Annotated in this window: 76 protein-coding genes, 1 tRNA gene, 1 pseudogene and 1 other annotated feature (2 of these 79 cut by a window edge); of the genes and pseudogenes, 7 read left to right on the forward strand and 71 right to left on the reverse strand. The window is 37.5% G+C overall.

The features are described 5' to 3' along the window. The 14 genes from BMX30_RS03710 to BMX30_RS03780 all read right to left on the reverse strand — a co-directional run. Nucleotides 1–176, reverse strand: partial view of a tetratricopeptide repeat protein gene (locus BMX30_RS03710; protein ID WP_090741324.1) — the 5' portion only. Its footprint begins 847 nt before the window's first position; only the first 176 of its 1023 coding nucleotides appear in the window; its start codon is at nucleotides 174–176; its stop codon lies off the left edge, out of view. 394 nt (nucleotides 177–570) lie between these two features. Then, nucleotides 571–1155 carry a 3-isopropylmalate dehydratase small subunit gene (gene leuD, locus BMX30_RS03715; protein WP_090741326.1) on the reverse strand — a complete coding sequence of 195 codons (585 nt, stop codon included), beginning with the start codon at nucleotides 1153–1155 and terminating at the stop codon, nucleotides 571–573. A gap of 37 nt (nucleotides 1156–1192) precedes the next feature. Further along, nucleotides 1193–2608, reverse strand: a complete 1416-nt coding sequence (gene leuC, locus BMX30_RS03720; protein ID WP_090741328.1) for a 3-isopropylmalate dehydratase large subunit — start codon at nucleotides 2606–2608, stop codon at nucleotides 1193–1195. A gap of 16 nt (nucleotides 2609–2624) precedes the next feature. Further along, on the reverse strand, nucleotides 2625–3737 hold the full coding sequence (gene leuB, locus BMX30_RS03725) for a 3-isopropylmalate dehydrogenase (protein ID WP_090741330.1): 1113 nt from the start codon (nucleotides 3735–3737) through the stop codon (nucleotides 2625–2627). A gap of 131 nt (nucleotides 3738–3868) precedes the next feature. After that, nucleotides 3869–5407: a 2-isopropylmalate synthase gene (locus BMX30_RS03730; RefSeq protein WP_090741332.1), complete on the reverse strand. Its 1539-nt coding sequence runs from the start codon at nucleotides 5405–5407 to the stop codon at nucleotides 3869–3871. Next, nucleotides 5394–6416 (reverse strand): ketol-acid reductoisomerase, encoded by a 1023-nt coding sequence (gene ilvC / locus BMX30_RS03735; RefSeq protein ID WP_090741333.1) that lies wholly within the window; start codon nucleotides 6414–6416, stop codon nucleotides 5394–5396. Before ilvC ends, BMX30_RS03730 begins: the two co-directional genes overlap by 14 nt. Nucleotides 6417–6661: 245 nt before the next feature. Next, complete coding sequence (gene ilvN / locus BMX30_RS03745; RefSeq protein WP_090741337.1) at nucleotides 6662–7177, reverse strand: acetolactate synthase small subunit; 516 nt, start codon at nucleotides 7175–7177, stop codon at nucleotides 6662–6664. Beyond that, complete coding sequence (ilvB, locus tag BMX30_RS03750; protein WP_090741338.1) at nucleotides 7174–8892, reverse strand: acetolactate synthase large subunit; 1719 nt, start codon at nucleotides 8890–8892, stop codon at nucleotides 7174–7176. Before ilvB ends, ilvN begins: the two co-directional genes overlap by 4 nt. A 115-nt stretch (nucleotides 8893–9007) precedes the next feature. Further along, nucleotides 9008–9267, reverse strand: a binding site (T-box leader). A gap of 7 nt (nucleotides 9268–9274) precedes the next feature. Next, nucleotides 9275–10180 carry a branched-chain-amino-acid transaminase gene (ilvE, locus tag BMX30_RS03755; protein WP_090741340.1) on the reverse strand — a complete coding sequence of 302 codons (906 nt, stop codon included), beginning with the start codon at nucleotides 10178–10180 and terminating at the stop codon, nucleotides 9275–9277. Nucleotides 10181–10833: 653 nt separating this feature from the next. Beyond that, nucleotides 10834–10910 (reverse strand) — tRNA-Arg (locus BMX30_RS03760). Nucleotides 10911–11134: 224 nt separating this feature from the next. Next, on the reverse strand, nucleotides 11135–11653 hold the full coding sequence (locus BMX30_RS03765; protein ID WP_090741342.1) for a metallophosphoesterase: 519 nt from the start codon (nucleotides 11651–11653) through the stop codon (nucleotides 11135–11137). Further along, on the reverse strand, nucleotides 11650–12255 hold the full coding sequence (locus tag BMX30_RS03770; RefSeq protein WP_090741345.1) for an XTP/dITP diphosphatase: 606 nt from the start codon (nucleotides 12253–12255) through the stop codon (nucleotides 11650–11652). The genes BMX30_RS03765 and BMX30_RS03770 overlap by 4 nt, the downstream gene beginning before the upstream one ends. A 9-nt stretch (nucleotides 12256–12264) precedes the next feature. Further along, entirely contained in the window at nucleotides 12265–13020 is a 756-nt protein-coding gene (gene rph / locus BMX30_RS03775; protein ID WP_090741347.1) for a ribonuclease PH, read from the reverse strand. A gap of 127 nt (nucleotides 13021–13147) precedes the next feature. After that, on the reverse strand, nucleotides 13148–14227 hold the full coding sequence (locus BMX30_RS03780) for a GerMN domain-containing protein (RefSeq protein WP_090741349.1): 1080 nt from the start codon (nucleotides 14225–14227) through the stop codon (nucleotides 13148–13150). 118 nt (nucleotides 14228–14345) lie between these two features. On the opposite strand from BMX30_RS03780, the gene BMX30_RS03785 reads away from it, so the two are divergent. Continuing rightward, a complete protein-coding gene (locus tag BMX30_RS03785) occupies nucleotides 14346–15311 on the forward strand; it encodes a nuclease-related domain-containing protein (protein WP_090741351.1) in 966 nt (321 codons plus the stop codon). Between the two features lie 305 nt (nucleotides 15312–15616). Here the strand turns inward: BMX30_RS03785 and racE are convergent, their stop codons facing one another. The 4 genes and pseudogenes from racE to BMX30_RS03805 all read right to left on the reverse strand — a co-directional run bounded on the left by racE (nucleotide 15617) and on the right by BMX30_RS03805 (nucleotide 18711). After that, nucleotides 15617–16411 (reverse strand): glutamate racemase, encoded by a 795-nt coding sequence (racE, locus tag BMX30_RS03790; RefSeq protein WP_090741352.1) that lies wholly within the window; start codon nucleotides 16409–16411, stop codon nucleotides 15617–15619. Nucleotides 16412–16421: 10 nt separating this feature from the next. Continuing rightward, entirely contained in the window at nucleotides 16422–16880 is a 459-nt protein-coding gene (locus BMX30_RS03795) for a MarR family winged helix-turn-helix transcriptional regulator (protein ID WP_090741354.1), read from the reverse strand. A gap of 155 nt (nucleotides 16881–17035) precedes the next feature. Further along, nucleotides 17036–17125 (reverse strand): annotated as a pseudogene (gene gerE, locus BMX30_RS03800) (spore germination transcription factor GerE); the annotation flags it as partial. A gap of 20 nt (nucleotides 17126–17145) precedes the next feature. Beyond that, entirely contained in the window at nucleotides 17146–18711 is a 1566-nt protein-coding gene (locus BMX30_RS03805; protein ID WP_090741355.1) for a recombinase family protein, read from the reverse strand. A 372-nt stretch (nucleotides 18712–19083) separates the two neighbouring features. On the opposite strand from BMX30_RS03805, the gene BMX30_RS03810 reads away from it, so the two are divergent. Then, entirely contained in the window at nucleotides 19084–19539 is a 456-nt protein-coding gene (locus tag BMX30_RS03810; RefSeq protein ID WP_170843784.1) for a helix-turn-helix domain-containing protein, read from the forward strand. A 684-nt stretch (nucleotides 19540–20223) separates the two neighbouring features. On the opposite strand, the gene BMX30_RS03815 is transcribed toward BMX30_RS03810, so the two are convergent. From BMX30_RS03815 to BMX30_RS03920, 23 genes are all read right to left on the reverse strand, one after another. Further along, a complete protein-coding gene (locus tag BMX30_RS03815) occupies nucleotides 20224–21027 on the reverse strand; it encodes an N-acetylmuramoyl-L-alanine amidase (RefSeq protein WP_090741359.1) in 804 nt (267 codons plus the stop codon). Between the two features lie 4 nt (nucleotides 21028–21031). Continuing rightward, nucleotides 21032–21334 carry a hypothetical protein gene (locus tag BMX30_RS03820; protein ID WP_090741361.1) on the reverse strand — a complete coding sequence of 101 codons (303 nt, stop codon included), beginning with the start codon at nucleotides 21332–21334 and terminating at the stop codon, nucleotides 21032–21034. 1 nt (nucleotide 21335) lies between these two features. After that, nucleotides 21336–21551, reverse strand: coding sequence for a hypothetical protein (locus BMX30_RS03825; RefSeq protein WP_090741363.1), 216 nt, complete (start codon nucleotides 21549–21551; stop codon nucleotides 21336–21338). Nucleotides 21552–21603: 52 nt separating this feature from the next. Then, nucleotides 21604–23061 carry a pyocin knob domain-containing protein gene (locus BMX30_RS03830; RefSeq protein WP_090741365.1) on the reverse strand — a complete coding sequence of 486 codons (1458 nt, stop codon included), beginning with the start codon at nucleotides 23059–23061 and terminating at the stop codon, nucleotides 21604–21606. A gap of 14 nt (nucleotides 23062–23075) precedes the next feature. Continuing rightward, nucleotides 23076–24152 (reverse strand): Gp37-like protein, encoded by a 1077-nt coding sequence (locus BMX30_RS03835; protein WP_090741367.1) that lies wholly within the window; start codon nucleotides 24150–24152, stop codon nucleotides 23076–23078. Then, nucleotides 24152–25012, reverse strand: coding sequence for a phage distal tail protein (locus BMX30_RS03840; protein ID WP_090741369.1), 861 nt, complete (start codon nucleotides 25010–25012; stop codon nucleotides 24152–24154). Before BMX30_RS03840 ends, BMX30_RS03835 begins: the two co-directional genes overlap by 1 nt. After that, nucleotides 25009–27465 (reverse strand): phage tail tape measure protein, encoded by a 2457-nt coding sequence (locus BMX30_RS03845; RefSeq protein ID WP_139195377.1) that lies wholly within the window; start codon nucleotides 27463–27465, stop codon nucleotides 25009–25011. The genes BMX30_RS03840 and BMX30_RS03845 overlap by 4 nt, the downstream gene beginning before the upstream one ends. A 222-nt stretch (nucleotides 27466–27687) precedes the next feature. Further along, nucleotides 27688–28761, reverse strand: a complete 1074-nt coding sequence (locus tag BMX30_RS03850; RefSeq protein WP_090741372.1) for a phage tail tape measure protein — start codon at nucleotides 28759–28761, stop codon at nucleotides 27688–27690. A gap of 172 nt (nucleotides 28762–28933) precedes the next feature. Next, nucleotides 28934–29215, reverse strand: a complete 282-nt coding sequence (gene gpG / locus BMX30_RS03855; protein ID WP_090741374.1) for a phage tail assembly chaperone G — start codon at nucleotides 29213–29215, stop codon at nucleotides 28934–28936. 68 nt (nucleotides 29216–29283) lie between these two features. Further along, nucleotides 29284–29853, reverse strand: a complete 570-nt coding sequence (locus BMX30_RS03860; protein ID WP_090741376.1) for a major tail protein — start codon at nucleotides 29851–29853, stop codon at nucleotides 29284–29286. A 17-nt stretch (nucleotides 29854–29870) separates the two neighbouring features. Further along, nucleotides 29871–30197 carry a hypothetical protein gene (locus BMX30_RS03865; RefSeq protein WP_090741378.1) on the reverse strand — a complete coding sequence of 109 codons (327 nt, stop codon included), beginning with the start codon at nucleotides 30195–30197 and terminating at the stop codon, nucleotides 29871–29873. Further along, complete coding sequence (locus tag BMX30_RS03870; RefSeq protein ID WP_090741380.1) at nucleotides 30194–30592, reverse strand: HK97-gp10 family putative phage morphogenesis protein; 399 nt, start codon at nucleotides 30590–30592, stop codon at nucleotides 30194–30196. Before BMX30_RS03870 ends, BMX30_RS03865 begins: the two co-directional genes overlap by 4 nt. Continuing rightward, a complete protein-coding gene (locus BMX30_RS03875) occupies nucleotides 30592–30891 on the reverse strand; it encodes a phage head closure protein (RefSeq protein ID WP_170843785.1) in 300 nt (99 codons plus the stop codon). Before BMX30_RS03875 ends, BMX30_RS03870 begins: the two co-directional genes overlap by 1 nt. A gap of 11 nt (nucleotides 30892–30902) precedes the next feature. After that, entirely contained in the window at nucleotides 30903–31187 is a 285-nt protein-coding gene (locus BMX30_RS03880; RefSeq protein ID WP_090741383.1) for a head-tail connector protein, read from the reverse strand. Further along, entirely contained in the window at nucleotides 31187–31351 is a 165-nt protein-coding gene (locus BMX30_RS23390; RefSeq protein ID WP_170843786.1) for a hypothetical protein, read from the reverse strand. Before BMX30_RS23390 ends, BMX30_RS03880 begins: the two co-directional genes overlap by 1 nt. Nucleotides 31352–31395: 44 nt before the next feature. Next, complete coding sequence (locus tag BMX30_RS03885) at nucleotides 31396–32499, reverse strand: phage major capsid protein (protein ID WP_090741385.1); 1104 nt, start codon at nucleotides 32497–32499, stop codon at nucleotides 31396–31398. A 73-nt stretch (nucleotides 32500–32572) separates the two neighbouring features. Continuing rightward, entirely contained in the window at nucleotides 32573–33373 is an 801-nt protein-coding gene (locus tag BMX30_RS03890; RefSeq protein ID WP_244532497.1) for a head maturation protease, ClpP-related, read from the reverse strand. A gap of 35 nt (nucleotides 33374–33408) precedes the next feature. Then, nucleotides 33409–34638, reverse strand: a complete 1230-nt coding sequence (locus BMX30_RS03895) for a phage portal protein (RefSeq protein ID WP_090741389.1) — start codon at nucleotides 34636–34638, stop codon at nucleotides 33409–33411. Nucleotides 34639–34671: 33 nt separating this feature from the next. Then, nucleotides 34672–35406, reverse strand: coding sequence for a hypothetical protein (locus BMX30_RS03900; RefSeq protein WP_090741390.1), 735 nt, complete (start codon nucleotides 35404–35406; stop codon nucleotides 34672–34674). Between the two features lie 27 nt (nucleotides 35407–35433). Next, nucleotides 35434–35742 (reverse strand): hypothetical protein, encoded by a 309-nt coding sequence (locus BMX30_RS03905; protein WP_090741392.1) that lies wholly within the window; start codon nucleotides 35740–35742, stop codon nucleotides 35434–35436. 195 nt (nucleotides 35743–35937) lie between these two features. After that, on the reverse strand, nucleotides 35938–37632 hold the full coding sequence (locus tag BMX30_RS03910; RefSeq protein WP_090741394.1) for a terminase large subunit: 1695 nt from the start codon (nucleotides 37630–37632) through the stop codon (nucleotides 35938–35940). After that, a complete protein-coding gene (locus BMX30_RS03915; RefSeq protein WP_090741396.1) occupies nucleotides 37632–38153 on the reverse strand; it encodes a phage terminase small subunit P27 family in 522 nt (173 codons plus the stop codon). The genes BMX30_RS03910 and BMX30_RS03915 overlap by 1 nt, the downstream gene beginning before the upstream one ends. A 151-nt stretch (nucleotides 38154–38304) precedes the next feature. Further along, the gene (locus BMX30_RS03920) at nucleotides 38305–38667 is read right to left on the reverse strand and encodes an HNH endonuclease (RefSeq protein ID WP_244532498.1); all 363 of its coding nucleotides are present in this window, start codon (nucleotides 38665–38667) and stop codon (nucleotides 38305–38307) included. Between the two features lie 328 nt (nucleotides 38668–38995). Between BMX30_RS03920 and BMX30_RS03925 the strand changes: the two genes are divergently transcribed. After that, on the forward strand, nucleotides 38996–39232 hold the full coding sequence (locus tag BMX30_RS03925; protein ID WP_090741400.1) for a hypothetical protein: 237 nt from the start codon (nucleotides 38996–38998) through the stop codon (nucleotides 39230–39232). 16 nt (nucleotides 39233–39248) lie between these two features. Here BMX30_RS03925 and BMX30_RS23395 read toward each other — a convergent pair whose 3' ends face one another. Next, nucleotides 39249–39425, reverse strand: coding sequence for a hypothetical protein (locus tag BMX30_RS23395; protein WP_170843787.1), 177 nt, complete (start codon nucleotides 39423–39425; stop codon nucleotides 39249–39251). Between the two features lie 187 nt (nucleotides 39426–39612). Here BMX30_RS23395 and BMX30_RS03930 point away from each other — a divergent pair, with 187 nt between their 5' ends. Continuing rightward, on the forward strand, nucleotides 39613–39849 hold the full coding sequence (locus BMX30_RS03930; RefSeq protein ID WP_090741401.1) for a hypothetical protein: 237 nt from the start codon (nucleotides 39613–39615) through the stop codon (nucleotides 39847–39849). Nucleotides 39850–39887: 38 nt separating this feature from the next. Here BMX30_RS03930 and BMX30_RS23400 read toward each other — a convergent pair whose 3' ends face one another. The 17 genes from BMX30_RS23400 to BMX30_RS04000 form a co-directional block, all read right to left on the reverse strand. Then, complete coding sequence (locus BMX30_RS23400) at nucleotides 39888–40049, reverse strand: hypothetical protein (RefSeq protein WP_170843788.1); 162 nt, start codon at nucleotides 40047–40049, stop codon at nucleotides 39888–39890. Next, nucleotides 40046–40255, reverse strand: coding sequence for a Thoeris anti-defense Tad2 family protein (locus tag BMX30_RS03935; protein WP_090741403.1), 210 nt, complete (start codon nucleotides 40253–40255; stop codon nucleotides 40046–40048). The genes BMX30_RS23400 and BMX30_RS03935 overlap by 4 nt, the downstream gene beginning before the upstream one ends. Further along, nucleotides 40252–40437 carry a hypothetical protein gene (locus BMX30_RS03940; protein WP_090741405.1) on the reverse strand — a complete coding sequence of 62 codons (186 nt, stop codon included), beginning with the start codon at nucleotides 40435–40437 and terminating at the stop codon, nucleotides 40252–40254. The genes BMX30_RS03935 and BMX30_RS03940 overlap by 4 nt, the downstream gene beginning before the upstream one ends. Next, entirely contained in the window at nucleotides 40434–40646 is a 213-nt protein-coding gene (locus BMX30_RS03945; protein ID WP_090741407.1) for a hypothetical protein, read from the reverse strand. The genes BMX30_RS03940 and BMX30_RS03945 overlap by 4 nt, the downstream gene beginning before the upstream one ends. A gap of 4 nt (nucleotides 40647–40650) precedes the next feature. Further along, complete coding sequence (locus BMX30_RS03950) at nucleotides 40651–40833, reverse strand: hypothetical protein (RefSeq protein WP_090741409.1); 183 nt, start codon at nucleotides 40831–40833, stop codon at nucleotides 40651–40653. A gap of 4 nt (nucleotides 40834–40837) precedes the next feature. After that, complete coding sequence (locus BMX30_RS03955; RefSeq protein WP_090741411.1) at nucleotides 40838–41122, reverse strand: hypothetical protein; 285 nt, start codon at nucleotides 41120–41122, stop codon at nucleotides 40838–40840. A gap of 25 nt (nucleotides 41123–41147) precedes the next feature. Next, entirely contained in the window at nucleotides 41148–41390 is a 243-nt protein-coding gene (locus BMX30_RS03960) for a hypothetical protein (protein WP_090741413.1), read from the reverse strand. A gap of 6 nt (nucleotides 41391–41396) precedes the next feature. Further along, the gene (locus tag BMX30_RS23405; protein WP_170843789.1) at nucleotides 41397–41543 is read right to left on the reverse strand and encodes a hypothetical protein; all 147 of its coding nucleotides are present in this window, start codon (nucleotides 41541–41543) and stop codon (nucleotides 41397–41399) included. Nucleotides 41544–41548: 5 nt separating this feature from the next. Then, complete coding sequence (locus BMX30_RS24050; RefSeq protein WP_280139932.1) at nucleotides 41549–41683, reverse strand: hypothetical protein; 135 nt, start codon at nucleotides 41681–41683, stop codon at nucleotides 41549–41551. 4 nt (nucleotides 41684–41687) lie between these two features. After that, on the reverse strand, nucleotides 41688–41963 hold the full coding sequence (locus BMX30_RS03965; RefSeq protein WP_090741415.1) for a hypothetical protein: 276 nt from the start codon (nucleotides 41961–41963) through the stop codon (nucleotides 41688–41690). Between the two features lie 195 nt (nucleotides 41964–42158). Continuing rightward, complete coding sequence (locus tag BMX30_RS03970; protein WP_090741416.1) at nucleotides 42159–42356, reverse strand: hypothetical protein; 198 nt, start codon at nucleotides 42354–42356, stop codon at nucleotides 42159–42161. Further along, nucleotides 42356–42592, reverse strand: coding sequence for a hypothetical protein (locus BMX30_RS03975; RefSeq protein ID WP_090741418.1), 237 nt, complete (start codon nucleotides 42590–42592; stop codon nucleotides 42356–42358). The genes BMX30_RS03970 and BMX30_RS03975 overlap by 1 nt, the downstream gene beginning before the upstream one ends. A gap of 65 nt (nucleotides 42593–42657) precedes the next feature. Beyond that, nucleotides 42658–43332: an HNH endonuclease signature motif containing protein gene (locus BMX30_RS03980; RefSeq protein WP_244532499.1), complete on the reverse strand. Its 675-nt coding sequence runs from the start codon at nucleotides 43330–43332 to the stop codon at nucleotides 42658–42660. 1 nt (nucleotide 43333) lies between these two features. Then, nucleotides 43334–43567 carry a hypothetical protein gene (locus BMX30_RS03985; RefSeq protein WP_090741420.1) on the reverse strand — a complete coding sequence of 78 codons (234 nt, stop codon included), beginning with the start codon at nucleotides 43565–43567 and terminating at the stop codon, nucleotides 43334–43336. 72 nt (nucleotides 43568–43639) lie between these two features. Further along, nucleotides 43640–45619: a sigma-70 family RNA polymerase sigma factor gene (locus tag BMX30_RS03990; RefSeq protein WP_090741421.1), complete on the reverse strand. Its 1980-nt coding sequence runs from the start codon at nucleotides 45617–45619 to the stop codon at nucleotides 43640–43642. Then, entirely contained in the window at nucleotides 45616–46572 is a 957-nt protein-coding gene (locus BMX30_RS03995) for a sigma-70 family RNA polymerase sigma factor (protein WP_090741423.1), read from the reverse strand. Before BMX30_RS03995 ends, BMX30_RS03990 begins: the two co-directional genes overlap by 4 nt. Further along, a complete protein-coding gene (locus tag BMX30_RS04000; protein ID WP_090741425.1) occupies nucleotides 46565–46846 on the reverse strand; it encodes a hypothetical protein in 282 nt (93 codons plus the stop codon). The genes BMX30_RS03995 and BMX30_RS04000 overlap by 8 nt, the downstream gene beginning before the upstream one ends. A 155-nt stretch (nucleotides 46847–47001) precedes the next feature. Between BMX30_RS04000 and BMX30_RS04005 the strand changes: the two genes are divergently transcribed. Then, the gene (locus tag BMX30_RS04005; protein ID WP_090741427.1) at nucleotides 47002–47244 is read left to right on the forward strand and encodes a hypothetical protein; all 243 of its coding nucleotides are present in this window, start codon (nucleotides 47002–47004) and stop codon (nucleotides 47242–47244) included. A gap of 16 nt (nucleotides 47245–47260) precedes the next feature. On the opposite strand, the gene BMX30_RS04010 is transcribed toward BMX30_RS04005, so the two are convergent. The 5 genes from BMX30_RS04010 to BMX30_RS04025 all read right to left on the reverse strand — a co-directional run bounded on the left by BMX30_RS04010 (nucleotide 47261) and on the right by BMX30_RS04025 (nucleotide 49926). Beyond that, the gene (locus BMX30_RS04010; protein WP_090741429.1) at nucleotides 47261–47467 is read right to left on the reverse strand and encodes a hypothetical protein; all 207 of its coding nucleotides are present in this window, start codon (nucleotides 47465–47467) and stop codon (nucleotides 47261–47263) included. Nucleotides 47468–47527: 60 nt separating this feature from the next. Continuing rightward, nucleotides 47528–47917: a hypothetical protein gene (locus tag BMX30_RS04015; RefSeq protein WP_090741431.1), complete on the reverse strand. Its 390-nt coding sequence runs from the start codon at nucleotides 47915–47917 to the stop codon at nucleotides 47528–47530. Nucleotides 47918–47927: 10 nt separating this feature from the next. Continuing rightward, nucleotides 47928–48101 (reverse strand): hypothetical protein, encoded by a 174-nt coding sequence (locus BMX30_RS23410; RefSeq protein ID WP_170843790.1) that lies wholly within the window; start codon nucleotides 48099–48101, stop codon nucleotides 47928–47930. Between the two features lie 231 nt (nucleotides 48102–48332). Beyond that, nucleotides 48333–48659: a hypothetical protein gene (locus BMX30_RS04020; protein ID WP_090741433.1), complete on the reverse strand. Its 327-nt coding sequence runs from the start codon at nucleotides 48657–48659 to the stop codon at nucleotides 48333–48335. A gap of 79 nt (nucleotides 48660–48738) precedes the next feature. Beyond that, on the reverse strand, nucleotides 48739–49926 hold the full coding sequence (locus tag BMX30_RS04025) for a DNA cytosine methyltransferase (RefSeq protein ID WP_090741435.1): 1188 nt from the start codon (nucleotides 49924–49926) through the stop codon (nucleotides 48739–48741). A gap of 171 nt (nucleotides 49927–50097) precedes the next feature. Between BMX30_RS04025 and BMX30_RS04030 the strand changes: the two genes are divergently transcribed. Beyond that, nucleotides 50098–51099, forward strand: coding sequence for a restriction endonuclease PLD domain-containing protein (locus BMX30_RS04030; RefSeq protein WP_090741437.1), 1002 nt, complete (start codon nucleotides 50098–50100; stop codon nucleotides 51097–51099). A 34-nt stretch (nucleotides 51100–51133) separates the two neighbouring features. Here the strand turns inward: BMX30_RS04030 and BMX30_RS04035 are convergent, their stop codons facing one another. The 6 genes from BMX30_RS04035 to BMX30_RS04060 all read right to left on the reverse strand — a co-directional run bounded on the left by BMX30_RS04035 (nucleotide 51134) and on the right by BMX30_RS04060 (nucleotide 54142). Further along, nucleotides 51134–51496 carry a hypothetical protein gene (locus BMX30_RS04035; protein WP_090741439.1) on the reverse strand — a complete coding sequence of 121 codons (363 nt, stop codon included), beginning with the start codon at nucleotides 51494–51496 and terminating at the stop codon, nucleotides 51134–51136. A gap of 42 nt (nucleotides 51497–51538) precedes the next feature. Next, a complete protein-coding gene (locus tag BMX30_RS04040) occupies nucleotides 51539–51739 on the reverse strand; it encodes a hypothetical protein (RefSeq protein WP_090741441.1) in 201 nt (66 codons plus the stop codon). A 661-nt stretch (nucleotides 51740–52400) separates the two neighbouring features. After that, complete coding sequence (locus BMX30_RS04045; protein ID WP_090741442.1) at nucleotides 52401–52793, reverse strand: hypothetical protein; 393 nt, start codon at nucleotides 52791–52793, stop codon at nucleotides 52401–52403. Next, on the reverse strand, nucleotides 52790–53455 hold the full coding sequence (locus BMX30_RS04050; RefSeq protein WP_090741444.1) for an ERF family protein: 666 nt from the start codon (nucleotides 53453–53455) through the stop codon (nucleotides 52790–52792). The genes BMX30_RS04045 and BMX30_RS04050 overlap by 4 nt, the downstream gene beginning before the upstream one ends. Nucleotides 53456–53459: 4 nt before the next feature. Continuing rightward, the gene (locus BMX30_RS04055; protein WP_090741445.1) at nucleotides 53460–53774 is read right to left on the reverse strand and encodes a hypothetical protein; all 315 of its coding nucleotides are present in this window, start codon (nucleotides 53772–53774) and stop codon (nucleotides 53460–53462) included. A 173-nt stretch (nucleotides 53775–53947) separates the two neighbouring features. Next, entirely contained in the window at nucleotides 53948–54142 is a 195-nt protein-coding gene (locus BMX30_RS04060) for a hypothetical protein (protein WP_090741447.1), read from the reverse strand. A gap of 155 nt (nucleotides 54143–54297) precedes the next feature. Here BMX30_RS04060 and BMX30_RS04065 point away from each other — a divergent pair, with 155 nt between their 5' ends. Next, nucleotides 54298–54606 (forward strand): GIY-YIG nuclease family protein, encoded by a 309-nt coding sequence (locus BMX30_RS04065; protein ID WP_280139937.1) that lies wholly within the window; start codon nucleotides 54298–54300, stop codon nucleotides 54604–54606. A gap of 41 nt (nucleotides 54607–54647) precedes the next feature. On the opposite strand, the gene BMX30_RS04070 is transcribed toward BMX30_RS04065, so the two are convergent. Beyond that, nucleotides 54648–54685, reverse strand: partial view of a hypothetical protein gene (locus BMX30_RS04070; protein WP_090741450.1) — the final stretch only. It continues 274 nt past the right edge of the window; the window shows 38 of its 312 coding nt (coding positions 275–312); its start codon lies off the right edge, out of view; it ends in the stop codon at nucleotides 54648–54650.

The following is a 54685-nucleotide window of genomic DNA, read 5'->3' on the forward strand; positions in this document are numbered from 1 at the left end:
ACGAGGCCGATATATACCTCACTATTATCAGGGTCAAGATCCCGAGCCTGCTCTAAATAGTCAATCGCTTGACGATATTTTTTCTCGTGAAGATATTCGAGTCCCTTTTCTAAAAGTCGCTGCTCTAGGCCGGGAAACAAAACAATATTATCTTTTTCGGAATCCTGTTTCTTCATGCCTTTACCGCCCTTATTATTTCTTTGACTGTTTTCGAATACCTTGTTGCTATTTATATAGTGGGTAGTTGATTTACGCTCCAGGCGCTTGCTTTCCGCGGGGCGGGCGGTGAGCCTCCTCGGCGCTTTAGCGCCTGTGGGGTCTCACCTGTCCCGCTGCTCCCGCAGGACACTGAATGGCATCCTCGAATCTACCCACGCACGAGAAAATGCGTACTTCATTTTCGAGGAGTCAAGCGCCTTCCGCTCCAATCAACCGGTTTTCATCAAGTTCTAATTCATAAAAATAATGAAAGTTTACGAAAACAGCCTTCACATTTAATTTTATTGTCGTTAGTTTAGCACGGAATGGTCGAAAAACAAAAAGATTCACAGCCTCGGGCCGTGAATCTTTTTAACCTATTGACTCTTCGTATTTTCTAATTTGTTCATCCATCTGCATGGTTAAGTCGATTTCATCCCAACCGTTCATTAACATTGTTTGCCAGTAGGAGCTGATTGGGAATGATGCTTTAAACCCTTCGGCATCAGAAACGGTTTTATCATCTAATGAAACAATTAATTCGTAGGATGGGCTTTTTGCTTTTTCAAGCAAGTATTCAACCTCTTCAGCTTTTAATACGACCGGAAGCATCCCGTTTTTCAAACAGTTCTGATGAAAGATATCGGCAAATGATGGCGCGATAACCACTTGAATGCCGTAATCAAGCAATGCCCATGGTGCGTGTTCTCTGGATGAGCCACAGCCGAAATTCTCATTGGCTACCAGAATTGTAGCCCCTGCGTTTTCTTGGCGGTTTAATTCAAATTCAGGATTAGGCGAACCGTCTGCCTGAAAGCGCCAATCGTAAAAGAGATATTGACCAAAACCGGTTTTCTCTGTTCGTTTCAAAAACTGCTTTGGAATGATCTGGTCTGTATCGACATTTACTCGGTCCATCCCAGCTGCTTTCCCACGAAATGTAGTTAGTCCTGCCATTTTCTAATCTCCTTTCCCTGTCCTGTCCGCTAATTCACTAGTGAACGGCTTCGGCACTTTCTAGATTTCTTACATCAACGAAATAGCCATGAACAGCCGCTGCTGCTGCCATCGCTGGGCTGACAAGATGTGTTCTTGACCCAGCACCTTGACGTCCCTCAAAGTTACGATTGGAGGTGGATGCACAATGCTCACCAGCTGGGACAATGTCCGCATTCATACTTAGGCACATACTACAGCCCGATTCTCTCCATTCGAAGCCTGCTTCAATAAAAATCTGATCCAGTCCTTCCGCTTCCGCTAAGACCTTGACGTTTTGTGAACCTGGTACAACAATGGCCTGAACCCCTTGCTGAACCTTTCTCCCTTTAGCTACTTCAGCAGCTAAGCGAAGGTCTTCTAAGCGCGAGTTCGTACAGGACCCGATAAACACTTTTTGGACTTTGATATCGCTGATTTTCTGCCCTTCAGAAAAGCCCATATAACCAAGCGCACTTGCCACTGATCTTCTTTCATTTTCATTGGCACACTCGTTCAAAAACGGAACTCTTCCTGTCACAGGTGCTGTTTGGGAAGGATTCGTTCCCCAGCTCACCATCGGAGCAATCTCACTAGCTTCAATATGAATTTCCTTGTCATACGTTGCATCCTCATCGGAAGCAAGCGCCTTCCATTGTTCTGCCGCCTGATCGAATTCCTGACCTGAAGGAACATGCTTGCGGCCACGTAAGTATTCAATCGTGGTATCATCTGGTGCAACTAAACCTGCGCGCGCACCACCCTCAATGGACATATTGCAGACCGTCATCCGCTCCTCCATTGACATGTTGCGAATCACTTCACCGCAATATTCAATAATATGGCCGGTTCCGAAATTTACTCCATGCTTGGATAAGACATACAGGATAACATCCTTTGCAAGCACGCCTTGACCGAGCTTGCCATCGATTTGTACTTTTAATGACTTAGGCTTTGACTGCCACAATGTTTGCGTTGCAAGCGTATGTTCAACCTCACTCGTTCCAATTCCAAATGCAAGCGAACCGAAAGCGCCGTGCGTGGATGTATGACTGTCTCCACAAACAATCGTCATTCCCGGCTGAGTTAACCCAAGCTCAGGACCGATTACGTGGACAATGCCCTGCTCTGGGCTATTGATATCGGCTAAAGGAATCCCAAACTCCTCACAGTTTTTCCTCAATGTTTCCATTTGTTTTTTAGCAACAGGATCGGTAATGTTAAACCGGTTCACGGTCGGTACATTATGATCCACCGTTGCAAACGTGCGATCAGGCCTTCTAACTGGGCGATTTTTCATTCTCAAACCTGAAAACGCCTGAGGTGAGGTTACTTCATGGACAAGATGAAGGTCAATATAGATGAGGTCAGGTTTTCCCTCTTCCTGATGGACAATATGTTTATCCCATAGCTTATCGATAATCGTTTTCCCCATTCTTCACCCTCCTTTTCTAGGCATATAAGTTCATAATATTTAAGATAGCTTGATTGTCTAAAATCGTTGCTTTGATTTCTTCAATCATTTCTTCCGTACCAATCGTTGACTGGCCTTCACCAGCGATATCACTTGTTTTCACACCAGATTCTAAAACTTGTTTCACCGCATTCTCAACGGCTTCCGCTTCTTCCTCAAGACCGAAAGAGGTTCTTAGCATCATTGCAGCTGATAGGATCATTGCCACTGGATTCGCAAGGTTTTTCCCTTCAATATCTGGTGCAGATCCATGAATAGGTTCATAAAGATTCGGTCCATCTTCCGAAATACTTGCGGAAGGGAGCATACCCAATGATCCGGTTAACACAGATGCTTCATCACTTAAAATATCGCCAAACATATTTTCCGTAACAAGAACGTCAAACTGTTTTGGATTTTTAATTAATTGCATCGCAGCATTGTCAACAAGCATATGCTCAAGTTTTACTTCTGGGAAATCCTTCGCTACTGCCTCAGCGGTTTCTCTCCATACTCGGCTTGATTCAAGAACGTTTGCTTTATCAACAGATGTCACTTTTTTACTCCGCTTTTCAGCGAGTTCAAAGGCTAAGCGAATAATGCGTTCAATTTCGGACTTTTTATAAAAAAGGGTATCAACAACTGAATCTTCGCCGTCTGTTTTTGTTCGTTCACTTGGTTTTCCAAAGTATAATCCACCTGTAAGCTCTCTGACGACCAATAGGTCAGCGCCTTCAATGATTTCTGGGCGTAGTGGTGAATTTGCCGCCGTTGCTGCGAAATAGCTTACCGGCCTTAAATTAGCATAGAGGTTCAACTCTTTTCTGATCCGAAGAAGACCCTTCTCTGGACGAAGATGTCCAGGAAGAGTTTCCCACTTCGGACCACCTACCGCTCCCAGTAGTACAGCATCACTTTGTTGGCACAATTCAATCGTCTCTTCAGGAAGCGGGGTTCCGAGCGCATCAATAGCCCCTCCACCAATACTTCCATATGTGAAAGTAAATTGATGCCCATAGCGCTCTCCAATTGCCTGTAGAACACTTACTGCACCTCGGGCTACCTCCTTGCCAATGCCATCACCAGGCAGGACTGCGATCGTTTTTTTCATGAGTTTCCCCTCCATTTTTTTATAAGGCTTTTTCGTATACTCGTCGTAAAAATCTAATTTCACCTTAAAACACAGGCCCTTTCCACAACCTTCTTTGGTAACAAAGATTGAGAAAAGAGCCTTTTAAAAAATTATCCGTTAACGACTGGCTCTGCGCTTTCGTTCATATATAAAACACGATTGATTGCATTTAGATAGGCTTTTGCGGATGCTTCTAGAACGTCCTGTGCAAGCCCTCTTCCGCTGGTTTCCTTGCCTGCATAGTTCATCTTCACATAGACTTGAGCAAGGGCATCTCTCCCTGCCCCAACGGATTGAATCCGGTAGTCTAATAGGTTAATGGTTTCATTCATGCATTTTTCTAGCGTATTATATAGTGCTTCGATACTACCAGCTCCAGTAGCTGCTTCTTGAATTTCTTCATTATTCGCACCAGATAAGCTTACCGTAGCAGTTGGAACCTGATTCGTTCCATATTGGACTTGAATTGATTTTAATTGGTAGAAGTTTTCATCCTTCGAAAGTCTTTCTTCAAGGACAATCGCGACTAAGTCTTCGTCGGTCATCTCTTTTTTACGATCGGCTAGGTCTTTGAATACTCCGAACAAGCGCTTGATATCTTCTTCTGGTACGGAAAGCCCTAATTCCTGAAGACGATTGCGGAATGCGTGTCTGCCAGAGTGCTTACCAAGTACCAAGGAATTATTCTGGAACCCGACCAATTCAGGTGAAATGATTTCGTAGGTTGTTTTTTCCTTAAGAACACCATCCTGATGGATGCCTGATTCATGTGCAAAGGCATTGCGACCAACGACCGCTTTGTTCGGCGGTACTGGCATACCGGTTAATTTGGAAATAAGACTTGAAGTACGGCTGATTTCCTGTAGATTCAAACCTGTTTCCAAATTGAAATAGTCTTTGCGGATATGAAGCGCGACTGCTAATTCTTCAAGTGAAGTATTTCCAGCACGCTCGCCAATTCCGTTAATGGTTCCTTCCACTTGCCTTGCCCCATGCTTGACTGCTGCAAGTGAGTTTGCCACCGCTAGCCCTAAATCATCATGGCAGTGAGTCGACAATTCGACCTTTCCAATAGAAGGAACGTTTTCGAATAAATAATCAAAAACGGCTCCGTATTCTTCTGGATTGATATAGCCGACAGTGTCAGGGATATTGATTACCCTAGCTCCAGCCTTAATGACTTCCTCAATGATTTCTGCTAAAAATGGGAGTTCTGTGCGGCAAGCATCTTCTGCAGACCATTGAACAACTGAAAACTTTGAAGCAGCGTATTTCACGGTTTGAACCGCAGTTTCAATGACCTGTTCTTTTGTTTGTTTTAGCTTATATTGTCGATGAATCGGTGAAGTCGCAATAAACGTGTGCAATCTTGGTTCTGCTCCGTCTTTTAGAGCCTCCCAAGCAGCGTCGATATCAGTAATAACGGCACGTGCAAGCCCTGTTACTGAAGCGCCTTTAATCGTTCTGGCTATCTCTTTAACCGATGCTAGATCCCCAGGAGAAGCAGCTGGAAAGCCTGCTTCGATAATGTCAACATTTAATCTTTCCAGCTGTCTAGCAATCTCTAGCTTTTCGGACTTATTTAGATTAACCCCGGCCGACTGTTCCCCGTCTCTTAGCGTCGTGTCAAAAATTTTAACCTTTTGCAACAGCTGCCACTTCCTTCTTTTTACCTTGATTTACAAACGGCATCATCGCTCTTAATTCGCGACCAACCACTTCGATTGGATGTTGTTTTTCATTCTCATTGATTGCAGTGAACTCTGGACGGTTTGCTTGGTTTTCAAGAATCCATCCTTTTGCAAAACGACCTTCTTGGATATCTTTTAATACTTCTTTCATTTCTGCTTTCACGGCTGGAGTTACAACGCGTGGTCCGCTAACAAAATCTCCCCATTGAGCTGTATCAGAGATAGAGTAACGCATTCCTTCAAGACCGCCTTCATACATAAGGTCAACGATTAATTTTAATTCGTGTAGACATTCAAAGTATGCAAGTTCTGGCTGGTAACCAGCTTCTGTCAATGTTTCGAAACCAGCTTTTACTAGTGCAGAAACTCCTCCACATAAAACTGCTTGCTCTCCGAAAAGATCTGTTTCTGTTTCTTCTTTAAAAGTAGTTTCTAATGCTCCAGCACGAAGCGATCCAATTCCGTGTGCATAAGATAGAGCAAGGTCTCTTGCCTCTCCTGTAACATCTTGGAAAACAGCGAACAGAGCAGGAACTCCAGCGCCTTCAGTGTATACACGGCGAACAAGGTGTCCAGGGCCTTTAGGAGCTACTAATAGCACATCACTTTCTTTTGGTGCCTTGATCTGGTTAAAGTGGATATTGAAACCATGAGCGAACATTAACGCTTGGTTTGTTAAGTTTGGTTCGATTTCATTTTTATAAACAGTTGGTTGTAGTTCATCTGGAAGTAGGATCATAACAACATCTGCCTGAGCTGTTGCTTCTCCAACTGAATATACTTGGAATCCGTCTTCTACTGCTTGATCCCAAGAACGTCCTTTACGTAGACCAATGACTACTTCAACACCGCTGTCACGAAGGTTTTGTGAATGAGCATGACCTTGTGAACCGTATCCGATAACTGCTACTTTCTTTCCTTGTAAGTAATGTGGGTTTGCGTCTCCGTTATAGTACATTTTTGCCATGTTAATTCTCTCCCTTTAATTGGTATAGTTTTTTGGTATTTAGCTTTGTTAAACGGGGATGTTGATTTCCACTCCAGGCGCTTGCTTTCCGCGGGGCGGGCGGTGAGCCTCCTCGTCGCTTTCGCTCCTGTGGGGTCTCACCTGTCCCGCTGCCCCCGCAGGAGTCAAGCGCCTTCCGTTCCAATCAACGGTTAGTAAACCAACAATTCCTTTAACACAGCCTTGGTTTTAATAGAGTAAGATTTTTATACTATTGAATAGTTGGTTTTATGGTTTGAACGCTGGCTGCTACGTGGGAAAGCTGTTGTTCCTGTTCGCGCTAGCTCTTTAATTCCATAAGGCTTAATTAGCTCGATGAAAGCTTCAATTTTTTCTGACTCACCGGTAATTTGAATAATCAGACTGTCTTTGCCAACATCGATGACAGAGGCCCGGAACGGTTCAATTAATGAATAAATTTCATTGCGATTTTGCGGTGTCGATTGCACTTTAATCAGTGCTAGTTCACGGGCAACAACCGCCTGATCACTGATATCCGCTACCTTTAAAACGTCAATTTGCTTATTTACCTGCTTGGTAATCTGTTCAATCACTCGGTCGTTATCGACATTAACAACGCAGGTAATTCTTGAAATACCTTCTTGCTCTGTTTCTCCAACCGAAATGCTTTCAATATTGTAGTTTCGTTTCGAAAACAAATTAGTGATTCGATTTAAAACACCTGGCCTATTCAGTACGGTTAGAGTTATAATTCTTTTCATTTTTTCACCCCTACCATTTCATGTAGCCCTTTTCCTGGAGCAATCATCGGATAAACATTTTCATTTTCAGCTACTCGAAAGTCTAGTAATACCGGTTCTTTATCTTTCATTACTTCTGCAAGAATCTTTTCCGCTTCCTGTTCAGAATTAATTTCATAAGCCTTAATGTCATAGGCATCCGCAAGTTTAACGAAGGAAGGCTGGGATGGAATTTTACTATGAGAATATCTTTCCTGATAGAAAATTTGCTGCCACTGCCTTACCATTCCTAACGAGCGATTGTTAAAGATGGCAATTTTAATTGGAAGATTCATTTCTCTAATAACCGCTAATTCCTGTGTTGACATTTGGAACCCGGCATCACCTAGAATCGCAATTACGGTAGCTGACGGGTCAGCTATTTGTGCTCCTATTGCGGCAGGAAGACCAAAGCCCATCGTTCCAAGTCCACCTGAAGTTACCCAACGATCTGGGTTCTTCAGTGGATAATACTGCGCTGCCCACATTTGGTGCTGTCCAACATCCGTAACCACAATGCCTTCACCATTTGTTTTCTCATACAGCATCTCTGTCACGCGCTGCGGTTTAAGCGGTGAATCTGAATTTTCGTACCAATATGGATTCTCTTTTTTATAGCCTTCTAAGGTCTGCATCCATTCACTATGTTCAGGCGGCTTGCCTTCTTGTTTCACTAGCATGGTGAGTGCTTCCTTTGCATCTCCAACCACCGGAATTGCAGTTGGTACATTTTTACCAATTTCAGCAGGATCAATATCGATATGAGCAACGGTTGCGTTTGGAGCAAAATGAGCGAGATTACCGGTTAATCGGTCATCAAATCTTGCCCCGATATTGACGAGTAAATCACATTCATAAAGCGCCATATTTGCTGTGTAACAACCATGCATCCCGGCTAAACCAAGGAATAATGGATGGTCGGCTGGAAACCCGCCTAACCCGAGAAGAGTGTGGACAACCGGAACCTTTTGCTGTTCTACATACTCGAGCAGTAGGTCGGACGCCTTTGAGAAAAGAATCCCAGCTCCTGCTAGAATTACTGGACGCTTCGCACTGCTTACGGCCTCAGTTAACTTTCTAATTTGCAAATAATTAGGTTCAATTGTCGGTTGATAGCCTGGTAGCGAGATTTCTGGCTCTGCTGGTCTTTCAACTAAGCCAGCAGCAATATCCTTAGGGAAGTCAATCAATACCGGACCCGGTCGCCCGGTTGTCGCAATATGGAAAGCTTCTTTTATAATTCTCGGAATCTCTTCAATGTTGCGAATTTGACAGTTATACTTCGTGATTGGTGTGGTAATTCCGAGAATATCCGCTTCCTGGAAAGCATCTGTTCCAATAACCCCAGTTGCTACCTGACCAGTAAATACGACTAATGGCAAGGAATCCATCATTGCATCTGCTAGACCAGTGACAACATTGGTTGCGCCTGGACCCGAAGTCGCAATCACGACACCCGCCTTACCGCTTACTCTTGCATAACCTTCTGCGGCATGGATTCCACCTTGTTCATGACGAGGCAGGACATGCATGATATCACAATCGTAAATCTTGTCGTAAATCGGAAGGACTGCCCCGCCTGGGTATCCAAAAATGACTTCTACTTCTTCCTTTTTTAAAGCTTCTAGTAAAAGATCTGCTCCAGTTACAGTTTTCTTCTCAGCTTCTACTTTTGTAAAAGCGGCTTGTTGCAGCATTATTCCAGCCTCCTATCATTTGGAAAACTCAAGCCGGCATTCTTTAAAGGTCTGCCTGCTTTTTTACAATAAAAATAGCCTTCTCATCTCCAAATGCCCACATCAAACTGTTAGGCAAAGGGATGAAAAAGGCTATTGTTCACCTGTTCCACGGTACCACCCTCATTCACGCAAATCTGTTGATTCGCGTGCACTCTAGGACTATGTTCAGTCCGTTTTGATAACGGGTGTCAGGCACCCGACCGGTTTTACTAGTTACCTTTCAAACCGGCGCTCCGAGGTGAGTTCATCCTTTGCGCCAACGCCGGTTCTCAGCACTACCGGCTCTCTGGAGATGGCCTACAAAAAATTACTTGTCCTCGTCCACACTTTCACTTATTCTTTAGCTCACATTTGACTCACTAGTTAAAGAGTATACTTTGACACCTTCTTGAATGACTCGTTTTCTGAATTCCTCAAGAATTTTATTTGTATGAATACCCGGTTGACCTTCACCAATGACCCTGCCATCTACTTTCACTACGGCAATGACTTCAGCGGCCGTCCCGGTTAAAAATACTTCATCAGCTGTATAAACATCATGTCTTGTAAATGGTTCTTCCTTCACTTCATAGCCTAGCTCTTTGGCAAAATCCATAACTGCGTTTCTCGTAATTCCTTCAAGCGCACCGATATAACCTGGTGGTGTATAGAAGGTCGTTCCTTTTACGATAAAAACATTATCCGCAGATCCTTCAGCTACATAACCTTGGTCATTAAGCATCAACGCTTCATTTACATTGGCGAGCTGTGCTTCCATTCGAACGAGAATGTTATTAAGGTAATTTAAAGATTTTACTTTCGGACTTAATACATCCGGACGGTTTCTTCTTGTTGGGACCGTCACAATTTCAAGTCCTGTTTCATATAGTTCCTTAGGGAAAATCGATAAAGGCTCAACTATGATGACCACATTGGCACTAACGCAATTCCTTGGGTCTAAGCCAAGATCCCCGACACCTCTTGAAACCACGGCCCGAATATAGGCATTTTCAAGTTGGTTCTTTTCTACTGTTTCAGCAATCAAGTTTGTAAGTTCTTCCTGACTATGAGGAATGTCTAGCATGATGGATTTTGCCGAGCGATAAAGGCGATCCATATGTTCTTCCATTCTGAAGATATTTCCGCTGTATACGCGAATCCCTTCAAACACGCCGTCCCCATATAGGAACCCATGGTCATAAACGGAAATTTTTGCGTTTTCTTTCGTGACGAATTCACCGTTTAAATAAATCCATTGATCGGGCACCGTAAAACATCTCCTTTTTCCATTAAACGCTTTAAACAATTAAATTTAAAAGGTGTGAAGATTCTGACAAATTAAATCAACCTTAAAATTCACTTGCCCGCTTGGTAGATAATCTGACTTAGAAAATCATTTAATTGAGGACTATCTTACGCCGAATTTAAGCCTGCGTCAACGGGTTTTACTAAAATTTTTGACAATTTTGATATATTATTTTTTTGAATCCGCTTCCAATGTTGTTAGGTCCACATTTTGGAATAAATATTTTTTTTGAAGAATGAGTTTATTTATATTTGCAAGAGGGAAATGAGAGTAAATTGTGGGGTTATACATTTAAAGGAGGATTTGTTCTTTGGAGGGAACTGTAGGACTGATGGCTAAGGGAGATGCCCTTTTGCTAATGCTCGTCTGCAAAATTGTTTACAGTTTGGTCTCTGATAAAGGACATTGTTGATTTTGGGTAACCGTTGATTGGAGCGGAAGGCGCTTGACTCCTGCGGGAGCAGCGGGACAGGTGAGACCCCACAGGAGCAAAGCGACGAGGAGGCTCAGCTTCCGCCCCGCGGAAAGCAAGCGCCTGGAGCGGAGATCAACCTACTTGTGTTTAAAGAACAAAAAAACTCACCCTGGTGAAGGTGAGTTAATATGTAGTGTAATGGCGTCCCAGGAGAGATTCGAACTCCCGACCGACGGCTTAGAAGGCCGTTGCTCTATCCTGCTGAGCTACTGGGACATGTAAAATTTTAAGTGAAAATTAACCCTCATAATGCTACTCGATTAGTACGCTGAAGTAAATACTCCGAAGGCTATTCGGGCGTGCTGAGCTATTGGGACATTTTCAAAGACAATATTTATTATATTACCCTAACAAACAAAAGTCAACATATACCTTTGATTTTTTTTAACCAGAGGAAGAAAAGACTCCTTCCTCCGATTATTATTATATACAGTTTAGCCCTATCTTGATACAGAAAACTCCTGTGTTAGGGCGTCCATTTTTCCATGATCATAGTCATAAACATGAAGAACCGCTTTCTCGTCCTTAAGCTCAAGAATGATATAGGTCCTTTCGCGGCGGCCACGTGGGAGTCGAATACTACCTGGGTTAATAAACAGCACATCACCAATTTTCTCTGCCCCAAGAAGGTGGGAGTGACCAAAACAGACGATAGTAGCGCCTGTTTCCTCTGCTCGATAGGATAGACTTAGCAAACTAGATTTAACAGAATACAAATGCCCATGGACCACGAGAATTTTATAGCCATCGGCCTCTATGAACGCTTCTTCCGGAAAATCTGCGTTAAAGTCACAATTTCCCTTCACAGTTGTAAAGCCGTTAATGGACTCGTTGTCCACCGAAAGCTCGGAATCTCCACAGTGAATCATCTGACTGACATCTCCAGCGTGTTTTCCCTTGATGTCATCAAGTAACTCAGTGGAACCGTGACTATCACTGACTATTAAAATTTTAGTCATGATTCCGCTCCGAAATCTAGTGATAGGTTTGCCTCTAGCTTTTGAATCGCCTTCGCCCGGTGACTAATCTTATTTTTCTCCTCAGGAGCCAACTCTGCCATCGCTTTACCCTTCTCTTCTACGAAAAAGATTGGATCATAGCCAAAGCCATGGGTTCCTCGGCGTTCCTGCAGAATTCTGCCTTCACATGCACCGGCAAATGTGACGGTTTTTTTCCCAGGCTGGGCAACAGCTAAAACACAGCGGAATCGAGCGGTCCGTTCACTATCGGGAACACCCTTTAATTCTTCTAACACTTTATCGATATTGGCACTATCACTTTTTTCAGGCCCAGAGTAACGAGCCGAATACACTCCCGGTCGACCATCAAGCGCATCGACTTCAAGACCAGAATCATCCGAAATGACAATCTTACCAAGTAGGTTAGCAATTGTCTCCGCCTTTAAGATGGCATTTTCTTCAAAGGTTGTTCCCGTTTCCTCAACATCTTCAATGTCAGGGAAATCGAGTAGCGTTTTCACCTGTAACCCTTTTGCATTAAAAATGCGTTCAAATTCTTTTGCTTTCCCGGTATTTTTCGTTGCGATTATGACTTGTTCCATGTGTGTCCCCTACCTTTGTTTTGCTTTGGTGATTATATCTGAAATCTCCTCACCAAGTACTTGTTTTTGATAATCAAACAACTCTAGCAGGCCTTCTTGCGCACCTTTTAACAATTCTTGAAGCTGACTGTAAGAGAATGTTGCCTCTTCGCCAGTTCCTTGAAGTTCAACAAACTCACCATTGCCAGTCATGACTACATTCATATCAACATGAGCAGCCGAATCTTCAACATAGTTTAGGTCAACAACGACTTGTCCATCTTTTAAAATTCCAACACTAGTGGCTGCTAAAAAGTCATTGATTGGCAGCGTCTTAATTTTTTTATTTTTATAAAGCTTATGAAAAGCAAGGGTCATTGCTACAAACGCACCAGTAATCGATGCCGTTCTCGTCCCACCGTCTGCCTGAATAACGTCACAATCAATCCAAACGGTCCGCTCTCCGGTTGCTTCTAGGTTGACTACCGCTCTTAACGCTCGTCCAATCAACCTCTGAATTTCCATGGTTCTTCCTGTAATTTTCCCTTTAGAGGATTCTCTTATATTCCGCTGATCTGTCGCTCGAGGGAGCATGGAATATTCCGCGGTGATCCAGCCTTTTCCCTGGTTACGCATAAACGGGGGCACCTTGTCCTCGATGCTAGCTGAGCAAATTACTTTTGTATCCCCAACGGAAATTAGGACCGATCCCTCTGGGTGTTTTAAATAGTCAATCTCAATATGTACAGGCCTCAATTGCTGCGGTTCTCGTCCATCATAACGCATAGCCTTTGTTCCTCCTTCAGTCGTCTTGACTTGTGTAATTGTTATGCAACTAGTCAAAAACAAGAAATAAGAGGCAGCTATATGCCTGCCTCTTTACCTTCATCATTAGTATAACAAATTTGGCGAATTAAAAACTACCAGTGTTGACATTTTGTGGACGTGTAACTGGTTTAGTTAGGTCACCGCCATCTTCTTTTTTAAGTCCAGCTTCACCGTTAACCGTTACAGCAACACTTTCAATTCCTTTTTGTTCAGTGAGTGAAAGGACCAATGTGTTCAGTACATGCTCAGATACCATTTTTTCTTCAAAACTTCCGTAAATAGATTCGTTGAAATCTAAAGTGACTTGACCATCTTGCATTTTAGGGTCATCCAATAATTTTACGCCTGTTTGGAATTGGGAGAGCAAGCCAGTTCCATATCCAGGTCCAGCTGCGAGTTCCTCAACGACTGCTTCAATGTCATTTGATCCGTCATTTGCTACCCTTTTCGTAACAGGCACGTAGTAATAGCTCTCAGCTTCCCCACCAAGATAATAAACAGTAACGGGCTTCGTGTTGGTAATATCCACAACTCCGTCTGTGCTTACATTAATTCCATTGGCACGTGTTAGCTCTTCACCAATTGGTGTTCCATTTACCGGCATGCTTTCTAGTGCCTTGCCGTTTATTTGAATTTTTACCGTATTAACAGAATCAAACTGTGTTAATGTCCATGTTACGGACTCTAGGATTCTTTGTTCGTCTTCTTCGTTATATGTGGCAAACTCGTTTGAAAAGTCAACCGTTGCTACTCCGTCTTTGATATTGACAGTCATTTGTGTATCCGCAGGTAGTACTGCCCTAAAGTCATTTGGCAACATCTCAGTTACTGGACCATTTACAACGAGATACTCAAGCGCTTGCTTAGCGACACTCTGCGTTTTTGGAAGGTCCATCGTTTGGGAAACAACATACCCGTTTTTATCAATAAGATAAAGTTCAGTTGAGACAGTTGTTTCGACGGCTTCCTCGCTACCCTCTGTTTTTGCATCAGTTCCTCCAGATTCTTCAACCATCTCCATTTCACTTTCCTCTAGGTAGGATGCATTCTGCGGTGGATCGATTTGCTTTTTCTCTTCCCCTCCAAATAAACCACAGCCTGAAAGAAATACCGCCGTTGCTAATGCCGTTGTTGTCACCAAAGTTGCTTTTTTATTTTTAGACATATAATCCCCTCCATAAGACAGTTTGTACTATCATTTATACGAGCCCTTTTTAAAATTAGACCAGCTCGGCAATTTTTTTTAGGGAAAGATTATTTTTAGACATAAAAAGTTCGGTTGAATGTACGGAAAATCTGGATTTATAGTTATAGGAGAAAGGAGTGATAGTTTGATAGTAAAATCTAGGCAAGTATCAGGGGAATTAAAGCTTATGCGAATACTAAATGCTCGAATGGAGTTAGAGGATAAGGACAAACAAAATTATTTTAACCTTGAGAAGGGATTTGAAGGAGAGTTAAAATTTGATGCTTTAATGACAAATCTTCAGCAAGAAAGGTTGATTCTAAATGACTTGTTGCTCGAAAAAAACACCACAAAGTTCCAGATAGATTCCTTCCATATTGCACAAGCTACAGTTTATCATTTTGAAGTTAAAAACTTTGAGGGAGATTACTATATTGAGAAAGATCGTTTTTTTACCTATTCAGGAAAAGAAGTCCTTAACCCATTGCACCAACTAAGGAGAAGCGAAACCCTACTTCGCCAGGTATTTCAAAATTCAGGATTTTCCTTTCCGATTGAATCGTATTTAATTTTTGTGAACCCCTCATTCACCTTATATCAAGCCCCAAAAGACCCATATATTATTTTCCCAACTCAATTAGATCGGTTTTTACTAAAGATGAATCGTGCCCCGTCTTCGAATCTGAATACAAGACACACTAAGCTGGCTGAAAAGTTATTAGCTCTTCATCAGATCGATGACCCTTATAAGCGATTGCCGTTATATAGCTTTGAGGGGGTTCGTAAGGGGGTGATGTGTGGTTCTTGTTATTCGTTTGATGTTTCAGTGGGGGAATATTACACAATTTGCAACGATTGTAAATGTACCGAAGAAAGTGATAACGCTATATTACGAAGCATTTCGGAATTTCAATTACTGTTTCCTGAAAGAAAAATAACAACTAGTATTATTTATGATTGGTGTGAAGTGATAAAGTCAGTAAAAACAATTAGAAGAAATCTGGCAAAAAACTTTAAACAAATTGGATATGGGAAATGGGTCTATTATGAAAATCGTAATTAAAATACTTCTTTTAAGCTAGTTTTTTTAGGAGGCGCCTCAGGGGCTGCATGTAGAAGTTATTCTATGTTACCGCTCCTGCCCACTTCCCTCCTCTTACGGGCACATAGAACCCCTCTATTTTACCGCCCCTATCCTTTTCCCTATTCTCACGGGCACATAGAGCCCCTCTATTTTACCGCTCCTACCCTTTTCCCTACTTCTACGGGCACATAGAACTCCACTATGTTACCGGTCCTGCCTTTTGGTATCGCACATCGAGCCTGATATTCCGGATAAAAACAAAAAACCCCCATCCAAGGGAGTTCTTATAGCTTCACCATACTAATATTCGTAATCGGCCGCTCGAGCCATTCTGAGGCGATATCAGAAAATATCGTACTCGAACCTGTCGTGAAAAACTCATGAGTCGGCTCTTCGCCACTCGTGTTTAGAATCTGGTTGTGATATAGGAGCGTGCTCACTTCACGTGCGGTCTCTTCGCCGGAACTGATGACATTCACTCCTTCCCCCATAACCTGCTTCACAAGCGGTTCTAGGAGCGGATAATGAGTGCAGCCAAGAATGAGGGTGTCTAGCTCCTGATCTTTAAGCGGCGCTAACGTTTCTGCAACTACTCTTTGTGCAAGCAGGCCGTTGTATTCTCCACTCTCAACGAGTGGGACAAACTTCGGGCACGCCAAACTAACAACATTTGTTTTGCGATTAATCGATTTTAGCGCCTGTTCATACGCTCTACTTTTTACCGTTCCCACAGTTCCTATGACGCCAATATGATAATTATTCGTGACTTTAATCGCTGTTCGTGCGCCTGGGTGAATCACCCCGATTACAGGTATTGGTAGCTCTGAGCGAATTTCCTCAAGCGCAACCGCTGTAGCTGTATTGCAGGCAATAACTAGCATTTTTATTTGTTTTTCCATTAAAAACTGAGTGATCTCCCATGTGAATCTCAGCACCTCTCGTGCAGACCTGGGACCATAGGGGCAACGGGCTGTATCCCCTAGATAAATTATCTGCTCATGTGGGAGCTGCCGCATAACTTCTTTTGCCACGGTTAGACCACCCACACCTGAATCAATTATTCCTATTGGTCTCTTCAACAATCTCGCCTCATTCTCCGCGCATTTCATGATGTAATTTTGAAAGATTTTCCTTTAGCGTGACGATCTCAGTATCAGAGAAATCCACTAAAATATCCTGCAAATAGATTTGTCTTTTTTTAATGACTTCATCAATAATCCGCTTACCCTCATCCAACAAGTGGATACGTACAACCCTGCGGTCATTTGGGTCCTTCACCCTAACGACAAGTTCGTTTTTTTCCATGCGATCCACAAGGTCTGTCGTCGTACTGAAAGCCAAAAACATTTTATTTGATAATTCGCCTATTGTCATATCGCCGTCTTCAAATAGCCATTGAAGAGCGACGAATTGCGGCGGCGTGATTGTGTAATTACTTAAAATTTCACGGCCCTTTTGTTTAACGAGTCCAGCAATATACCTTAAATCCTTTTCAATATCCGCAACCATATCTAAATTTCGTCTATTTTGAGCATCGTCGAGTTTCATTTTTTATACAACTCCTAAACTCTATCAGTGCTCTTATTTTCTATGATTTTCGGGATAATTTCAAGAAGAAATGTAGCCGGCAAGAAAGAAGGGCTGTATTCTTTCTTGCCGAAAATTGATAACCGGCCCTCCTAAAAGGATGGCCGGCTTTTTAATCAAAGTTCTAGTTCTCCCATACGAAGGAGTTCTACAACTGCTTGTGAACGCCCCTTTACGCCTAGCTTTTGCATAGCGTTGGAAATGTGTTTAGGGAGTATAAAAAAGGCTACAATTTTCCAAGTGGAGTAAAGACATCAATGTTTCCATCTTTATCAATTTCCACTTTATGAAGAAGTTGTTGGAGAATCATTTGCAATTCTTTGACATCTTTATAATCAAGGTTTTGTAATTTTGTCAGTCCTGTTCTAATCTGTTCTTTGATTTCATTATCTGATACAATGGGTCGTTTTTTATCGACCTTAATGCCACGGAGTTTATCTTGAAGGTTTTCAATTTCTTTTTCATATTCATTCTTTTCGAACTGATATTGGTCTTCATCGATTTCTCCAAGTTTCCTATCTTTACGTAGTTCAAATAGAAGCTTTCGGTTTTCCTGAATCATTCTTTCGTATTTATCTTTGTCCTTCTCCTTCGTTTCTACATGATTATATGTAGGGATTTTTACACGTTCAGTGATTTCATCTACTTTAATTGCATCCTGAAGGAAAAGAGTGAGTTCGTTTAAAAGTTCATCACGGAAAGATTCATACGGAATCCACAGCCCATTTTCGCACCCAACAGTTCCAATCCGTCTTCTTCTGGAACAAATCAAATACCGATATTCTTTTTTTCCTTTTTTACTTGTTTTCATCGAAACAAAGTTACTATCACAATGGGCACACTTTGCTATTCCAGCAAAGGCATTAACCGCTATCCCTCTTACACCTCCCCGTTTTCCACCTCCACGAAGAAGTCTCATCTCTTGAGCTTTTTGAAATGTTTCATCATCTATAATTGGTTCCCAATTTTGTTCTTCGTTTCTCAACCATTTTTCCTTTTCTTTTTGAACAAATTTATTACGTCTGTTTTGCATGTCATCCACATCATCGTAATGTTTTTCTACCGTATATTTATTGAAGACGTTCCTACCTGTATAGGCTTCGTTTTGCAACATTCTTTGAACGGTTGTAATTCCCCAGAGCCCTCCTTTAGGACTTGGTATTCCTCTCTTGTTTAATTCTTCAATGATGGATTTCTCACCCATGTTCTGATAACAGTACCATTCAAATATTTGTTTCACGATAAGAGCATGGTCTTCCGATATCTCAAGTGTTTTTAAGTTACCTGTTTTTACTTTCTTATACCCAAAGGGTGCAAAACTTCCTGTAAAGTTTCCACTTCGAGCAGACTCACGAATTCCCCGTCTAGATGAAAGAGAAATTTGTTCGGAAAGTTTTTGGTTCACAGCAGAGATAATCGTAAAAATCATTTCATCATCTTTCTCTTGTGAATCATACGTATCATCAATGGAAATTAATCGAATCCCCAAAGCGTTTACTAATTTCCTTTTTAGAGTAACAGCATCCAGCGCATCACGGGAGAAACGGGAAAGAGAAGCAAATATTATCGTCTGGAAATATCCTTTTTTGGCATCTTCCAGTAACTCTTTAATTTCATCTCGAACAACAATACTTGTTCCTGATGATTTATCTTCATAAAAGAACTGTGGATCTAACTCTTCCATCCTTGCTTTTTCTAAACAAACCGCCTTTTGATGTTCGGGTGAATCTTTTTGTGATGCTTTTAATGTAGAAACCCGAACATAAATCGCAGCAATGTTTTCATTACTCATGTTAGATAACCTCCATCTAAACAAAAAAACCTCTTAGTTCATCCTAAGAGGTGTATTCTTTAAAACTATTATAATATTTTTTGTCATAGTCCGTTAAGACTTTTTTAATGGTGTTATCAACCAGTGCTTGAATTATTTCATCGGGTGTTTTATCGCTAGTGGATTTATGAAATCTAAAGTTGAACTTTTTTCCCTTCATAAAGTATCTCCCCCAATACCTTATCTATATGTGATGACCAGATTGTCCTATGTATCTATCAGTTAAAATCACTTACTAATCACTAATCATTTAGCAACTTGTAAGTAGTATACAATCGATGTATAATGAAACCAAATTTATTTTCAAATTTTTTTAGAAAAGGTGAATCTTTTATGGAATTTGGGGCATTTTTAAAACGGAAACGGCTGGAGATGAACATTTCAGCACGAGAAATGTGCAGGTTGATTGATGTAAGTAATGGATATATGTCACAAGTGGAAAATGGGAAGATTGAGACGCCTAGACGTGAATTGTTGTTAAAAATCATGGATGTCTTACATATTGAACCTTCTGAATTAGAACCCTTTGGTTTTCAATTTCGAGAAAATGAAGATATCCAATCGGAGCATACTAAGATTCAACGAAGTCGTGTTCAGGGATTGATTGAAAAAGAACTGGCGATTTGCAGTGAAGCCGAACTAGAAGCCATCCTCACTCTGATTCGTGAATTCCCTGAATTGTACAAGATGTTGAGCAATAAAGAACAATACACTCGTGCAAAAGAAATGATTGGAGAATTTAAGACGTTTATGGAGTTTATGGAATTTAAAAGAAAACAATCCTCATAAAAATTATTCGTAGACATATAGATAAGGTGTAAGACAAGTAAGCTTGGATTACAATATTGCCTCCTTTCAATAAGATATTCTTCTAATGGGCTTGTGCATTGAATATTTTTTCCTCTAAAAGCATCCAATTTGGATGCTTTTTTTGATTTGCTATCCATAAGAGGTTATTGTGATTTATTTTTAGATTTCGTGTAATATAATGATTTATTTCAAAAGATAATTTAAATAGGAAGACTTTTTGCTTTCGTATGTTTTTATTTGTTAAAAGCATTCAATATTTTATTCAGACGTCTTATTGGTGAAAAATGGATTTCGATTCAATTTCCTGTGAGTTCCCTTCAAATTTTAACTTCAACATACGAAATTGGTGTCTGAAATGAAGGACTTAAAATGAAAAAGCAGCATCCTTATTTGGTGAATTTTCTTATTCGAACGAGGTTTAATACCCTTGTTTTACTTAATGAAATTATGGTGAAATGGTTAGTTTTCATCTAAGTATCATAGTGGATTGCTATTATGGTTTTATGAAGTTGTGAAGGAATGAAAGTGTGACGTCATGATACCACTTTTAAATAGAACGATTTTTGATCTAAGTTAATTGATGTTTTCTGTGTTTTTTTGTCATCAACTGTGTAAAATTGACCAAATAAAAAGATGAGGGCTGAAATGCCCTCTTTTTGTTGCTTAGTAATATTTGATGATCGTTTTTAAGTTGTACTTTTTCAAGAGTTCTTCTTGGTATCGTATCGCATTTGATTTTGACGAATATGCACCTATTTGAACACGATGGTAGTTTGAATAATATTTAATGATTGTTTTTAGATTGTATTTTTCAAGAAGTTCTTCTTGATACTGTTTTGCATTTGATGAATTGGAAAAGGCTCCGATTTGAATTCGGTAGTATTTGTTGGAGGTTGGTTGAGGGGCTTGTTTTTCTTTATATGTGATTCCAAAATACTTACAAATGCCTTTTGCGATTTCAATTGCACATTCTTGTCTATATGCGTCACTTTTTAGATAATTAATGTCAAACCTTGAATCCATAAAGCCAAGTTCTAATAAAATGGCAGGCATTTTTGTTTCCCTTAGCACATGGAAATTTGCTGATTTGACTCCTCTATTTTTCAATGGTGAACCTTTAATTACTTCATTATGTATAACATCCGCTAATTTTTTGCCTGTTTTTGAGTTTGGGTAATGATAGGTTTCAATTCCACCCCAACTTCCCCATTGTCCATTATTCGCATTTGCATGAATACTTACGTAAATATCCGCATTCTTTGCATTTGCGAGATTGGTTCTTGTGGATAAAGAAGTATCTGCATCTGTTGGAGCAACAAGTAATGTATCAAGTCCGTGTCTTTCTAATTCTACTTTTAAATGATTCATCACTGCTTTATTAAATTCATTTTCTCTCATCCCATCTGGACTTCTTTTTCCAGCAGTATTTGCACCATGACCATCACATAAAGCTACAAGTTTTCCCACGTTATCACCCCTTCATTTCAGCAATTTCAAACTCTAACTCTTTTACTTCTCTTTTTAAGTATTCATTTTCTGCTTCAAGTCGAGAACTCTTTGCCATTTCCACTTGCAATCGTTCTGCTAGTTCCCCGTTTTTGGCTTCTAGACTGGCAATTCTCTTTTCCAGTCCTGAAATGGTTTCTCTCATTTGATTAATAACTTGATTAAAATTGTTTACGTCTTGAGTTCTTTTTTTCAAAATGAACCCTGTGATAATCCCTAGTATCGTTGCAACGGCTGTGGCTAGGGCTGTGATTTGTGTTGGTTCCACATTATTCACCACTCTCTGATGTTGGAGGTTCTGACGGTTCTTCAAATGATTGATAGATTCCAAAGCCAATTACTCCATAACAAACTAAATCGACAAATTGACGGAACAGTTCTTGTGAAATCTCAATCTCATAATGTTTTAAAATCGGTTGAAGTATTTGCCACAAAAAACCCACAAATGCTAATAAAAATATTTTGTTTGTAAATCGCTTTTTCATGAAAACCCACTCCTTTTTTATTCCATAACAAAAGGCGAGTAAAACTCGCCCATTATCCATTAATAATAATCATAACATCCCATGCTTGTGCACTATCACCAATAAATACCCATTCACCAGTAGAAGGTTGGAATTTCCTTTGAATACGAGTACCATCAGGGTACCAAAAGCCATCACTACCTAATACCATCACTTGAATATTGCTATCAATCGGAGCAACAATCTTGTAAATACCGTTAATAGCGATGGTTGTTTCATAGGTTTTTTTTGTTGAGTTTTTTTCCCAAGGTGTCCATGCTCCACTTGTATATTGTCTTTGGTATAATCCATCAGCCCCGTAAATGATTTGAGCGGCACCACCATGTGAACTATGATCTATATGCCAACCATAATAAGTGTAAGAACTTGGAGCATTAATCATTCCGTACCCACTAATAAATTGTGTTCCTTTTGTTCGTAAATCATCTAAATTGGAATTTGTAACATCAACACTTCTTCCACCAAGTCCATAGTCACCTCGATGTAAAACCTTTTTCCAATCTTCCCATGTTCCATTTACTTTTCTTCTCGACCAATACCCTTCATTTCCAGTTGTTGTATAATAAAATTGCATGGCATAATCAAGGTCATCTCTTGCTTCAATATGAATGACATAACCGTTATGATGTGCGCCTTCTGGAATACCTGTTAAAGCATGAGAATGATAAAAACCTGTTTTATCTAGAAGGTCAATATTTTGTCCGTAAATGTTAATAGAATTTCCACCAATTCCAAAATCACCAATAGTCAACTTTTTATCTAAGGCATCTTGTAATGAAGGAAACTCGGCTATATCATGCGTATGGTCAAGGTCTGCTTTGTTAGTCTCAAGTGCATCAAGACGACTATTCATCAACGTATGGTCATCATTTGCGACTTGATCTTTCATCGCTTCAAACCATTCTTGCCAGTCTGTTTCGTATTCTCCTGTTTTGGTGTTATACCAATTTTGATAATTATTGAAAATCGATTCAGTATCTGCTTGAATGAGGGAATTGATCCAACCAGCACGTGAGGAATCCATTCTTGTATCAAGTACATTCGCTTGTGTGATATAAGGTGCAGCCGCATTAATCGTCACTTCAGCAAGTGCGAGTTCATAAATGACGGCTGTTCTTGTTACTTCGGGGGCAATTGGATTTTCTGATGGAGTTCCTTGAATTACTTCGGCTGTGATTTCTCGATTGTTCATATTTAAACGGATGACCACTAAATCTTTTCGTTTTAATACCCCATCTGCAATTTCTATTGGAAGGGTTTTTGGTAAGGTATTGGCATATAAATACCCATTAATAAACGCTCGTCCAGCTTCTACTTGAATGTTGTATGTATTATCGGCTGTTACTTGTAAACTAGTAGATGGAGTGGGATGTATTCCATTTGTTAGAACACTACTAAAATATTCTGCAAACGAACTCGAATCATATTTTCGGTCTCCACCTACACTATTGAAAAAATAGCTTTTTTCCAAACTTCCTCAACTCCTTAATCTTCAAATTTCACTTGGGTTTGTGATTTTTCTTGGATGATGGTTTCAATCACCGTGACAATCCTTGAATGTCTTGTGATTCCGAATTTTTCATTGACCACTGTTACGAAATCTCCAACAAAAAAATCTTTTTGGAACACTTGTGGAATGTCTTCATTTAAGATAAAGGTGAAATCATCAAGTTTATAATTTCGAAAAAGTTCCAGTTTCCCTCTACTCTCTAGTAACTTTCTTACCTGTTGGTCGGTTAACGTGGTTGTTTCGTCAATTCCTTTTCGAATATCCACGGCATCACTAAACATTTCAAAACGATCCCAGCCTGTTAATCCACTTGATTCATTCACTTCTACCTGTATCGGTGTTTCATCTCCACTTTTTAGATACACGGCATTTTTGTAATGTTTTTGACTTAAAAATAGCAGTTCATCTCGTGTATCGCCCCAATTTGCTTTCCAAATAATTGGAGGATGTTCGCTGTTTCCAGTGGTTAAATCTTGCCCAATATGAAAGGATAAGTTGATATTAGCTGGGGTAAGAATCGTTCCGTCACTTGCATATTCAGGATAAGGATTAAAATCAAACTTTACGCTCATCCCTAGTTGTTTAGATAGTTCACTAATCACGGTATAAAGGTTTTCGCCGTAATAACTAACTGAGATGTTTTCTCCCTCATCCACAATGGTAGGTAAAAGCAAACTATCAATTCTTCGATTGGAACTTGCGCCAGACCCTAGATTTTGCTGTATTAAGGTATAGAGAATTTGTTTCATGTTGGCATTCATTTCAAATGGTTTGGAGATAATTCTTTGATTTAAAATTCCTTCTACTCCATATGCCCCAACAAAAATGGTTCGTTCAATTTCGCTGATTTCTAGTGTGTGAACACGATATCCTTTTTTTCCTTTTCCTTGATGAATCACATCTCCAATTTTTAGTGTTTCATATACTTCTTGTGTGTAAGGGATGACTAGATTGACAACATCACACTCATAAAAATGATGTTCAATGGTAACTGTATTGATTTCTGTAATCACCCCTTTTAATACAAAATTGGTGCTAAAGATATACCACATTAGATGCCACCTACTCTTTCTTGGTAGCTAATGGAGATTTCCATATATTCTTCGCCTTGGTCTGCTGCCATTCTAAAAATGTTGTCGGAACGATGCAATTGAATAAAATCGCTATTTAAATTCAGAGCATAAAAGAAGTTTTCTTTTACTCCATTTCGGATGCGGGATACTTCTTTTTTTCTTCCAGTATTGATGATGACTTCATCTCCTGGATTTAATGTAGCATTCAGCTTAATCTGTTCTTGGGTATACACATTAAAAAGGGAAGGATTTGTTACGGTTTGAAGGGCTTTAATTCGAATTTCAATGGGTGCCTCCATGGTTCCACCATTATAAATGCTTTCAATTAAGGTGGCGTTTCTTTCCCCAAAAACCACTTCATTAAACTCTAAGGGAAATTCAAATAAGGGGTTGTTGGTTGAAAAGGAAAATTGTTTCGTTGGTCGATAGAGGTAAGGGTCAGGGGCTACAAGTTGGAGGAAAAAGGTTTGGTAGGTTTTGTTTTTATTTTCCCTATCGTTTCTGAAAACAGGGAAAGAGGTGGGATAGGCTTTGATTAAATAAACCTCACCATGCTCCTCAATCTCAATGGTGACTTCTTCTTTCGGATTACTGATTTTAAATAAGAGTTGTTTTTGCTTTTTCACCCATGCTTCATTTTGTCCATAACAATTGATCATTCCTTCAATCTCGATATCACGTGTACCATATCGTGAATAAAGATAAAGTCCCCCATCTGCTCCTGTTTGGGTAATGTTTACATCTGCTTGAAGTCCTGAAAAATTCGGTTTTTTTAATAACTTAAAAGGGTATCCCGATAGCGATACCCTTTTTCCTTCTATGGATAATGTTAGATTCATCTTCTCGGAATACCTCCTTGATAACTCATTTTTCGTAAGGTTCTTTCCATGTGGGTGGCTGTTTCAAACGGATTATTGCTATTGATGACGATATTCGGGGAGAAATTCGTGGTTTGTTGGACAACGGTTGAACCACCTGTGCTTGAACCTAAGTTATTCGCCATTTGTGCCAACATTTTTTTCGACTCTTCATGAGTAAAGACTTGCGTTCCTCGTGGCATATCATACAGTCCGAAGTCTACGAGTTTTAATTTGTTTCCAAATTTAGCAATCTCAAAGCCTTCTTCCCCTAAGAATGCCATCCCACCAGGTGCATAACTGGTTCCATCGGCAAAACCAAAAATCGATTTTGCGCCTTGTGCAACAATATCTACTACTTTTTTGATACGTGTACCTAAATTGTTGTAGGTTCTGTCTGGCAAGGTTCGAACATTGATTTGTTTTCCTGTTGTATTATCTAATTCATGATATTTTTTATCTTCTTTGGTTTTGGCATTGACTTGTTTATCGATGTCTTTTCCTAATTCATCATTGTAATCTCCTGCAAATTGCGTTAAATCAATGATTTTTCCTTTTGAGGTTTCCAATCCACCAATTTGGTTGTCGATGTGTTGAACCATTCTTTTGTATTCATCTGTGTTCCTTCTATTGGCAGGGGTTTGAGCTTCAAGTTGTCTTTTTTGTTCACGCAATGCTGAAATCTTTTGCTCTAACACTTGCAACTGATTTCCTTCTTCCACTGCTTGAATGGCGACTTCTTTTGAAATGCCTTGACTTGTTAAGTAATGAATTTGTAGTTGTCTTGTGATTTGGTCAAATTGCTTTTGTTTGATCTGGTTGTTGTTGATTTGTTCTTGCAAATCAATGGATTGCTGATGCGTTTCGGATGATTGTTTTAACAACTCGTCCGTTTTTAATTTAAGAAGACCTTTTTCCCATCCGTATAATTCAATCGTGTCTGCAATTTGTTCCCGCTGTTCATTGGATAAGTCTCTATTTGACATCGTAATTGCCAAATCTTGCATCTTCTGGTCAAGAAGTTTTCGGTGAGCCTTCTTTTGCTCTTCCGTTTTCTTCGTTAGAACTCGGTCAATCGATTCTTGTTGGATACTTAAATCCATTCTTTCTTTAAATAGATTGTTTGCTTCTTTCAAGAGTTTTTCTTGATTACTCCAAGCATTGTAGAATTGTTTTTCAAGTTCAAGTGTACTCATTTCCAACAATTCATGATTGTACTTTTTCAACTCTTCTGTTGTTCCTGCAATTTTATTTCCTTGTTCTGTTACTTTTTCAGTCGATTTTGGAAGAGCTTCTGTTACATCTTTGTTCAGTTGCACCATTTGACTTAATTCCTCATTGGTGAGTCCTGACTTTTCTTGAAGTTGTTGCATTTGTTGTTGAATCGACTGGATAACTTCTGGATCTGATTCCTTTTGCAGTCTTGTTTGCAAGTCTACGTATTGAGCAAATTGGTCATTGGAAAGTTTGGTTTTGTTTCGGAGTTCATCAAATTGTCCAATTAATTTTGAGGTGTCTTCATATTGGGTTTGGAATTGTTCGTGTTGAGCAAGGTTCACTTCTTTCAATTTTTCTGAATCTTTTTTTAAGCCACTTATTCCAATGGCTAAAGCTGAAATACCTGCAACGGCAAGTCCAATGACACCTGTGGGTCCCATTTTCGTAAAAATACCTAGTAACCCTGTGCCTGCACCTAACGATTTTGAAAGACTTCCTCCCATTTTTAACAATCCACCAAATGCCGAAGTGAGACTTCCCACAACCCCTATGATTGGAGATAGAGTCGCTCCCAGTATGACAATGGTCGCTGTCCATTTAATGGTGTCTCCGTCTAAACTAAGTAAAAACTTGGCTACATTTGAAATGGCTTTTCCTAAAGGTGCTAATACATCAGTTGCAAATTTAATCCCATCTCTAATGACTGTATCCCAATCAATTTTGTCAATTTCGTTTGATAAACTATGTAAGGCTCGTTCAATTTTTGGCATATATCTCTCAGCAGCAGACAATAATTCGTCTCCGATTGGCATGAGTGCCGTTTTAAATCCACGAAGGACTCGTTGTTGTCTTTGACCGAAACTTTCTTCCATCGCTTTTTTCGCTTCTTCTGCTACGTTTGTGACATCATCATAGGCATCGTTCACATCATTTAAGGATTCAATGACCTTCATGGCGTTATCTTCACCAAGAGCAGACCAAATTTCTGAAGCTTTTGTTAGTTTTTCTTGTTGGTTTTCTGCTCCTTCTAAGTCTTTGATGATGGACATCATGACTTCTTTAGCCGTTTTTTCTCCTTTTTGGAATTCCTTGAAGGTGTTTTGTGTTTCTTTTGAGAAATCTGCCATATGTTCTTCAAATCTTCCGTCTGTAAAGGAGATGCTCATTTCTTTCACTAGATCGTTCACTTTGTCTAGGTTGTAGGCGCCATTGTTCACGCTTATACCCTGTCTTTCGACATATTTATAAGGGGCTAGACTATACCATCAACTCTTTTGAGTTGCCTCTTGGTAGTCGTTGAGAGCTTTCCATATCACTAAATGACTTAGGACTATCTCTGCTGATTGCCCAATCCATTTCATTTTCAGATATTCATAACATTTCTATTATAAATTACTAGAAAAGGCTCTAAAGGGGTTTCCAGCATATTCGAGGTTTACTTATATCATCACTGATATAAGGGGCTTATATATTAACCCATTTTCTAAAACAGCAAACATTTCATTGGCTTCAAATCCTGCTTGATTCCATAACTGACTGTATTCAGCCACATTGTCTTCAAGTTCCATGGATTTATTTAGTCCTCGCTGTGCGCCACGAATCATGTAATCGAAGGCTTCGTCTGAGGTTATTCCGAAGTTTTCCATGAGTCCATTGATTCCTCGCAAGGATTCATTTAGGTCTGCTCCTGTTACTTTTGTTAAGGTAAAAGCACTTTCGACCACACGGTTATATTCACTAGGGTCGATTCCTTTTAAGTTTTGTGAAACCTTAACAATGGCATCTCCCACTTCATCAATGGATTCTCCCCATCCATTTGCCCAAATGTCTTGTGCTTGTTTGGCATATTTGTTTGCTTCTTCTTGTGTAGCACCAAGACGCACTTGAATCATGGTTTGTGCATCATCTACTTCTTTTGCCGCATTAAATGCAGCCGCTCCAATCGCTCCAAATGCTCCTGCTATGACCGTTCCTGCCATAGAAAATGCTTTACTCATGGGTTCAATTTTTTGGGATAAATCACTGATTGAGTTCCCAGCATCCTTCATTTGTTTGCTTACATCTTCTAGTGCTTGACCCATTTTGTAGGAAACGGTTGACTGCTTTTTCATTTCTGCATTCAACTGTTTTAAATCGGCTTCTTTTTTCTGAATTTGCTCTCCAAGTTTTTTGTATTGAGCTTCCGATTTCCTCATCGCTTCAACAGACTTGTAGTATTGGGCTTCGAGTTTTTTCTCTTCCGCTGAACCTTTTCCCTTTGTTTTAATCGCTTCATTCCATGCTTGTTCCAATTTTTGTGTTTCTGTATATTGAGAAGCAATCACTTTTTCAAGGGATGTTTGTTGTCGCTTTAATTCATCAATGGAAGCGTTGTATTTATCTACTCCCGCACTGCTTGCTTTAAACTGATTGGATGCTGCTTTTACATCTCGCTTAATGGCAGCAAGGGATTTTTGCATGTCTTGGTCATCAATGTTGATGGCAATACTTAATTTTCCAAGTTCTGTGGACACCGATCACCACCTCCTCACCATAATTGATCGATGAACCCTTGTTCGACTTCTTCTTCTTGATTCATCACTTCGAAATACCAGTGGACATCCATTTCATCAATGTCGTTGAGTGAAAACCCACTTTTCATTAGATTTAAATACATTTCCTTGATTAATTGATAAGGATCTTGGACTACTTTTTTTTACTGTCTTCTTCCCCTGTGGTTTGTCCAACTACATGCTTGATGCTATCAATCACGAGTTTCACTAAATCTCTTCCATCGACATATTCATAGATATCTTCAAGTGAAAATTGGTTGTTGAATACCTCACAAACAAAGAATAAGACTTCATCTAATGTATCTGCTGTGAGATTATCCAAATCGTATTCTTTTGTAATCACTAACGCTTTACGGAATAATTTTGCCTTTGCTGGTGGTGCCATGTATTTCTTTTCGTTTAATTCAAGTATCATAAATTTCCCTCCTAAAATCGTAAATAATCAAAAAAGAGAGGAACTTGTCCTCTCTTCATCGTTCATTCTTATACTGCTGGTGTTGGTGCGTAAACCGCATTAAACCAATTTGCAATCACGTCTGCATTCACTTCTGGATCGTTTGAATCGACTTCATATTTCCAATTTTCATCTTCCCGTACAACAAACGTTCCATTAATGGTTTTTGTTTGATATTCAACCGATTCGCCTTTGGTTTGATAAGAATCTGCTGGAATACTAAATTGACCCTTCAACATCCAAGTGAGTCTGTCTCCTCCAGTTGACAATGGACTTTCAAATCCGAACGCAACATAAGGCGCATTTTGCTCTGCCTTGTATTCTAAAACGCCATCCGCATTTTTAGTGATGCCTAATAATTGTTGACGAACGTCGCTTGATAATTGATCCAACTCAATCGCTACTTCGATTGCTCCAAGAGCTGTATTTGTTTCACTTGCTTGGTCATCTGCATACAACGTATTGGTATTGATATTTGGTGTAATGGTAATATTGATTGCTTTTCCCATTTTTACTGGTACTTCATATACTGGTGTTGCACCATCACTTGTTAAAATTGCAAAATGTGGCTTTTTAGCCCCGATAACTACTCCTGCCATTTATAATCACGCTCCTATTAATCATTAAATTTAGTAAATTTAAAACGAATGCTTTTTTGGTAATACTCATCTACATACATATCAGGACTTTCATTGACTCTGATTCCACCAATTTCTCGCATTTTTTGTTTGATTTGTTCTACTAAAGGGATGTAATCTCCCTTTGAGAAGACATTGACTTGAAAGAAAAGATTGGTGGCTTGTTCTTCATCATCACTCGCAAGAGCTTCTCTTGCATCGTATTGTGAATAGGTGATGTAGGTAGTTTCTTCACCATCATAGGTAATGAACTCAACAGGGACTTGTAAGGATTCTAATGAAGTTTTAATTAATGGATGATTCATAATCCCAATCCTTTCTTGAGTTCCTCTTCAATAATGTCTTGCATTTTCTTTTTTTCGTTATGGAATGTCTTTTCCATAAAGGGTTGTGCACTCATTTTCACGGTCCCAAATTCTAAAAATTGGCTCCAATATGCTTGATGAGTATGGACAATTTGACCTTCTTCGTTATCAGATGGTTCAAATCTGATATTTTCTTCGAGTGTTCCATAGTACAGATTTTCCTTTGTGAAATAATGGTCATCTAACTTTTTGGCTTCTTGTTTTAATTCTTTTTCGGTATGCTCTGCTGCTTTTTTGGTTGCTTCTTGTTTTAGTGAAATTGCTTCACGACCCATTTTCTCGATTTTCTTAAAAATGTCATTCATGCCATTTACATCGATTGAACTTTTTGCCATTAGACCACCTCACTTGCTGAAACTTCCAAAAAACGTTTCTCAAATGTTTTGTCTTGAACACTTTGAATGATAAAATCTTTTCCTTGGTACCGAATACGATGGTTTTTATTGATTGTTTGATAGCGAAGGGTAAAAACAATGGTCACTTCTTCAAATTCTTTATCGTTCTCTACTTTTTTAGAACGCTGGTATGTATGGATATCTGACCATGTTTTTTTTACTTCCACCCATTCTTTTTGTTTAAAACCATTGGTTGTTTCGGTTTGGACTTCTTCTATCAATGAAATCCGATGTTTCAATCTTCCTATATTCATGAGAGATCACTACTTGTATAGGAAAGTTGTGTCAAAATACTTTCTAACGCAAATTCAAGCGATTTACTTGTTTGACCAATTAATACAGTGTTGCGATTTTCATGCCAATGAGCAATTAAAAACCGTTGTGCAATTCCAAACAATTCATCCTCTTTGTTTACATTGGAATGTGTGGCATTGACGAGATACGTTTCAGACGCCATGAGTAATGAAGTTAGAAAACTATCATCATCTGGATAATCAATTCTTAAAAAATCTTTTACATCTTGTAGAGAAACCATTATTCATTCACCTTCTTTTTAGGTGATTTTTTGACGGTTTTCACTTCCTCAACATATTGAAATTTTAGTAACTTTTCCGCTAATGCTTTTGATAAATCAGCCGTCTCATTTTTCTTTAACTCATATTCAACACCCACACAATCAATAAGTGCTTTTACCTTCATCTAATCCCTCCTTCAAGAAGAAAAGAGGGTGTTATACCCTCTTATTAAAGTGCAAGTTCACCATATACAAAGCTTTCAGCATCTTTTGTTTTTACTTCTTCACGTTCAATCGCTCTGAACAATGTCACGTCAGTTAAGTAAGCGTCACCTGCAACGTCACTTGCGACAATATCTGTACCTTCTCTTTCGAACATGACAACTGCTTCTTTTAAGTCCCCAATAATCATTGGAGCTTTTGGATTTGCTGGGTCAGTAACATCGGATGGTAAATCTTTGTTAGATACAACAACTACATCTACGCCAAAGACTTGCTTACCTGTTGGGCTAGTTGCAGAAGGTTGAAGTAAATAGTTACCTTGTCCATCTTTTAATTTGTCTAAGTGATTAAAGCCATCTTGGTTTGTTACAATTTTAGATGTATTTCTAAATGCTGGGTCTAATTGAACATTAATGACATCTTTAATATCATCAGTACCCGCAATTGCTGTTTTTGCCTTTTTAGCAAGTTCAGCAAGGATTAATTTGTTACGTGTTACACGAGACTCATCACCAATCCATTGAACTAACGTATTTTCAATTGCTTCGTCAGAGTCCTTTAATAGTTCATTTGTTACTTTGAAGAAACCAGCAAATTTTTTCACAGCATATGCCATGTTTGTGAATTGTGGAGTAGATTTTTCAAGAATTTCGCCATTTTCCCCAACTTCAGCAAATCCAGTTTGTTGGCTACGTGCTTTAAATACTCTTGAACCAGTTGGAGCTTTTACCTTTTCAACAGAGATAAGGTTTTGTAGGGCATCTTTAGATTCTCTTAAATTGTTTATCTTCGTAAGCACTGAAGCTGGAACAGTGTATCCACCATCAGCACTAGAACCTGAACTCATCGCATTTTTGAATTTTGTACGAACACCATTGATGAAATTTTTCACTTCATCATTTTTTGCTTTTGGTTCTGTAACCACTTTATTTTCGATAGTGCTTTTCTCTTCTTCAGCCAAAGCAACTTCTAATTCGATTTGGTCTTCAATTTTCTTGATTTCAGGAAGTAAGTTTTTAGCTTCCTCGATTTTTCCTTCTTCACGAAGTGCAATAGCCTGACTTTTTAATGCATTTTTTGATTCCAATAGTTCTCTTAATTTTTTATTCATTGTGTAATTCCCCCTTAAAATTGGCATAAAAAATACACCTGCGTTGAGGTGTTTAGTTTGAAATATAAATTTTTTAGATTAAATCAATTTCGAAATTTAGATTTTCGATTTCAATTTCTTGTTTTTCCTTGTCAATCGCTTCATCAACGACTTCTTTCATCGTTTCTTTATCCACATTGACTGTTACTGTAAGTTTTGGATCTTCTTTTTGTTGAGGTTCGGTTTGTTGAGGATCTTCTGTGGCATGATTCGAAGTGGATTTAATAAATTCTTCTGGAGCATTCTTGTATTTGTTAAGAAACTCTGTGCTTATTGCTGCGATTTCTTTGGCTTCTACTACTTCATCACATAGCCCTAGTTCTTTACATTCTTTTGCTGTAAGCCACGTTTCAGCATCCATGATTTCGATTAGTTTTTCACGAGTTAATTCAGAGGATTTTCCTAAGTAGGCTTCTATTAAACTCTCACGGATTTTGTCTAAATCGTCTGCAATTTTTCTAAATTCAATGGCATTTCCGTAGAAACCTGTCATTGGGTTATGTAGCATTTGCATTGAATTGGACGGCATTATTACTTTATCTCCTGCACTACAAATCACTGAAGCAATTGAAGCAGCTAATGACTCAACATAGATTATTACTTCTGCTTTATTGCGCTTCAACATGGAGTGGATTTGTTGACCTGCAAAGACATCGCCGCCTGGAGATGATAAATATACTTTTATTTGGGATACGTCACCTAAAGCGTCTAAATCTTCTTTAAATTTTTTCGGAGTGACTTCATCCCCCCACCACGACTCACTAGCGATTTCTCCATACATTGTGATTTCACCAATATTTCCATTCTTAATGACATTCCAAAATTTCTTCTTCACCCTATCACCTCCTTTCAAAGGCATAATAAAAAGCCCTATTTTTTAGGACTACCTTGTTCAACTCCTGCTTTTGCTTTCTGGTATTCATCAGCAGAATCGATATCAATAAAATTGAGACTTCTGTAATGCTTATCCCCATTTTCAATTGCATTCATTTCTTCAAATTTTCTAATTTCATTAATAGAATAAATTCCTGCTTCAATCATGGTTTTATAGAATTGACTGCGAGCAACACTATCAGCACGCATGGCAGATGATAAGTTGAATTTGACATATAAGCCTTGTTTTTGTTCACTTGGCGTAAACAACTTGTAATTCAACTCTTGCTCAATTGCAATCGCTTCAGGCATCAATGTATCCATTACAAAGCTCATAGTCATTTGTTCGATGTTATTAAACGTTGCTGATTCAAGTGAATTCAACATATGTAATGGAATGTTATAAGCACGTGCAATTTCTTCGATTGAAAACTTTCTAGAAGCAAGGAATTCTTGGTCTGCAAGATTTAAGGTGATATTTTGAAATTCCATACCTGAATCAAGCACAGCTACTTTTTGTTCATTTCCTTTTGAGTTTGCTTCCATCCAGTGTCTTCTCACAGCGTCCTTTGCATCCTTTGAAAGTTGGGTGGGAATTTTTAACACGCCACGGGTAAGCGTTCCTTGGGAGTAAAAGCTCGTTATGTATCGATCTTGTGCGGTTATTAAGCCAGCCGTTTCCCTGAGGACATCAATTGGGGATTTTGGGGTAATTCCATCAGTCGTTAAATACGTAATCACTAGCAATTCTTCTTGATTGTATACATTTGTTTTTCCATCTTTAGTAGACTCCACATAAAAGATTTTTCCTGAGATATCTTCTACAATATCTACTCTTGATGGATTTAAAGGATACAAACCAATGACTTTCCCTTTTCTATCTGTATTAATCCTGCTGTAATGAACACCCTCTGTACCTCTATGGGTTTGCAACAAGTGAACAAAAGTGAAAGTAGACATTAATGGGTTTACTCGACCAGAAAGTAATTGTGCAACAGGATGATCATACACTCGTTCACGACCCTTTTCAGTTTTTCGATAAACATGAATCGGTAACTTTGCTAAACTGTTTGCCTTCAAATTCACCGCAGCATAAATTGGCGATAAATTAAGAGCTCCTTCGTTTGTGATGACTTCACCTGCATTTGTGTTCGGTACTGACTTAAAGAAGTCATTTAAACTCACAGCATTCTTTGGCTGAGTAAAGAATTTTGATAGTAATCCCATTTCGTTTCCCTCCTTTCCTATTAAGATTTAATGCTATAACCCTCTTTTGATGTATTCGGTTAGCTTTTGCCACTCACCAATATCAAAGAATCGTATTTTCCAAATTCTTAAATAGGAAGCATTTCCAAGTAAGCAATGAAACTTATATTTTTTAAAATATTGTGGGTTATCAATTTTAAATTGCATTTCACTCTTCTCTGATTGCCAAGTTGTTGTAGAAATATCTTTTTGATAATCTAACTCAACCTCTGTGCCATCATCATTGACGCCAAAGATTTTCCAATCCTTTGGTTGAGCAAGTGACGTTTTAATGGCGTATCCGAAAAAGGCTTGATGAGTTGGCAACTCGACTTGTAACCATGCATCTCTTGCATAAGATTCCGATGGTTGCCAGTATTCAACCATGGCATTATTTGCACTCCCGTTGTCTTCATAACGGTTAAAGACATAAACCGCTTCCTCTGGCTTTGTTGAAGCGTTGAATCCATACCCGTTGACATTGTATCGGTCGGAATAAAGGCTATAAACTCCATTCCCATCCAACTCTCCGTCCAAATTAGGAATGCTTGATGCTTTATTTAAGCCATAAACATACATTTGTCCGTCTTCTTCGTTGTACACTTGTTTGCCTATGTTTTGTGCTTTTTCTTCTTCTAGTGGATCTGGAAATTCAAGGGCAGTTTCGACACTTGGCACACCTTGGTTTCCACCTGATGTTTGTTGTATTAATTTCTTTATAGTTCCTTTTGGAAAAGGTCTATATGGCATGATGTTTTGCCCCCTTTATTAAATGCATTACACGATAAATTGAAGAATTAAAGGAATTTCACTTGCTGGTGTTGAGACTTCAAAACTTTTAATGGTGTCTACAAAATCTCCTACATAATCACCGTCAAATAATGTAATCCCTTGTGCTGCTTCTCCACCATTTATGGTCACTTTAATGTTTGCACCTGCTTGTTTTACTACAAATGCATACGCATCTGTTGGCACATTTACTGTATGATTGACCAGTCCATTGGTGGCACTGATTTCTTCTTCAACAATTTTAGTGGTTCCTCCACTAAACGACACACCGTTTGCGTCTTTTTTTAACTTGAACATGTAGTTCCCCCCTGTTATTTTTCTTTTTCCCTCGGTTTCATGCTATAAAGTAACGAAATCGTTAAGAATATGACGCCCAGTAAGTAAAACCCTACGTACACATTCAAAAAGAACGTTGGCACGATAACCAGCAATAATCCGATGCAAAAGAGCAAATCATCTATGTATTTCTTCAAATTTCCACCTCATTTCTGGTTAAAATGAAAAATCATCACTTAAAATGTGTTCATTCATGTCTAGGTAATCCCCTTCTAGAGTGAATGTTCGTACATGGGCATTTATCAGACTTGCAATCGGGTCAATTTTTTCTGATGACTTGCTTTTATCCAGTTGTTCATTGAGATTGGCATCACTACGAACAACGGCATTTGAAATACTCCATGTTAAAACAGGATTAGAGTTGTGTTTGACTTTTCCGTTATAGACTCTCTCACGAAAGTCTTTTGTAGGAAGCGATAAGGTTGCATATCCTTGACGAGCCTCTACAACAACAAATCCTTTTTTCTCCATGTTTTGCATGAAATACATCGCTTGCCAAGGGTCTGATATGATTTCTCTTACATTCCAGTCATATTGTTTTGCTAGTTCTTCTATGTAGACCTCTACGAATTCAAAATCAACCACAGCTCCTGGGATTGAAGTGATCCAACCTTCTTGAATCCATAAATCATATGGCACTTTACCTGTTTGTATTTTTTCTGGTAACGTTTCTTCTGGTAAGAATGAGTGATTATGTACATAAAGGTGTTCATCTTTGACAAACAAAAAAGTTACACTTGTTAAGTCGTTCTTTGTGGATAAATCCACGCCAACCACACAAGGTAACCCTCTTAAATCTTCCAGCGTATAATCATCTTCACATTTCTTCCATTTGGATAAATCCATATAGCCGTTATCTCTCATCTCGACCCAAATGTTCATGTTTTTGGTTAAAAACCCTCTTAATTTACTTTTTTGGTCTAAAGCCGTCTTCAACTCACCTCGTAAGAAGTTCATACCTTCTTCGTAAGTTGTAGAAATTGGGCAACTTTTAGCCCACAAGGTTTCATCCTTTATGTCATCGCCTTTATCCAGTTCACAAATTAAGGCAAAGTATTCATCATTCTCAATCGGATTATCAGGGTCAAGAATCTTAGAAACATATTGATATTCTTGATAACATGGACTTGATAAATTAAAGCCAGCAGTTGTAATAATAACGATTAATGGTTGTTTTCTTGCCACCATACCAGATGCTAATACTTCGTAAACTTCTGAAGTCGGATGCAGATGGTACTCATCAAGGATGGCTAGGCTCGGATTCGTTCCATCACCAAACCGTCTCGCCTCTCTACTTAGTGCTTTAATAAAACTTCCACTCTTTAAATGTTTGATTTGATGGTATGAATCGCTAAATTTACCTTCTAATAATTCACTAGCCTTTATCTGAGATAATATTTCGTTATATACGATATTGGATGTATCCTTTGACCATCCTCCGATATATGTTTCAGAAATTTCATCACTTAAAAAAGTTTCATAACTTGCAATAAGACTTAAAAGTTGGCTCTTAGCTTGCTTTCTGGCAATTTGAATATAAACTTTGCGTATTCTTCGATAACCAGTCTTTTTGTTTTTCCACCCAAAGATGTTCGCCACGATAAACAATTGAAAATCAGTGAGTTCAATAGGTTCTCCTGCAAGAACTCCTTTTGTATGTTTAAACATTTTCGCCCATTCGTAAAAGTGGTACACTTCTTCAGTATCAAACTCGTATGGAAAATCCTCACTTTGTGATTTATCCAAATCATTGACGAATCGCCTAACAGCTTGTATATGTTTTTTACACGCTATTATTTTTCCATCAATAACATCACTACAATAATTCACAATTCGCTCGATTAATTCCATTACAACTTCCCTCCAAATAATCTTTCTTCTTTGGAGAGTGGTTTGTCATCTTCTTTCGCTTTAGGAACAACCAATTTACAACGGGAAGAAATGGTTAATCCTAAATCACTTGATGCACTTCTGGCTTGTTTAAACAATTTATCTTGCATGGTAAGGAGTTTTTCATAATTTTCATTGATCACTTCAATGGTTTTTATTTCACCATCTTCAGTAACTTCTTGGAGAGTTTCAGTTGGAGACATTTCGAGGAGGGTTAGTTCAATGTTTAAGTATTTCTTTTGAACCATGAGAAACCGTGCCAGTGCATCCACATCCAAATTGCTCATGATTCCAATCTCAACAAGTTCATCACTTATTTTCTTGAATTCTCTTTTTAAATCAGAGGGTAAATACTTCGGTGCTTTTACCTTATCCGACTTGGCTTTCACTTCTTTTTTCTTGCGTTCTTCAATCTCTTTTTTGGTGAGATGTTTTTTGCCCTTTGCAAGAACCAATTCTAACGGTTGTTTTTTTCCAGCCACGGTTTTCACCTCCTTTTCAAAACTTTTCAGTGGGGAAGTTTGTGTGAGTTTAAGGGCGGCGTTTTACAAACCTTGATATATCAACGTTTTGCGAGGGTGGGGGTATCCCTTGGTACCATTGACTTCCCAGTGACTATATAATATTTTTTCATTATTTTTCATCGTCATTATCACCCCATTGGACAATACTCTCACGCTTCTTTTTCTCTTGTGCTGTTTTTAAGTTGTGATGCTTATGGCATAAGCTCATTAAGTTTGTGAGTGTACTCCGCAACGAGAAGTCATCTTGAAGTTCCACAATGTGGTCAACGACATCTGCTTTCGTATAGATACCTGCACCTCTACATTTCACACAAAGGTAGTGATCTCGAACCAATGCTTGTACTCTTACCGTCTTCCATTCTTTCGACTGGTAAAACTTCACATGCTTTTGATTCCGAACAAAACGATTGTATTGTCGTTGCTCTGCTTTCTTCTCACCTTTATGACCTGTACAGTAATCTTCACGTGTCAAATGTGGACACCCTGCTTTCTTACATGGCTTCAATGGTTTTTGAATATCCATCACCTCACTTGCTCAAAACAAAAAGACCTCTTATAAAAAGAAGTCTTAATCCTTTATGTAATAAACCACTTTATAAAAAGCGATCCATTATGTAGATGGTTCAACATTCTTTGAAGAGGATTCGTATCCTCTTCTTTAATCCGCATTTCTCTTCTTTATATAACACTTTCGTTGCAATTCAAGACAAATAATTTATCTTTTTTTGAAAATAGTTTTTGATTTCGATATGTTATGTGATAAAAGATAAGTAGACAGATAAATGAGAGGAGAATTAAATATGGATAAAGAAACAATAAAAAGAATAAATGCTCGTTCACGTATAGACAACGAAGAATACCAACGGAAAGCGTTATCAGGTGAACTATACTTAGAAGCGAAAGAAGAGCTTGAAATATTCACTAAACTTCTAGAGGATGATCGTGACAATGCTGCGCTAAAATTATTAATTGATAGCCGTAAAGAAACCATCAGACGTGCTGATACAAATCCTGAATACTTTATTAAAAAGCCTTAGGGCTTTTTTGTTTTGCTTAGAACTTATACTCCATCTTTTGAAAGTCTGTTGAGATTTCATGATGCCATATTCGTTTATTTCGTCTGTATTCTTTCACATATTCTTTCAAATAGACCTTTTCCCACTCCTCAAGTTCAGCATACTTCTTGCATTTAATCTTCTGAATCATTTCCTTTTCGTTTTTGTAGTACATCTTCCACCTCTTTATATGTTAATTGGTTTTTAAACACGGACATTTCAAGGTATATCTGATTACATTTCATACAACGGACTGCTTCTATTTGTTTAAAATAACAAGGATACAATTCATGTTGACAACCCTTCATAGAACCATCACCTCCTGAATAAAATAGAAAGATAGAATAAGAAAGGAGAAAAAGATGAATAACGACTATGTGAATCAAACGTTCCAAAAACTTATGTTCATGCAACAGGAAATAGAGAAAGGGTTAGAGATTTCAAGTGAGGATTTTATTAGGGCAAACATTGAGTGTCTTACCATTGTATTTGAAAAAATGGTGGAGAATCATTTGGAGGTTCAAAGCGATATAGAAGTCATGCACTGCATGGTGGAGAATTTAAAAAGCGAAATAAGGAGAAAGGATTTCTTGCAATGAAGCCTATGGCTTCTTACATATTATCATTGAACTAGAAATTACTTATCATCGGAAAAAATGGCATTATCGTCGCAAGTAATGGTTATCTCATGTTCTCTTACATGAATATTAACATTACTCCAACCCTCACCCTCTCTATAAATAATCATTTTATCTTTATCTTTTTCTGATACTCTTTTTAGGAAATCATTTAATGTCATTCAACTACCTCCCAATCATCAGCAAGTATTTCATAAAAATATAAAGTTTCATTGTATTCATCAAGTTCTTCATTTTTTACACCAAAAAATTCATATAACAAGCCATTATCAAGAACATAATAAATGTTTTCTCTCCAATGTTTTCGTTTAATCTTCTTCCCTTGTTTTAGTTGATATAACGCCCAACTAAAAGTACCTGTATTCATTCCTTATCAATCTTCCTCTCTAACTCTTTTATTCGTTTACCTAACTTCATATTCTGCTCTTCAAGTTTCTCAAGATACTCTCCCATCACTTTAAATGTTTCATTATTGGATTCTTGAATTTCTGATGCAATAATGACAAGAACCGTAAGTAATAAGATAAAAATCGATAATGCTAAGATCATTCAATCACTTCCTTTAACACTTCAAAGATAAAACTTACAATTCCAAGAAACAAAGTTACGGTACAGAAAAAAATAAACTTGCCAATATCACCATCTGTTGCTTCTAATTGGTCTGTAAAATATAAGAATAATCCTAAAAAACCACAAACTGTAAAAAAGTTCACCCCTACATATAACAATCTTTCAAAAATAGTAAACAAGATTTTCATTCCATCACTCCTCATATAAAAACACCAAAAGCTCATATGTTGTTTTTCTAACAACCATTTCTCCACCGATTAATTCATGTTCTTCAGTTCTCTCTTCATATTGAAACTCTAACTCGTCCAACATTGATTTTTTTCTTTCCAAATCTTCTTTTGTGAAAACGATTATTTTTTTGAAATACCTTTTCATTCCATCACTCCCGATATCCATCATAAATTTCTAATTCTAATAAATCGCTATATTTATCTTTTTGCAAAACACAGATCCCAAAATGTTCATGAACTTCTTTCAGTTCTCCTAAATACCTAACAAACATCTCAAAATGAACCAAACTATTAAATTCAACGATAAACCCTTCATACATTTTGGTGTCTTTGTTATAATACGGTTCGATTTTTCTCCCAAAAAAATTTGCCACAACATTATAAAGCCATTGCATATCTTCAAAATCGGCTGTATGAGTTAATTTTACTTTCATTCAATCACCCTCCAATAAGTAATAACTATCTTTTTTCCTGTTTTATTCTACTTAAAATTAATTCCTCTTTTGTATACTCGTTCTTAATCAATTCAGTAAATGCTATGTCCAGCCAATCATCTATCTTGTAACGTATCTCGCTTCTTATATGAGCATGTTTCTCATTTCCTTTATGGGTGTAATGAGTAAAAATCTGATCTCCTATTTGCAACTGATAAACAAGTTTTTCACTATCATCAATTATTTCGCCATTCATAATTTTTTTCATTCTTCATCACTCCCCTAAGGCTCTCTCAATCTCATAATTACTTGTAAACCACTTGGTAAAAAGTTTAATTTCTTCATCATGCATTCCAACTTCTTTTAATGCACGAATGGCATTTTTTAAATCTTGAATTTTTATTACTAATGATTCATCCAAAGTTGTCACCCCTTTTCATGTTCAAACTTCCTGCCGTCTAACACTCCAGCAGCATAGGCTAATTCCACAAGTGTTTCTTCGTGTTCAGAAAGCGTGATGCATTTTACTTGTTCAATTAATAGGACAATGTCTGATTTCAAATCATCACTCCTCATTTAATAGTTTTGAGATTTTTTCACTAACCCTTTTTTTCTTTTTACGGATTCCGTCTTCGGTCATCTTATACATTTGGGCTAGTTCTTCGGTTAAATGGTCTTGGATCCAATGGTGCAAAAAGAGTTGTTCTTCACTTGAAAGCATAGGAATCACACTTTCGATATCCCATTTTGGAATATGGCAATCAATCAGTGCCCATTCATCGATACTTTGCCAGTGTTCGAGTGTTTCTGCTACTTCATTTGATGTATAAAGAAATTCCACTTTGATACCTCCTTTAAAATAAATAAAAAAAGAGGACACAAAAACCAATGTGCTGGTTTCTGTATCCTCCATCCTCTGGTTGGATAATTTTTGAAATGATGTTTTTGAAAAATAGTCTACACAATATTCAGTTGTCATCTATGTATTATGTAAAAAAAGGAATAGTCCTTTTGTATTTTCAACTTTTTTGTGATGTTACCAATCAAGTCCTACTCGTTTATACTCACACAAATCTCCTACACGGTCTTTTAAGTACACATGAAATTTTCCTGGTGATTCAATCAGTGAAAACACCGCATCTTTAAATAGCACTCCTGCATCTTTTTCATTTATAAGTGATAGGTGTTCCATTTCTTCTCCTGTCACATCATTTACAACCGATATATAATACATTACAGTCTTCCCCCAATTGTTTTTTCTAGGTAGGCATATGCCTCATCAAAGGTTTTAAATGGTTTAAGTCCATTTAAGGTTGTATTGGCTTGTACTTTCCACATTTGGTCTCTATGAATGATACGGACATATTTATCTTTAAATTTATATTTTAAAACTTTGCCTTCATTGTTCAGAAAGATATGTTGAAATGTACAATATTCTTTTTGATACTTCCCTAATGATTCTTTAATCAAAGAATTCACTCTCCTATTATGTGATAATAATAGTTTGAGTGAATTTTTGAAAAGTCCTTTTCCGATTATTTGGTTTTTTCAGCATTTCTTTTTCGTTCACTTATTTTCTGGGATATTTCAGCAATCACGATCCCTGTTTTAGTTAGTTCAGCATTGTTTGAGATTAATTGGTTAGAATTTAACGTAGTAATTAATTTGCGGTGAACTAAGATGAGGTTATCGATATCAAAATTTCGCTTATCTCCATCTCCAAATAGAACAACATGATTTTTGGGAACAGGTCCGTTTTCTTGTTCCCAAATATGAATATGTTTTGGTCTCCACTTATTCGGGTCAGCTATCTTAATAATTATGTAGTCGTCTTTACCCACTCTTTCAGAACCAACAGGGCGATATCGGTTTCTATGCATCCCAGGACATAAATTGTGTGTGCTTTTATATCCTGCAATTTGATTCTTTCTCAAATTCAAATTGAAATGTTGATTAAACAGTTCCGTCAATTCTTTATTCGTTCGTCCTTCAAGATTTTCTCTTATAAAGGCACTTTGTTCTTCTGTATAGACATGTTTCAACCCTTTTGTTAATTTAAGGCGATAGCAAATTCGTTTGATTTGCTCATATGTTTTATTTAACCCAAAGTGTTTGTTAAACTTAGTTGTTAGATCTTTAATTAATGTTCCTTCAATATTATTTTTTAAGAAATCAATCTGTTCAGGTGTATATCGAAACCATTGTCCCATCTTATTTTCCCTCCAGCATCCTAGGTACTGGTTGCTCAATATTTAAACTATTCTCTGCTACTTTTTTTGCTTCTAACACAAGAGAACCATTCGAAATAATCCGACTTGCAATATCTGAGATGGCTTTTGCTCGATTGATTTCTTCTGATAAGTTTTCACCCTTGACTTCTTCATCACCAAGCCGTTCAAGCTGCGCAAAAAGGTGTAAATTAAGATCTCCCAGTGTGTTTTTCATTTGAAAACTCCCCCAATATATTTTGTTTTAAGTATGTATTTTCAGATTTTCATAAATATCCTTCTTCCTTTTTTAATCAACGAGACCATATGCTTTATGAAAATTATTGACAGTGACTTTCCCTTTTGGAGTTAAAGTTGCCTTTCTGTTGGCATTCCAGCCTTTTTTATACGTAATGTATCCACCTCTTTGTAAATCAAAGAGCATTCGAGCGACTTTATCTTTCGAGAATTTTTTATACAAGAAGATAAGTTCTTCTAGTCGTTCTGCAAATGGCAATGCACAATACTCCAACATCAAACAATGTTCTTCATTGATGTTTTTACGAAGAAGAACATCTAAGTTTTCATTTGTCATCATTGCTTTTAATTTTTCCAGTGCTTTTTCTTCTAATTGTCTTATCGCTTCACGAGTGATGCCATATTCTTCACCAATTTGCTCTAATGTCATCACGTCATAATACCGTTTTTCAATAATGTCTCTTTCTTTCTCATTGAGATAAATGAGTAAATCTTGAATATCCATCTTGTCTAATCCATTATCAGGTTCGTCAAAAGTGGTATTCACCAATGTATCCTTTAAAGTTGTTGTGCTTTCATCTTTATAAGAGGATGTCTTGATTTCTGCATCTAATGAATAGGTGTTGAAATTTTCTTCCCATGATTTATATTTTTTTAATAGTTTCATTGATACTTCAAGAGCAGATGCAAGTTCTTCATCATTTGGTTCACGCTTTAATTCTTCTTTTAGCTTTGCTTTCGTTTTTCTTATTTTTCTAATCTCATAGTAGGCATTTACAGGAAGTCCATTTTGTTGCTGGTTTTGTTTTCCTAGTTCTCTTTTAATACCCCACTTGATGTTTTGACCTGCAAACGATATAAATTTATTGTTTTCTATTTGAGTTACATCATAATTTTCAAGAGCTTCAAGAAACCCAATTACTCCAATTTGATATAGATCTTCTTGAAGAAAAGTATCATTTCTTGCTGAGGGAGATAATTTGTAAATAAAATGATAAATAAATTTTTCATTACGAGTTATTAATACTTCTTTTATCTCTTCTTTTCGGTTATCAGAAGTGGCATATTTGTATTCAACCACTAATTCTTCATTGGACTTTTCATCATCAGGTTTGGTTGCTAATTCCTCTAAGGATTCAAACGTTCCATTAAAGAGTAAAAATTCGATTTCATAATATTTTTCCTTTCGAATTCCAGCCTGTTGGACGATTTCCTCAATCGTGGGTTTTCGATGAAGCTCTATTGTCAACATTTCTTCTGCTTGTTTAATTTTTTTGTAAACATCGTATTTCTTCCAGTCATCTTGATTCTTTTTCGAAACACCATAATTAACTTCAATTTGGATTTTATCTTGTTCGATTTCTTCTTTTGCTTCTGGATTATTTGGTTCTTTTTCAAGTTGTGTTTTAAACTCTTGAACTTTTCCTTTTGCACGATAAAGAGCATTGTCTACTTTTTTTCGATTAATGCCTACCTTTTCCCCTATTTCGGAATAAGAATATCCTTCAAGAGACAATTCAAAGATTTGTTTCTCCATCTCTGTAAATGTTTCTTCTTTATATTGTTTAAAATGTTTTACCGTATCATTTGTTTCCACTTGTTTAGATGGGTCAACGAACTCATAGGAAAGACTAATCTGGGCTTGTTCTGAATGGGATGCATAATCAATAAATGCAGTATCATCACCATCAGGCAACAAAGCATCATAGGAATGGCTTTCATTTAAGGCAAGATGTTTATTATTTTTCGACCGATTTAATTCACCTAAAATTTTATGTTTCACAAACCTTCTACACCATGATTGAAAGTTACCGTTTTCGACTTTTTCAGGATTAAAGGCTTCAATGGCTTCCATCATTCCCATGCAACCTATTTGAAAGATATCATCACGGTCTGCACCTGGGATAAAGATTTTCTTTTGAAAACTTTTAACAATGGGTTCACATTTTTGGATGATTTCATTGATTGCTCTTTCATCGCCTTGTTGTGCTTGTTTGAGTACGTTCATATCAATGTCAGCAATATGACTCATGGCTTGACCCCATTTTTGTATTCATTGGTCTGTTTGGATTTTATAACTTCCTTTTCTACAACCATTTTTAATTTTTCAAGTGCTCTAAACGTTCCTTTATGGATAATATCTAATCGTTTCTTTAACTCATAAGCCAACTCTTGTTGTGTTTTCCCATGGAGGTAATGTTGTTCAATCAACAATCTGTCCATTCCATTTAACTTAACAAGGGATTCTCTAATCACTTGTTCATCAACATCCACTTGTAAATTGGTTTTCTTTTTCAAGACGTCTGAAAGGTTCTTTTTGGTGATGGGTTGATTCTGTTCAATTTGTTCAACAAACTCATCTATTTTTCTTCTTGAGCGTTGAATTGCATTATCAATGGTTTTACTTTCAACCCCAAGTCTTTCTTCAAGTTCTTGGTAGGTTAAACCCTCTATATGAAACAACTGATAAATTTCTTTTTCTCTATCGCTAAAATGCAAGTCTTTAAAACGGTCTAATTGTTCCAGTTTGTCTTGAATTTCAATTTGTTTAATTGGATCTAAAAATTCATAGGATAAACTTTCCTGTGCATTCATCGAGTTGGATGCAAAATCTAAAAATGTCATATTATCGTTCTCTGGAAGTGGAACATCAAAGGAGTCACTTTCATTTAATGCTTTATGTTTCTTTCGTGTTGCACCTTTAACGGCACCAATGAGTTGTCGGTCGATACACATGGCACAAAAGGAAAGAAAATTTCCTTCTTCTACTTTTTCAGGTTCAAAACTTTGGATGGCTTTAAAAATGCCAATGTTTCCTTCTTGAAAGACATCGTCATATTCAGCACCTGGTAAAAAGTATTTTCTTTTTTTGATGATGGCTTTTACCAGTCCACGAAGTTGATTTGCAATTTCATTAAATGCAAATTCGTCACCATCTTTTGCTTTTTGTATCATCTCTAGTGGAATCTCTTTATATTTACTCATAAGGTTGTTCCACGCCTGTTAAGATGATGTTGAAGTGATTTTTCTTTACATACTCCCCAAGTTCTTGATAAAACGCCTTTCTCTCTTCAATGGATAAGGACAACTCTAAAACCAAACGTCCAAAGTGTTTAATGTCTTTGACTTTGCCTGAGTACAAATCCATTTTAATGAAAAAGGTTTCCCTCTTTTGTTTGCACTCCACATTCAAATACACAAGGAACTCTTCTTTTTCTTTTATATGAAACGAATCAACTAAATTAAATGTATACTTCATAAGGATGACCTCCGTTTTTGTGATAATAGATAATGCACAAAGAAACGAAAAAACCCTTCTTTAAAAAATAATTTCCTGCTGTTTAAATCGCTATTATTTGAGAAGATATGATACTATTGCTTTAATGGGAATAAATAGAAAGCGAGAGGTTAACGATGGAGCAAAAGAATCAACTGACTGAGTATGGAAAAAAACTGATGGCACTGAGAAAAGATTTATCTGATAATGTTAAGAAAATGATGGATTCAGATGAAGAGTTTGCTGAAACCCTTGAGGAATTCGATATTTCTATTACAGTTGGCAATCAACAGCACCAACTTTCTTTTAATTCCGACTTATATACTGACCTGCTAACGATGATTGACAATCAGATTGAGGACTACGGAACGGAAGAATAAGCGAATAAAAAAAGGTTTACTCATCAGTTGAGTAAACCTTTTTCATATTTCCTTTTGCCACATTCATGGGTTTCCCCCAATCGTATGGTTGGCTCAGAATTTGTTTGCCACATTTTAAACATTCGACATCACAAAGTCGTTTGTAACTTATTTTATCTTTTATGTTTTCTGGGTATTCTTCCACCCGTATTACATCTAAGACGCCACCACACTCACAAATCATGCTTGAACTCCAATCATGTTCTTTCTTTACATGATACCAAGAAAAGAAATGGAGACACAACTATTTATAGGAGATTTGCTTTTCATATCGAAGACGCCAATAGATACTTTCTTTGTTTGCCCCTTTTTCAAAGAATGAACGTGCAGCTTGCACTTGGTCTTGTTTGGAGTAACAATAGGGACCCACACGTTCTAAAAACGCTTTAGCCACTCCACCATGTGCCACATAGGTATAAACCCCTCGATGTTCATAAATATCCCCTAGACCGACAATTTCTTGGATACGGTCTAATGTTTTTTTTCCAGCACGACCACTCATGCCAATTCGTATCGAAATATAATAATAGGTTTTCTTTACACTCTTTTTATTGATATATTCTCGCTTATCGCAACTGATGGTTCCTTCGCCATCAATAATGCCGCCAACATAATGATACAATTCATTTTTCACATGACACTCCTTATTTATTGGGCTGTGCCCCTGAGTCATTTTGATCGTTATCCGTTTTCTCATATTTCTTTTTTATCGTATATTGTACTTGGAATTTCCCTTGGTGGTTTGATACGTGGATATCACAATAGGGGTTTTGTTGAAGGAAGGTTTCGAGGTCATTTAATAGGGTTTGAAGGCTCATACACATCACCTCTTCATTTTAAAGACAAAAAGAAAGATGCCTTGAAAGAAGCCCGTTCTAAAAAACAGGAGGTCATCTTCGTTCAAGGCATCAGTCTACATATTATAAGGAAGTAACAAATAATCATAACAAAAAAAGCAGGATAGCAACCACACAAAAGGAGAAAAAGTCGTCTTACATCTAGTTAGTTATGCAGAAAAGGAAATTCTCCTTTTTTAAATATTCACTTTTTTATTGAAATTGTGGTGAAGGTTTTAACAGAACGAGCATTTCTAAAGCTGACATATTGGGGAGATGGTTTAGGAACTTCTTGGCTTGCAAGTAAGATGTGAAAGAAAACGCTTGTAGTTCATGCTGAATGTCAAAATGGTTTTTTGTGTCTTCTCGGTGTAACAGATAAATTCGGATGACGATTTCTTTTGTAAAATGTTTCATTCCACTCGTTAAAATCAAGATTCCTGTTTTCTTATCCACAGGACTGACCACGGTTGCATGTATTTCCATATCATGCAGTATCTCATTTGGAATATTGACGTTGATATTGGTATTTTTCTTCAAAAAAATCCCTCCTTTTATGTAGACACCATTCTACAAAAAACGAGGGATTTCCTGTCTGTTCACCAAAAGTACAAACATTTTATTTAGATTCTTCCAATTGGAAGGCTTGTTGATTTTCATCGACTTCATTTTTCTTTTTGGTTTTTCTAGTTGAGCCTTTTCTCTTTTTCTTTTCCCCTGTTGTTACCATGTTTTGGATGTATTCTTCATCCCATCTTGCTGGTTCTGTTTCATATGGAATCTTGGCATAGGTTTTAAGAATGGCTTCTACAATGATTTTCGCGCCTTCCACTGGCACTGCCATCCCAATTTGCTTTCTAGCACTTTCTTTTCCTCCAATAAACTCATACCAATCAGGGAATGTTTGAAGTCTAGCACGTTCACGGTTGGTTAAAGCACGAGGTTCTTCATAGTGATACATATGAGTTCCTCCACCGCCTGAACCTGTTACCGTATATGCTGGAGTTTCAGGATGCAGTCTTCTATATATGTTCGACATTTTTGTTTTCTTTACATTCAAACGAAGATGTTCTGGTAGATAATCCACCCAGCAATTATCCCCTGGGTTTATATGTGAAAGCATTTCGATGACTTTTTTATCATGTCTTGTGAATTCATGATTCAGTGCATCTTCAGGTATTGGTGGATTTTCAAGGGCTTGTTTGGATGATTTCCAGTCCTTCTTATTTTTAAAAGGAGCTTTAGGCACTTCAAATCGTAGACCAAGGTCTTTTCTGAATCCAACGATGATAATACGATGCCTTGCTTGTGGGACACCATATTCTTCAAACTTATATTTATGAGGAGTGATGGTATAACCTGCTCGTTCCATCTCCGTTAAAATTTGAATAAAGGCTTTTCCTTCGTTTGCACTTTCTAGTCCACCTACATTTTCAGCAATAAACCATTTTGGCTTGTGGTGTTTTAAGACTTTGATTCCGTATGAATAAAGTCCACCATATTCCCCTTCAAGTCCTTTTGTTTCTCCTACAAGAGAAAAATCATTACAAGGGAATCCAAATGCGAAGGCATCAATCGGTGGTAAACTTTTGATATCTAACTCTTTTACATCTCCAAAGAAAACCGTCTCTGGTTTATCAGGACATATATTATGTCGGAACGTTTTGCATGTGTCTTCATGATAATCATTAGCCCATGCATGTTCTACTTTATATAAAGTATTGTTTTCATCTTTTACTTCCACCATTTTAGCTCCTAGCGATAAGCCCCCAGGACCACAGAACAGCTCTCCTTTTCGAAAAATCATTTACTTTCGCTCCTACATGTGTAGTTTGTCATTTTATGTTCTAAAGTCTAATTATACACTACTCATCCATCCATTAAAAGTTTGCAAGTCTATCTTCCAACTTAATAGGTGACATCTCTAGTAAACTCTAATATTATTAAATTGACAATGTAAAAAATTGGAGGGATTCCTATGTATTTGACGAGTCATTTGCTTGAACATGTCTTTAGAGAACCTTATCGTCATGGTTTTCGCAAACTGCGTATTTTATCAGGTTACGCATCCAGTGCTTTTTTGTATCACATTTTGGATACATACCCTGATATTGAAATCGATTTAATCATTGGAATGAGTAAAAGAGATGGCATTAATCGGTGGGATCATGAACGTTACAGACAAGTCATGCATGAAAATCCTCGTATTCAAATCAGCTACAAGACCACTCACCCACCAGTACATACAAAAATCTATCATTGGTATAATGATGCTCGACAAGATGATACCCTTACATTTGTAGGTTCTGCTAATTTTTCATGGGGTGGGTTTCGTGACCAAAAGGAACTATTGGTAGTAGCCAATCATGATAATATCGATGAGGTATTTGATCTTCCTGATGTAATCAGTTGCACAGACCCTGACGTTGACCAACATATTAACTTCCACAACATTCACTATCGACGTCAAACGCAAACGATTGTTGCCAATCCAACCAATCGTACAAGAACAGAACCTGCACATGTTGCTCAACCTATGAATCTACAAAACTTGGAATATATTGATTTGTCACTTTTAATAAACGAAAATAGAATTCATGAAAAAGCTGGTCTAAATTGGGGACAACGTCCTGGTCGTGAACCAAACCAAGCGTATATACCTGTTCCGACACCATTTACTATGAGAGAAAATCCAACATTCTTTCCACCACTTGAACAAACATTCACGATGCTAACAGATGATGGAGAACAATTAATGTGTGTGATGGCTCAAGCGAACCGTAAAGCGATCCATACAAGTGAAAGTAATAGTATTATGGGACGTTATTTTAGAAATCGTCTTGGCGTAGCTTTAGGTGCAAGAGTGGACGTTCAAGATTTACTGAATTATGGAAGAACAAGTGTACGAATTTATAAAATGGATGATGAAACCTATTTCATGGACTTTGGTGTTGATTCACCTGTTACGGAAGTTTGGTAAGATACATACAAAAAGGACAGGCAACTGTCCTTTTTTAGTTGAATTCATCATCATATTCTTCTATATCTTCATCTGTTAAATCAAGTTCCTCTACAACACTTTGATAAAAATGTTGCCAAATGTCTGTTACAAACGGAAACACTTGATATTCTTCTAACCTTCTTTTTGGCAATGGAACACTTACCCCATATCCTTCTTCACAATAAAAATGCATTTGTAAAAGTAAATTTCGGAAATTCATTTGTTCTTCTTTGGAAGTAAAAATGTTTCTGAAGTAATCTCTTGTTCTACTTGTACTCATAAACAAATTCATATCAACTTTTTCTTTTGAATAAATCCGTAAACAGTTTATCAGTTCATTTAAGACTTCTTTGCCAATTTGTTCTCGTATCCACAAAAACCTCCTATGTTTCTTTAGTATGTGGAAATATATGTATATTTATACATTTTTAAGGTTTGATAGATTGGTTACCCATTTTACATGTTGATCGGATTCAAAGAAGTTTTTTTTAATTTCAAATAGCAAATCAGTTGTATCAGTTGTCATGACTAGTTGAAGGTTTCCATCAATCATTTTTGCTTTAAGAACAATTTCATCATGTTCTTCCATCAGTGAAATGGATTTTGTTAATTTATTCATTTCTTTCACTCCAAATGTGTATTTTTTTGTTTTAATTTTTTTATTTTTAAAGTAGTGATTTTAAGAAGGATTTCGTTTACAACACTCCATTGCGGGTGGAGAGTCCTGAACTGAGCAGACTACCCCTTACCAAAGGGTAGAAAGCGCATAAAAGGATATTGCAGTCTGGAGCCGCCATATCACATCGCATTATAGTGCCGTACTGCCTACTACCAATTCGGGGACGGGTCACCTAGGTCCAGCTTTATTGACCGACTTTAAAAGTTCACACTATAATCTACCTTGCCAAAAGGCAACTGGGACGGGATTTGTAACATTACTCTAAAAAAGAGTCATTTACTCTAGGAAAGAAGACATGTCCCTCTACGGACGATTCACCGTTGGTTCTCGAAAGAGTTCTTACCTCTTTCACGGGAGCGAGGTTGACGGGAAACTCTACTCAATTTGTATCGTCTTTTTTCATATCACTCATGCCTTTCATGAATGATACAGGCTCTCTGCCAGTGATATGTATTTTTATAATCACTTATCAATTAGTGGTTAAGTATTAGTTATGTATTAATAGTATACAAGAGAAAAATCAAATCTCCTATAAATGAAAGGAAGAAAATTTTTGGAAATTTGCAGAATAAAAAAGACGCCATTTCAAAAGAAATAGCATCTAAGCCGTTACCATTCGCAATTTATTTTTCTTCCATTCGTTTGGATGGAGTTGCTGAATCTGTTTTTGATAAGAGAGTGCCACCATTTTCACATCATAAATTCCACCATATGTATTTCCTGTTCGCTTATAGATTCTGTAAAACCCTTTTAGAAAATTGGGATGGTAGGCTTCTTCTTCTGTTAAGGTTATAGCAAATAAATCTTTTAGTTCTTCACCCGTCATGTATCTTTTTAAGGGTTGGTTGTTCCAATTGACGCCTTTGATTGTTTTAAAAAGAATCTCTTCTGCACGTTCATCTTGAAATGTTAAGCCAATTGCGACCCCTCCACCACTTCCTTTTATTAATGGAAGGTTGGTTTGTTGTATGTAGTTTTTATCGTATGTCATCATGATATATCACTTCCTTTTTTCATGAAATAATTAATGACTTCACTTATTTGTTTTTTATTTAATTCTTCTATCGATTTTACATTTCTGCCTTTATATATTTTTTCTAATAATTGTTCTAGTGGAACATTGGATTTTTTAGAGAAGTTGGATAGTTCGATTTTAAGTTTTTTGATTTGTTTTTCAGAAGCTTTGTTCGAGGATTGTGTGGAGTTGGAAGATTGATTTGTATGATTGTTTTGATCTGTGTTTATATCTCCTTCAGGGTCATCTCCTGTTGGAATCATAAAGGCTTTCATAATGGCATACTTGGTTGCACCAGTCATCGCTTTGTAGTACCCCTTGTCACCTGCATCTTGTCCTTCACCTGCAATTTTAAAACTAATGGTTTCACCTGTATCTCCATCCATGAACGTAAATTCTACTAAAACAGTTGCAATATATTCTACCTTTCCTTTTGCATTTGTATGTTCTCTAACTATATGTTCTGCAACGGATGGTATCATAATGACATTTTGTTCTGATAATGCCTCCCTAACTGGTTCTACAATATCTGCTTCCTTTACATAAGAATATTTATGAAAATCATTAAAGCCTGACTTTTGAATATATTTTACTTTTTGCATCACACTTGCTAATTTTTTTACTAATTGTTTTTCGCTCATGTTATCACTCCTCTTCCTGTAAAAGTATTCGTTTTTGCACCTCATGTATCTTTTGATAAATGTCTTGTTTTTCCTCTTCACTAAATTCACGGTCGATAAATTCTTTCGTAGAAGGATTTTCTACATTGCCAATGGTTTTATAAGTATATTTGGTTGAAACCTTTCTGACTGCTTTATCCCATGCTTCCCCTCTTGTGAGTTCTTGAAGTAAGAATTCTTCCATTTTTTCTTCACGGAGTTGTTTTGTCTTTTGTGCATGGTAATAACGCAAGACAAAGTAGATGTATTTATTTTTCCGAATTCGGATTTCCCAGCTCATGTTCTTTCACCTCACTTATAGGTTGTCAACTCCTACTCTTATTTTAGCGCAATAATCGTAATTCCTTATAAAAAAGATGACTTTTTTGATGGCATCTTCACTCATCCACCATTTGGTTAAGATGTTTCTAGGTTGTCAACTCCAATAAAAATATAGGACGAGCGAACTCGTCCTTAACTATTTGTAATGACCTCATATTGAATATCATCAAAATCTCCTGCTTTTTTGGTTAATCCTTTATAGAGCAATGCTTTATTGATACTGTTGGCTATTTTTCGTTTGTTCTCTGGATGTAAGGTGGTAAATTCACCTGTATAAATGGCTTCATTATTCTTGATGGCTTGAAAGGTAATTTTGGTTAGTTGCATTTTGCTTTCTCCTTTTATCGCTTTTTTATTTTATACCGTCGATTTTCTAGGTTGTCAACAAACTTTTTGGAAAAATATGAATATTATTTTCAAATAGTGTTCATAATCACATTATAAGGAGGTTTTTGTAAATACTGATAAGTAGCAAAGCAGGAATTTATTTAATTTGTGACCGAGATAAAAAACGATATTATGTAGGGTGTAGTTCATCGAATTGTTTAAGCAGGGTATTTAATCATATCCATAAACTAAAAACGGGGACGCATCCAAGCGATATTTTACAAAAGGCGTATCAGAATGGTCATAAATTGGAGTTTGTTCAACTTCTTGAACTTCCTGATTGGAAGAAAGAGGACATCTTGGATTTAGAAAGACGCCTGATATTCGGGTTAAAAACCTATGATGATGAATATGGGTTTAATGTCAAAAATGTCCCTCCAGAAACCTATTTGGAACGTAAATAAAGACGAGTGGTATTCCACTCGTCTTTTTGTACAATCCACTGTTATAATTCTAAGACCGAATTTTCCCAAAATACCACAT

The sequence above is a fragment of the Mesobacillus persicus genome, from assembly GCF_900109925.1.
Taxonomy (GTDB): domain Bacteria; phylum Bacillota; class Bacilli; order Bacillales; family Cytobacillaceae; genus Mesobacillus_B; species Mesobacillus_B persicus.

Excerpts from the sequence above, each read along its gene's own strand:
- leuD (WP_090741326.1), bottom strand. The coding sequence starts at position 1,155 with ATGGCAGGACTAACTACATTTCGTGGGAAAGCAGCTGGGATGGACCGA.
- BMX30_RS03770 (WP_090741345.1), bottom strand. The coding sequence starts at position 12,255 with ATGGAACAAGTCATAATCGCAACGAAAAATACCGGGAAAGCAAAAGAA.
- BMX30_RS03900 (WP_090741390.1), bottom strand. The coding sequence starts at position 35,406 with ATGCCATATAGACCTTTTCCAAAAGGAACTATAAAGAAATTAATACAA.
- BMX30_RS03955 (WP_090741411.1), bottom strand. The coding sequence starts at position 41,122 with ATGAAAGTAAAATTAACTCATACAGCCGATTTTGAAGATATGCAATGG.
- BMX30_RS23410 (WP_170843790.1), bottom strand. The coding sequence starts at position 48,101 with ATGAGCCTTCAAACCCTATTAAATGACCTCGAAACCTTCCTTCAACAA.
- rph (WP_090741347.1), bottom strand. The coding sequence starts at position 13,020 with ATGCGTTATGATGGACGAGAACCGCAGCAATTGAGGCCTGTACATATT.
- BMX30_RS04040 (WP_090741441.1), bottom strand. The coding sequence starts at position 51,739 with ATGAATAAATTAACAAAATCCATTTCACTGATGGAAGAACATGATGAA.
- BMX30_RS04000 (WP_090741425.1), bottom strand. The coding sequence starts at position 46,846 with ATGAAGTATACATTTAATTTAGTTGATTCGTTTCATATAAAAGAAAAA.
- BMX30_RS03970 (WP_090741416.1), bottom strand. The coding sequence starts at position 42,356 with ATGTATTATATATCGGTTGTAAATGATGTGACAGGAGAAGAAATGGAA.
- BMX30_RS03880 (WP_090741383.1), bottom strand. The coding sequence starts at position 31,187 with ATGGTTTCTCTACAAGATGTAAAAGATTTTTTAAGAATTGATTATCCA.
- BMX30_RS03895 (WP_090741389.1), bottom strand. The coding sequence starts at position 34,638 with ATGGGATTACTATCAAAATTCTTTACTCAGCCAAAGAATGCTGTGAGT.
- leuB (WP_090741330.1), bottom strand. The coding sequence starts at position 3,737 with ATGAAAAAAACGATCGCAGTCCTGCCTGGTGATGGCATTGGCAAGGAG.
- BMX30_RS03950 (WP_090741409.1), bottom strand. The coding sequence starts at position 40,833 with ATGAAAAGGTATTTCAAAAAAATAATCGTTTTCACAAAAGAAGATTTG.
- ilvC (WP_090741333.1), bottom strand. The coding sequence starts at position 6,416 with ATGGCAAAAATGTACTATAACGGAGACGCAAACCCACATTACTTACAA.
- BMX30_RS23395 (WP_170843787.1), bottom strand. The coding sequence starts at position 39,425 with ATGTACTACAAAAACGAAAAGGAAATGATTCAGAAGATTAAATGCAAG.
- leuC (WP_090741328.1), bottom strand. The coding sequence starts at position 2,608 with ATGGGGAAAACGATTATCGATAAGCTATGGGATAAACATATTGTCCAT.
- BMX30_RS03930 (WP_090741401.1), top strand. The coding sequence starts at position 39,613 with ATGAATAACGACTATGTGAATCAAACGTTCCAAAAACTTATGTTCATG.
- BMX30_RS03945 (WP_090741407.1), bottom strand. The coding sequence starts at position 40,646 with ATGAAAATCTTGTTTACTATTTTTGAAAGATTGTTATATGTAGGGGTG.
- BMX30_RS03810 (WP_170843784.1), top strand. The coding sequence starts at position 19,084 with ATGGAATTTGGGGCATTTTTAAAACGGAAACGGCTGGAGATGAACATT.
- gpG (WP_090741374.1), bottom strand. The coding sequence starts at position 29,215 with ATGATACTTGAATTAAACGAAAAGAAATACATGGCACCACCAGCAAAG.
- BMX30_RS04030 (WP_090741437.1), top strand. The coding sequence starts at position 50,098 with ATGTATTTGACGAGTCATTTGCTTGAACATGTCTTTAGAGAACCTTAT.
- ilvN (WP_090741337.1), bottom strand. The coding sequence starts at position 7,177 with ATGAAAAGAATTATAACTCTAACCGTACTGAATAGGCCAGGTGTTTTA.
- BMX30_RS03840 (WP_090741369.1), bottom strand. The coding sequence starts at position 25,012 with ATGAATCTAACATTATCCATAGAAGGAAAAAGGGTATCGCTATCGGGA.
- BMX30_RS03780 (WP_090741349.1), bottom strand. The coding sequence starts at position 14,227 with ATGTCTAAAAATAAAAAAGCAACTTTGGTGACAACAACGGCATTAGCA.
- BMX30_RS04045 (WP_090741442.1), bottom strand. The coding sequence starts at position 52,793 with ATGATGACATACGATAAAAACTACATACAACAAACCAACCTTCCATTA.
- BMX30_RS03935 (WP_090741403.1), bottom strand. The coding sequence starts at position 40,255 with ATGAATACAGGTACTTTTAGTTGGGCGTTATATCAACTAAAACAAGGG.
- BMX30_RS04060 (WP_090741447.1), bottom strand. The coding sequence starts at position 54,142 with ATGCAACTAACCAAAATTACCTTTCAAGCCATCAAGAATAATGAAGCC.
- BMX30_RS03825 (WP_090741363.1), bottom strand. The coding sequence starts at position 21,551 with ATGAAAAAGCGATTTACAAACAAAATATTTTTATTAGCATTTGTGGGT.
- BMX30_RS03960 (WP_090741413.1), bottom strand. The coding sequence starts at position 41,390 with ATGAAAAAAATTATGAATGGCGAAATAATTGATGATAGTGAAAAACTT.
- BMX30_RS03995 (WP_090741423.1), bottom strand. The coding sequence starts at position 46,572 with ATGAGTAAATATAAAGAGATTCCACTAGAGATGATACAAAAAGCAAAA.
- BMX30_RS03985 (WP_090741420.1), bottom strand. The coding sequence starts at position 43,567 with ATGAAAAACACACTGGGAGATCTTAATTTACACCTTTTTGCGCAGCTT.
- BMX30_RS03925 (WP_090741400.1), top strand. The coding sequence starts at position 38,996 with ATGGATAAAGAAACAATAAAAAGAATAAATGCTCGTTCACGTATAGAC.
- BMX30_RS04055 (WP_090741445.1), bottom strand. The coding sequence starts at position 53,774 with ATGAGCTGGGAAATCCGAATTCGGAAAAATAAATACATCTACTTTGTC.
- BMX30_RS03910 (WP_090741394.1), bottom strand. The coding sequence starts at position 37,632 with ATGGAATTAATCGAGCGAATTGTGAATTATTGTAGTGATGTTATTGAT.
- ilvB (WP_090741338.1), bottom strand. The coding sequence starts at position 8,892 with ATGCTGCAACAAGCCGCTTTTACAAAAGTAGAAGCTGAGAAGAAAACT.
- BMX30_RS23400 (WP_170843788.1), bottom strand. The coding sequence starts at position 40,049 with ATGACATTAAATGATTTCCTAAAAAGAGTATCAGAAAAAGATAAAGAT.
- BMX30_RS04025 (WP_090741435.1), bottom strand. The coding sequence starts at position 49,926 with ATGATTTTTCGAAAAGGAGAGCTGTTCTGTGGTCCTGGGGGCTTATCG.
- BMX30_RS03865 (WP_090741378.1), bottom strand. The coding sequence starts at position 30,197 with ATGAATCATCCATTAATTAAAACTTCATTAGAATCCTTACAAGTCCCT.
- BMX30_RS04050 (WP_090741444.1), bottom strand. The coding sequence starts at position 53,455 with ATGAGCGAAAAACAATTAGTAAAAAAATTAGCAAGTGTGATGCAAAAA.
- BMX30_RS03870 (WP_090741380.1), bottom strand. The coding sequence starts at position 30,592 with ATGGCAAAAAGTTCAATCGATGTAAATGGCATGAATGACATTTTTAAG.
- BMX30_RS04010 (WP_090741429.1), bottom strand. The coding sequence starts at position 47,467 with ATGATTTGTGAGTGTGGTGGCGTCTTAGATGTAATACGGGTGGAAGAA.
- BMX30_RS03785 (WP_090741351.1), top strand. The coding sequence starts at position 14,346 with ATGTACGGAAAATCTGGATTTATAGTTATAGGAGAAAGGAGTGATAGT.
- BMX30_RS03990 (WP_090741421.1), bottom strand. The coding sequence starts at position 45,619 with ATGAGTCATATTGCTGACATTGATATGAACGTACTCAAACAAGCACAA.
- BMX30_RS03795 (WP_090741354.1), bottom strand. The coding sequence starts at position 16,880 with ATGAAACTCGACGATGCTCAAAATAGACGAAATTTAGATATGGTTGCG.
- BMX30_RS23390 (WP_170843786.1), bottom strand. The coding sequence starts at position 31,351 with ATGAAGGTAAAAGCACTTATTGATTGTGTGGGTGTTGAATATGAGTTA.
- BMX30_RS03835 (WP_090741367.1), bottom strand. The coding sequence starts at position 24,152 with ATGTGGTATATCTTTAGCACCAATTTTGTATTAAAAGGGGTGATTACA.
- BMX30_RS03860 (WP_090741376.1), bottom strand. The coding sequence starts at position 29,853 with ATGGCAGGAGTAGTTATCGGGGCTAAAAAGCCACATTTTGCAATTTTA.
- BMX30_RS03885 (WP_090741385.1), bottom strand. The coding sequence starts at position 32,499 with ATGAATAAAAAATTAAGAGAACTATTGGAATCAAAAAATGCATTAAAA.
- BMX30_RS03765 (WP_090741342.1), bottom strand. The coding sequence starts at position 11,653 with ATGACTAAAATTTTAATAGTCAGTGATAGTCACGGTTCCACTGAGTTA.
- BMX30_RS03905 (WP_090741392.1), bottom strand. The coding sequence starts at position 35,742 with ATGTTCAAGTTAAAAAAAGACGCAAACGGTGTGTCGTTTAGTGGAGGA.
- BMX30_RS03980 (WP_244532499.1), bottom strand. The coding sequence starts at position 43,332 with ATGGGACAATGGTTTCGATATACACCTGAACAGATTGATTTCTTAAAA.
- BMX30_RS04005 (WP_090741427.1), top strand. The coding sequence starts at position 47,002 with ATGGAGCAAAAGAATCAACTGACTGAGTATGGAAAAAAACTGATGGCA.
- BMX30_RS03805 (WP_090741355.1), bottom strand. The coding sequence starts at position 18,711 with ATGAGTAATGAAAACATTGCTGCGATTTATGTTCGGGTTTCTACATTA.
- BMX30_RS03940 (WP_090741405.1), bottom strand. The coding sequence starts at position 40,437 with ATGATCTTAGCATTATCGATTTTTATCTTATTACTTACGGTTCTTGTC.